The 57,671-nt window shown below is 67.3% G+C and carries 44 protein-coding genes and 2 riboswitches (1 of these 46 running past the window's edge); of the genes, 22 read left to right on the top strand and 22 right to left on the bottom strand.

The window, feature by feature from the left end:
• The 4 genes from A9974_RS26685 to gcvP form a co-directional block, all read left to right on the top strand.
• A protein-coding gene (locus A9974_RS26685) for a ZIP family metal transporter (protein ID WP_183007190.1) crosses the window boundary here: on the top strand, positions 1 to 413 show its 3' portion. It extends 481 nt beyond the left edge of the window; the window shows 413 of its 894 coding nt (coding positions 482–894); the start codon falls outside the window, past its left edge; its stop codon occupies positions 411 to 413.
• 96 nt (positions 414 to 509) lie between these two features.
• Positions 510 to 605, top strand: a riboswitch (glycine riboswitch).
• 33 nt (positions 606 to 638) lie between these two features.
• A riboswitch (glycine riboswitch) is annotated at positions 639 to 761 on the top strand.
• Between the two features lie 87 nt (positions 762 to 848).
• Positions 849 to 1,949, top strand: coding sequence for a glycine cleavage system aminomethyltransferase GcvT (gene gcvT, locus A9974_RS26680; protein ID WP_183007189.1), 1,101 nt, complete (start codon positions 849 to 851; stop codon positions 1,947 to 1,949).
• Positions 1,950 to 2,045: 96 nt separating this feature from the next.
• Positions 2,046 to 2,423 (top strand): glycine cleavage system protein GcvH, encoded by a 378-nt coding sequence (gene gcvH / locus A9974_RS26675; RefSeq protein ID WP_183007188.1) that lies wholly within the window; start codon positions 2,046 to 2,048, stop codon positions 2,421 to 2,423.
• A gap of 98 nt (positions 2,424 to 2,521) precedes the next feature.
• The gene (gene gcvP, locus A9974_RS26670; protein ID WP_183007187.1) at positions 2,522 to 5,395 is read left to right on the top strand and encodes an aminomethyl-transferring glycine dehydrogenase; all 2,874 of its coding nucleotides are present in this window, start codon (positions 2,522 to 2,524) and stop codon (positions 5,393 to 5,395) included.
• 224 nt (positions 5,396 to 5,619) lie between these two features.
• Here gcvP and A9974_RS26665 read toward each other — a convergent pair whose 3' ends face one another.
• The 10 genes from A9974_RS26665 to A9974_RS26620 form a co-directional block, all read right to left on the bottom strand.
• The gene (locus A9974_RS26665) at positions 5,620 to 7,587 is read right to left on the bottom strand and encodes a DUF945 family protein (protein ID WP_183007186.1); all 1,968 of its coding nucleotides are present in this window, start codon (positions 7,585 to 7,587) and stop codon (positions 5,620 to 5,622) included.
• A gap of 214 nt (positions 7,588 to 7,801) precedes the next feature.
• Entirely contained in the window at positions 7,802 to 9,277 is a 1,476-nt protein-coding gene (locus tag A9974_RS26660) for a M81 family metallopeptidase (RefSeq protein ID WP_183007185.1), read from the bottom strand.
• 71 nt (positions 9,278 to 9,348) lie between these two features.
• Positions 9,349 to 10,758 (bottom strand): amidase, encoded by a 1,410-nt coding sequence (locus A9974_RS26655; RefSeq protein ID WP_183007184.1) that lies wholly within the window; start codon positions 10,756 to 10,758, stop codon positions 9,349 to 9,351.
• A gap of 25 nt (positions 10,759 to 10,783) precedes the next feature.
• Positions 10,784 to 12,469: an ABC transporter ATP-binding protein gene (locus A9974_RS26650; protein ID WP_183007183.1), complete on the bottom strand. Its 1,686-nt coding sequence runs from the start codon at positions 12,467 to 12,469 to the stop codon at positions 10,784 to 10,786.
• A 5-nt stretch (positions 12,470 to 12,474) separates the two neighbouring features.
• Positions 12,475 to 13,380: an ABC transporter permease gene (locus A9974_RS26645; RefSeq protein WP_183007182.1), complete on the bottom strand. Its 906-nt coding sequence runs from the start codon at positions 13,378 to 13,380 to the stop codon at positions 12,475 to 12,477.
• Between the two features lie 9 nt (positions 13,381 to 13,389).
• A complete protein-coding gene (locus A9974_RS26640) occupies positions 13,390 to 14,331 on the bottom strand; it encodes an ABC transporter permease (RefSeq protein WP_183007181.1) in 942 nt (313 codons plus the stop codon).
• Positions 14,332 to 14,385: 54 nt separating this feature from the next.
• Entirely contained in the window at positions 14,386 to 15,951 is a 1,566-nt protein-coding gene (locus tag A9974_RS26635; RefSeq protein WP_183007180.1) for an ABC transporter substrate-binding protein, read from the bottom strand.
• A gap of 80 nt (positions 15,952 to 16,031) precedes the next feature.
• Positions 16,032 to 17,537 carry a M81 family metallopeptidase gene (locus A9974_RS26630; RefSeq protein ID WP_183007179.1) on the bottom strand — a complete coding sequence of 502 codons (1,506 nt, stop codon included), beginning with the start codon at positions 17,535 to 17,537 and terminating at the stop codon, positions 16,032 to 16,034.
• Positions 17,538 to 17,612: 75 nt separating this feature from the next.
• Complete coding sequence (locus A9974_RS26625; protein WP_183007178.1) at positions 17,613 to 19,106, bottom strand: CoA-acylating methylmalonate-semialdehyde dehydrogenase; 1,494 nt, start codon at positions 19,104 to 19,106, stop codon at positions 17,613 to 17,615.
• A 165-nt stretch (positions 19,107 to 19,271) separates the two neighbouring features.
• Positions 19,272 to 20,597: an aspartate aminotransferase family protein gene (locus A9974_RS26620; RefSeq protein WP_183007177.1), complete on the bottom strand. Its 1,326-nt coding sequence runs from the start codon at positions 20,595 to 20,597 to the stop codon at positions 19,272 to 19,274.
• A gap of 169 nt (positions 20,598 to 20,766) precedes the next feature.
• On the opposite strand from A9974_RS26620, the gene A9974_RS26615 reads away from it, so the two are divergent.
• Entirely contained in the window at positions 20,767 to 22,185 is a 1,419-nt protein-coding gene (locus tag A9974_RS26615) for a PLP-dependent aminotransferase family protein (protein WP_183007176.1), read from the top strand.
• 82 nt (positions 22,186 to 22,267) lie between these two features.
• On the opposite strand, the gene A9974_RS26610 is transcribed toward A9974_RS26615, so the two are convergent.
• From A9974_RS26610 to A9974_RS26595, 4 genes are all read right to left on the bottom strand, one after another.
• The gene (locus tag A9974_RS26610; protein WP_183007175.1) at positions 22,268 to 22,753 is read right to left on the bottom strand and encodes a dihydrofolate reductase; all 486 of its coding nucleotides are present in this window, start codon (positions 22,751 to 22,753) and stop codon (positions 22,268 to 22,270) included.
• Positions 22,754 to 22,837: 84 nt separating this feature from the next.
• Positions 22,838 to 24,901, bottom strand: a complete 2,064-nt coding sequence (locus tag A9974_RS26605) for a bifunctional diguanylate cyclase/phosphodiesterase (protein WP_183007174.1) — start codon at positions 24,899 to 24,901, stop codon at positions 22,838 to 22,840.
• A 379-nt stretch (positions 24,902 to 25,280) separates the two neighbouring features.
• A complete protein-coding gene (locus tag A9974_RS26600) occupies positions 25,281 to 26,252 on the bottom strand; it encodes a thymidylate synthase (protein WP_183007173.1) in 972 nt (323 codons plus the stop codon).
• A gap of 50 nt (positions 26,253 to 26,302) precedes the next feature.
• Positions 26,303 to 26,746: an OsmC family protein gene (locus tag A9974_RS26595; RefSeq protein ID WP_183007172.1), complete on the bottom strand. Its 444-nt coding sequence runs from the start codon at positions 26,744 to 26,746 to the stop codon at positions 26,303 to 26,305.
• A gap of 121 nt (positions 26,747 to 26,867) precedes the next feature.
• Between A9974_RS26595 and coq7 the strand changes: the two genes are divergently transcribed.
• The 10 genes from coq7 to A9974_RS26545 all read left to right on the top strand — a co-directional run bounded on the left by coq7 (position 26,868) and on the right by A9974_RS26545 (position 39,711).
• Positions 26,868 to 27,545, top strand: coding sequence for a 2-polyprenyl-3-methyl-6-methoxy-1,4-benzoquinone monooxygenase (coq7, locus tag A9974_RS26590; protein ID WP_183007171.1), 678 nt, complete (start codon positions 26,868 to 26,870; stop codon positions 27,543 to 27,545).
• 823 nt (positions 27,546 to 28,368) lie between these two features.
• The gene (locus tag A9974_RS26585; RefSeq protein WP_183007170.1) at positions 28,369 to 29,472 is read left to right on the top strand and encodes a glycosyltransferase; all 1,104 of its coding nucleotides are present in this window, start codon (positions 28,369 to 28,371) and stop codon (positions 29,470 to 29,472) included.
• Positions 29,473 to 29,571: 99 nt separating this feature from the next.
• Positions 29,572 to 30,849 (top strand): Vi polysaccharide biosynthesis UDP-N-acetylglucosamine C-6 dehydrogenase TviB, encoded by a 1,278-nt coding sequence (gene tviB / locus A9974_RS26580; protein ID WP_183007169.1) that lies wholly within the window; start codon positions 29,572 to 29,574, stop codon positions 30,847 to 30,849.
• Between the two features lie 16 nt (positions 30,850 to 30,865).
• Positions 30,866 to 31,891: an SDR family oxidoreductase gene (locus A9974_RS26575; protein ID WP_183007168.1), complete on the top strand. Its 1,026-nt coding sequence runs from the start codon at positions 30,866 to 30,868 to the stop codon at positions 31,889 to 31,891.
• A 1-nt stretch (position 31,892) separates the two neighbouring features.
• A complete protein-coding gene (murJ, locus tag A9974_RS26570) occupies positions 31,893 to 33,242 on the top strand; it encodes a murein biosynthesis integral membrane protein MurJ (RefSeq protein WP_183007167.1) in 1,350 nt (449 codons plus the stop codon).
• The gene (locus tag A9974_RS26565; protein WP_183007166.1) at positions 33,243 to 34,373 is read left to right on the top strand and encodes a glycosyltransferase family 4 protein; all 1,131 of its coding nucleotides are present in this window, start codon (positions 33,243 to 33,245) and stop codon (positions 34,371 to 34,373) included.
• 3 nt (positions 34,374 to 34,376) lie between these two features.
• On the top strand, positions 34,377 to 36,308 hold the full coding sequence (gene asnB, locus A9974_RS26560) for an asparagine synthase (glutamine-hydrolyzing) (RefSeq protein WP_183007165.1): 1,932 nt from the start codon (positions 34,377 to 34,379) through the stop codon (positions 36,306 to 36,308).
• Positions 36,309 to 36,311: 3 nt separating this feature from the next.
• Entirely contained in the window at positions 36,312 to 37,427 is a 1,116-nt protein-coding gene (locus A9974_RS26555; RefSeq protein WP_183007164.1) for a glycosyltransferase family 4 protein, read from the top strand.
• On the top strand, positions 37,424 to 38,581 hold the full coding sequence (locus tag A9974_RS26550; RefSeq protein WP_183007163.1) for a glycosyltransferase: 1,158 nt from the start codon (positions 37,424 to 37,426) through the stop codon (positions 38,579 to 38,581). Before A9974_RS26555 ends, A9974_RS26550 begins: the two co-directional genes overlap by 4 nt.
• Positions 38,578 to 39,711 (top strand): glycosyltransferase family 4 protein, encoded by a 1,134-nt coding sequence (locus A9974_RS26545; protein WP_183007162.1) that lies wholly within the window; start codon positions 38,578 to 38,580, stop codon positions 39,709 to 39,711. The genes A9974_RS26550 and A9974_RS26545 overlap by 4 nt, the downstream gene beginning before the upstream one ends.
• Positions 39,712 to 39,746: 35 nt before the next feature.
• On the opposite strand, the gene A9974_RS26540 is transcribed toward A9974_RS26545, so the two are convergent.
• From A9974_RS26540 to A9974_RS26530, 3 genes are all read right to left on the bottom strand, one after another.
• On the bottom strand, positions 39,747 to 41,423 hold the full coding sequence (locus tag A9974_RS26540; protein ID WP_255468337.1) for a gamma-glutamyltransferase family protein: 1,677 nt from the start codon (positions 41,421 to 41,423) through the stop codon (positions 39,747 to 39,749).
• A 78-nt stretch (positions 41,424 to 41,501) separates the two neighbouring features.
• Positions 41,502 to 43,067 (bottom strand): glucose-6-phosphate isomerase, encoded by a 1,566-nt coding sequence (gene pgi / locus A9974_RS26535; RefSeq protein WP_183007161.1) that lies wholly within the window; start codon positions 43,065 to 43,067, stop codon positions 41,502 to 41,504.
• 1 nt (position 43,068) lies between these two features.
• Positions 43,069 to 44,460: a phosphomannomutase/phosphoglucomutase gene (locus A9974_RS26530; RefSeq protein WP_183007160.1), complete on the bottom strand. Its 1,392-nt coding sequence runs from the start codon at positions 44,458 to 44,460 to the stop codon at positions 43,069 to 43,071.
• 208 nt (positions 44,461 to 44,668) lie between these two features.
• Between A9974_RS26530 and A9974_RS26525 the strand changes: the two genes are divergently transcribed.
• The 5 genes from A9974_RS26525 (at position 44,669) to A9974_RS26505 (ending at position 49,896) form a co-directional block, all read left to right on the top strand.
• Positions 44,669 to 45,298 carry a BPTD_3102 family carboxylase-like protein gene (locus A9974_RS26525; RefSeq protein ID WP_183007159.1) on the top strand — a complete coding sequence of 210 codons (630 nt, stop codon included), beginning with the start codon at positions 44,669 to 44,671 and terminating at the stop codon, positions 45,296 to 45,298.
• Between the two features lie 145 nt (positions 45,299 to 45,443).
• Positions 45,444 to 46,859 carry an FAD-binding oxidoreductase gene (locus A9974_RS26520; RefSeq protein ID WP_183007158.1) on the top strand — a complete coding sequence of 472 codons (1,416 nt, stop codon included), beginning with the start codon at positions 45,444 to 45,446 and terminating at the stop codon, positions 46,857 to 46,859.
• 38 nt (positions 46,860 to 46,897) lie between these two features.
• The gene (locus A9974_RS26515; protein WP_183007157.1) at positions 46,898 to 47,611 is read left to right on the top strand and encodes a response regulator transcription factor; all 714 of its coding nucleotides are present in this window, start codon (positions 46,898 to 46,900) and stop codon (positions 47,609 to 47,611) included.
• Positions 47,608 to 48,939 carry a HAMP domain-containing sensor histidine kinase gene (locus A9974_RS26510; protein ID WP_183007156.1) on the top strand — a complete coding sequence of 444 codons (1,332 nt, stop codon included), beginning with the start codon at positions 47,608 to 47,610 and terminating at the stop codon, positions 48,937 to 48,939. Before A9974_RS26515 ends, A9974_RS26510 begins: the two co-directional genes overlap by 4 nt.
• A gap of 240 nt (positions 48,940 to 49,179) precedes the next feature.
• Positions 49,180 to 49,896 (top strand): phosphatase PAP2 family protein, encoded by a 717-nt coding sequence (locus A9974_RS26505; RefSeq protein ID WP_370539687.1) that lies wholly within the window; start codon positions 49,180 to 49,182, stop codon positions 49,894 to 49,896.
• Here A9974_RS26505 and A9974_RS26500 read toward each other — a convergent pair.
• The 5 genes from A9974_RS26500 to A9974_RS26480 all read right to left on the bottom strand — a co-directional run bounded on the left by A9974_RS26500 (position 49,848) and on the right by A9974_RS26480 (position 54,528).
• Entirely contained in the window at positions 49,848 to 51,131 is a 1,284-nt protein-coding gene (locus tag A9974_RS26500) for a TRAP transporter large permease (protein ID WP_183007154.1), read from the bottom strand. The two genes, A9974_RS26505 and A9974_RS26500, sit on opposite strands and share 49 nt — an antisense overlap.
• Positions 51,122 to 51,685 (bottom strand): TRAP transporter small permease, encoded by a 564-nt coding sequence (locus A9974_RS26495; protein ID WP_183007153.1) that lies wholly within the window; start codon positions 51,683 to 51,685, stop codon positions 51,122 to 51,124. The genes A9974_RS26500 and A9974_RS26495 overlap by 10 nt, the downstream gene beginning before the upstream one ends.
• A 9-nt stretch (positions 51,686 to 51,694) precedes the next feature.
• The gene (locus A9974_RS26490) at positions 51,695 to 52,672 is read right to left on the bottom strand and encodes a TRAP transporter substrate-binding protein (RefSeq protein WP_183007152.1); all 978 of its coding nucleotides are present in this window, start codon (positions 52,670 to 52,672) and stop codon (positions 51,695 to 51,697) included.
• Between the two features lie 121 nt (positions 52,673 to 52,793).
• Positions 52,794 to 53,675: an SMP-30/gluconolactonase/LRE family protein gene (locus A9974_RS26485; protein ID WP_183007151.1), complete on the bottom strand. Its 882-nt coding sequence runs from the start codon at positions 53,673 to 53,675 to the stop codon at positions 52,794 to 52,796.
• A 13-nt stretch (positions 53,676 to 53,688) separates the two neighbouring features.
• Complete coding sequence (locus tag A9974_RS26480; protein ID WP_183007150.1) at positions 53,689 to 54,528, bottom strand: NAD(P)-dependent oxidoreductase; 840 nt, start codon at positions 54,526 to 54,528, stop codon at positions 53,689 to 53,691.
• Between the two features lie 129 nt (positions 54,529 to 54,657).
• On the opposite strand from A9974_RS26480, the gene A9974_RS26475 reads away from it, so the two are divergent.
• A complete protein-coding gene (locus tag A9974_RS26475) occupies positions 54,658 to 55,386 on the top strand; it encodes a FadR/GntR family transcriptional regulator (protein ID WP_183007149.1) in 729 nt (242 codons plus the stop codon).
• A gap of 281 nt (positions 55,387 to 55,667) precedes the next feature.
• Positions 55,668 to 57,563 carry an LTA synthase family protein gene (locus A9974_RS26470; RefSeq protein WP_183007148.1) on the top strand — a complete coding sequence of 632 codons (1,896 nt, stop codon included), beginning with the start codon at positions 55,668 to 55,670 and terminating at the stop codon, positions 57,561 to 57,563.
• Positions 57,564 to 57,671: the final 108 nt, after the last annotated feature.

The following is a 57,671-nucleotide window of genomic DNA, read 5'->3' as shown; positions in this document are numbered from 1 at the left end:
CCATCACCTTGCACAACCTGCCCGAGGGCCTGGCCATCGGCGTGGGCTACGCCGGCAATGACCCGGTGCGCGGCACGGCACTGGCCACCGGCATCGCCATCCAGGACATCCCCGAAGGGCTGGTGGTGGCGGTGGCCTTGCTCGCCGCCGGCTACAAGCGTGCGTTCGCCGTGGCGTTGGGCATGCTGTCGGGGCTGGTCGAACCGATCGGCGCGGTGCTGGGCGCGGCGGTGGTGGGCTGGTCGGCCGCGCTGTTGCCGTGGGGGCTAGGCTTTGCGGCGGGCGCCATGCTGTTCGTGATCAGCCACGAGATCATCCCGGAATCGCACCGCAAGGGGCACGAGGTCTACGCTACCTGCGGGCTGATGCTGGGCTTTGTGCTGATGATGCTGCTGGATACGGCGCTGGGGTAGCGGCCGGCGCGGCTTTGCGGTCCGGCCAGGGCCCGTACCGGGCCTCGCGCAGCGCTGGGCGGCAGCCGCGTTTCGCGGTATGCTTTCGGCGCTGTCACGCATGTTGCGGGAGAGAGCGGCTGCCTTCGGCGGCCGCCGCCGAAGGCGCAATTCGCCCGGAATCGCTCAGGTATCCCATACCGCACATGTTTGCCCTGTCCCGGTTTTTACCGCGTGGACGGGGCAAAACAGTACTCTGGAGAGACCTGGCGCCGCTGCCCAATCAGGGACATAGCGCGCAGCCCAGGCGCCGAAGGTGCAAACCCGCCATGCGGGGCAACTCTCAGGCAAAAGGACAGAGGGGCGGAAAATTCAGCCATTGCGTGGGGGCATGCCGCCCGTCCGCCAATGGCATTCCGTAACCCTGGCACCGCTGCCGCTCCGGAGTACCCGCGCATGTCCGCAACCCTCAAACGCACCCCGCTGGCCGACGAACACATTGCCTGCGGCGCCCGCATGGTCGATTTCGGCGGCTGGGACATGCCCCTGGCCTACGGCTCGCAACTGGAAGAGCACCACGCGGTGCGCCAGGACGCCGGCATGTTCGACGTCTCGCACATGCTCAACGCCGACGTCACCGGCCCGGACGCCTTTGCCTTCCTGCAGCGCCTGGTGGCCAACGACGTGGCCAAGCTGACGGTGCCGGGCAAGGCGCTCTACACCTGCATGCTGAACCCGCAAGGCGGCGTCATCGACGACCTGATCGTCTACTTCTTCGCCGTTGACGAGTGGCGCGTGGTGGTCAACGCCGGCACCGCCGACAAGGACATGGCCTGGATGCAGCGCGTCAAGCAGGCCGGCAAGTTCGACGTCGCCATCACCCCGCGCCGTGACCTGGCCATGATCGCCGTGCAGGGCCCCAACGCCCGCGCCAAGGTCTGGGCCGCGCGTCCGGCCTGGCAGGCCGCCAGCGAACCGCTGACCCCGTTCGTGGCCGCGCGCGTCGGCGACGACACCCTGGTGGCCCGCACCGGCTACACCGGCGAAGACGGTTTTGAAATCGTGCTGCCCGCCGCCGAAGCCGTGCCGCTGTGGCGCGACCTGGCCGCTCAGGGCGTGCGCCCGGCGGGCCTGGGCGCGCGCGATACGCTGCGCCTGGAAGCCGGCATGAACCTGTACGGCCAGGACATGGACGAACTGACCCAGCCGGGCGAAGCCGCCCTGACCTGGACGGTGTCCCTGAAGAACCCCGAGCGCCGCTTCATCGGCCGCGACGCGCTGGAACAATTCGCCACGCCCGCCGCCTTCGTCGGCTTGAAGCTGCAGGAACGCGGCGTCATGCGCGCCCACATGGCCGTGCGCACCAAGGACGGCGTGGGCGAGCTCACCAGCGGCACCATGTCGCCCACGCTGGGTGTGTCCATCGGCTTTGCCCGCCTGCCGCAAGGCGTCGTTGCGGGCGATACGGTCGAAGTCGACATCCGTGGCAAATGGGTGCCCGCCCTGGTCTGCAAACTGCCGTTTGTCCGTAACGGCAAAGCCGTCGAACACTCGTAAACTCGAAGCTTCGCGCTACCGGTCCCCCTGGGGGCGGGCCGCTGGCGCGAGGCGCGCAACACCATTCTCTTCTACCCGAATCCCTCAGGAGTTCCCATGAGTCTGCCCACCGATCGCAAGTACACCGAGTCCCATGAATGGGTCAAAGCCGAAGGCGACGTGTTCGTCGTCGGCATCACCGATACCGCCCAGGACCAACTGGGTGATCTGGTCTTCGTCGGCGACGTCAAGGTCGGCGCCAAGCTGAATGCGGGCGAGACCGCCGGCGTGGTCGAGTCGGTCAAGGCCGCTTCCGACATCTACGCCCCGGTCACCGGCGAGATCGTCGCGTTCAACGAAGAACTCGAAAACAACCCCAACCTGATCAACGAATCGGCCTTCACCGCCTGGATCTTCAAGATCAAGCCGGTCAATGCCGCCGATGCCGACAAGCTGCTGGACGCCGCCGGCTACGAAGCCGTCGCCAACGGCTAAGCCTGTCCGGACGGGCAGCGGCGCCTGGCGCCGCTGCCCGTCTGCAAGACGCATCACCGTCCGTCCCCCGACGACACCCGCTACCCCGAGATCCCTCCATGTCGCGCGCCCTAGACACCCACACCGACTTCATTCCCCGCCATATCGGCCCCTCCGACGCCGACCAGGCCGCCATGCTCGCCGTGATCGGCAGCGCCAGCCTGGACGCCCTGATCGAAGAAGTCGTGCCGCCCAAGATCCGCAGCCAGGCCCCGCTGGCGCTGCCGCCTTCGCGCAGCGAAGCCGACGTGCTGGCTGAACTGAAGCAGATCGCCGGCCGCAACAAGGTCTTTCGCAACTACATCGGCCAGGGATACTACGGCACGCAGACCCCCAACGTGGTCCTGCGCAACATTCTCGAGAATCCCGCCTGGTACACGGCCTATACGCCCTACCAGCCCGAGATCTCGCAGGGCCGGCTCGAGGCCCTGCTGAACTACCAGACCATGGTCGCCGACCTGACCGGCCTGGACATCTCCAACGCCTCGCTGCTGGACGAAAGCACCGCCGCCGCCGAAGCCATGACGCTGGCGCGCCGCGGCGCCAAGTCGCAAAGCCCGGTGTTCTTCATCTCGCGCCACGTGCATCCGCAGACCATTGAAGTCGTGCGCACGCGCGCCGAAGGCCTGGACATCGAAATCACCATCGGCGACGAAGCCGAGGGCCTGCCGGAATGCTTCGGCGTGCTGCTGCAGTACCCGCACAGCACCGGCTCGGTGTCCGACTACCGCAAACTGGCTGACGCCGCCCACGCCCAGGGCGCCGTGGTGGCTGTCGCCACCGACCTGCTGGCTTTGGCGCTGCTGGCCGCGCCGGGCGAGTGGGGCGCCGACATCGCCGTCGGCTCGGCCCAGCGCTTTGGCGTGCCGTTCGGTTTCGGCGGCCCGCACGCCGGTTTCATGGCCTGCAAGGACGCCTTCAAGCGCAACATGGCCGGCCGCCTGGTCGGTGTGTCCAAGGACGCCCAGGGCAACCCGGCGATGCGCCTGGCGCTGCAAACGCGCGAACAGCACATCCGCCGCGAGAAGGCCACCTCCAACATCTGCACGGCGCAAGTGCTGCTGGCCGTCATGGCCGGCATGTACGCCGTCTGGCACGGCCCGGCCGGCATCCGCCGCATCGCCCACCGCGTGCAGCGCTACACCGCGATCCTGCGCGCCGAACTCGGCAAGCTGGGCATCAAGGTCGCCAACGACACCTTCTTTGACACGTTGCTGCTGGAAACCGGCGCCGCCACCCCGGCCATCCTGACGGCCGCCGAGTGTGAGCACATCAACCTGCGCCGCGTCGACGGCGCCCGCCTGGCCGTCTCGCTGGACGAGACCGTCACCGCCGCCGACCTGCAAGCCCTGGTCAACGTGTTCGCCGCCGGCCTGGAGCGCGATGACGTCGAACTCGACGTCGACTCGCTCGACGCCGTGGCCGCCAGCGGCATTCCCGCCGCCGTGGCCCGTGAAAGCGCCATCCTGAAGCACCCCGTGTTCTCCAGCGTGCAGTCCGAAACCGACATGCTGCGCTACCTGCGCAAGCTGGCTGACAAGGACCTGGCCCTGGACCGCACCATGATCCCGCTGGGTTCGTGCACCATGAAGCTGAACGCCACGGCTGAGATGATCCCCATCACCTGGCCCGAGTTCGCGTTGGTCCACCCGTTCGCGCCCGGCTCGCAAAGCCAGGGCTACAACGAGCTGATCACCCGCCTGTCGGACGCGCTGTGCGAAATCACCGGCTACGACAACATCAGCCTGCAGCCCAACTCGGGCGCGCAAGGCGAATACGCCGGCCTGCTGGCTATCCGCGGCTACCACCAGGCCAATGGCCAGCACCAGCGCAACATCTGCCTGATCCCGTCATCGGCGCACGGCACCAATCCCGCCTCGGCCCAGCTGGCCGGTATGGATGTGGTCGTGGTGGCGTCCGACGCCAATGGCAACGTCGACCTGGCCGACCTGCGCGCCAAGATCGAACAGGTCGGCGACAAGCTGGCCGCGCTGATGATCACCTACCCGTCCACGCACGGCGTGTTCGAGGAAGCCGTTACCGAAATCTGCGACCTGGTGCACCAGGCCGGCGGCCAGGTCTACCTGGACGGCGCCAACATGAACGCCATGGTCGGCGTGGCGCAGCCGGGCAAGTTCGGCTCCGACGTGTCGCACCTGAACCTGCACAAGACCTTCTGCATCCCGCACGGCGGCGGCGGCCCGGGCGTGGGCCCCGTGGCGGTGCGCGCGCACCTGGCGCCGTACCTGCCGGGCGTGGTCAACGAGCAGGGCAAGCTGCCCGGTGAAGCGAAGGTCGGCCCGGTCTCGGCCGCGCCGTTCGGTTCGGCCGGCATCCTGCCGATCCCGTTCGTGTACATCGCGCTCATGGGCGCCGACGGCCTGCGTCGCGCCACCGAAGTGGCCATCCTGAACGCCAACTACATCGCCACCCGCCTGCGCGATCACTACCCGGTGCTGTACGCGGGCCGTAACGGCCGCGTGGCGCACGAGTGCATCCTGGATGTGCGTCCGCTCAAGGAAACCAGCGGCATCAGCGCCGAAGACATCGCCAAGCGCCTGATGGACTATGGCTTCCATGCCCCCACCATGAGCTTCCCGGTGGCCGGCACGCTGATGGTCGAGCCCACCGAATCCGAAGGCGTGGCCGAGCTGGACCGCTTCATCGACGCGATGATCTCGATCCGCGAGGAAATCGCCCAGGTCGAGCGCGGCGAACGCGATCGCGAGGACAACGTCCTGAAGAACGCGCCGCATACCGCGCAGATGCTGCTGGCCGAAGAATGGCTGCACGACTACCCGCGCCAGCAGGCCGCCTACCCGGTGGCTTCCTTGCGCGACGCCAAGTACTGGCCGCCGGTGGCCCGTGTGGACAACGCCTACGGCGATCGCAACCTGGTGTGCGCATGCCTTCCGGTGGAAGCCTACGCGTAATGTGAACAACGGGGCCGCCGTCCAGGCAGCCCCAGCAGCGTTACCTGCGAAGCCCCTGCTTGGATAAGCGGGGGTTTTTTTATTCGAGGTGATGGCCGCCAGCGCAGGATCATCCGTTCCAAGGCATCCGAGACGGACGAAAAAAAAGGGCCGCACATATCCGTGCGGCCCTTTGCGTGTTGCCTCATCCGCCAGCGCGTGAACGGGGCGGCGGGTAAAACGAGTTACTTTGCCGGCGCGGCCGTGATGGTCTTGGCGAAGTCTTCGGTGATGCTGAAGTACGTGTTGATCAGGATCTGCAGGTTGTTCTTGCCGATCCCGCCTTCCGCGTTCATGTCCATCTGCAGCACGGCCTGGTTCTTTTCGTCCAGGTAGGCGCGCGTCCAGCGGTATTCACGGTTCCAGGCGTTGATGGCTTTCAGCGTCGCCGGCTTCTTGGTGGCGTACGTGGCAGTGACGACCAGGTCGTAGCACTTTTCGGTGAAGTCGTTGCACAGGAATTCCATGCGCAGGTCGGTGGCGCCCGTGGTGCCGGCGTCCAGGATCAGCACGGGACCTTCGTCGCCGTCGGTCTTGCGCGTGGTGTAGCCCATGTCGTCGAGCATGCTGACGACCATGTCGACGTTGAATTCCTGCAGCGTTTCGCCGGCGGTGGCCGACGCGGTGTCGCCGTCCATGGGGGTGGCGCCGGCGGCGGGCTCGGACTCTTCGTCGTCGTCCGTCGCGCTCGGGTGCATGCCCATGGAGCCCAACAGGCCCGAGAACAGTTCTTCGGCGGGAATCTTCTTGCCGTTCAGGTCGCCCATGCCGTCGGCGAAATGGAACTTGCCGACGATGTTGTCGCCGTCGTTCTTGCCCACGTTGAACATCTCGGCCATGCCGGACATGCTGCGTACGTTGTCGGCGGCTTCCGCTGCGGCCTTCTCGGCGGTCAGGCCTTCTTTCTTGACGGCGTACTGCACCATCAAGTCCTGCACCATCGGCTTGGAAATGACCAGGGTAGCGTCGATCCGCTTGATGGCCTGGACCACGATTTCCTGCGGCGTCAGGTCCTTGGCGTTGGGCGGGTTGGCCAGGTCCAGCGCGAAGGTCAGCTTGCTTTCGCCCTTGGCGGTCTTCCAGCTGATCGGGTCGATGCTGAACGAGGGGTTGCCGGCCAGCAGCTTGCCGGCGTTGTCCAGCAGCACCTGGAACTGTTCGTCGTTCAGGCCTTCATCGCGCGTGTCGGCCATGTACTGGCGGATCAGCTGGTTGTAGGTGTCCGACAGTTGCTTGACCGCGGCGCCGTCCAGCTTGGCCAGCTTGATCACGGCCTGGGCATTGCCCAGCGCCACGTCGTTCACGGTGATGTCGCCGCTCTGGTAGGCGGCCTGGACGTTGATGTTCTTGTCGTCTTCGGCGACCTTGACGGTGTAGCCGAAGTTGTCGAGGCTGGCCTTGACGTCGGCGTCAGGCTTGACGACCTCGGCGCGCTTGATCTTGAAGCCCGAATCGCCGGTCTGGAGGCCGAACTTGCCCATGCGGGTGTCGACGTCGATGGCCAGGCCCGACAGCAACAGCTTGATGGGGTCGTCGCCCTTGGTGCCGTCCACAGCCAGCGTGTCGGTCTGTGCGTGGGCGGTGACGCCCTGCAGGCTGCGGTCGAAGGCGCCGGTGATGGTCATGCCGCTGAAGTCGACCGAGTTGCCTTCGTGGGTGATCTTGACCGGCGCGATCTGCGAGGTCGAGGCGGTGTTGCCGCCGAAGCTGACCATGGCGTCGGAGATCAGGGGGGCGACGTCGCGGGTCAGCTCGAACAGCGGCTTGACGTTGTCCGTCTTGGCCATTTCGGCGTGCACGAAGGCCAGCTTGGGCGCGATGGCGCCGCGCGCCAGGGCGCTCTTGGGGAAGGGGCCGTGTTCGATGCGGGCGTCGAATTCGATCATGCCGTCGGGCATTTCCTGCGGGCTCTTGTCGTTCTTGACGAACGACAGGCCGTAGCGTGCCTGGGTCGAGAACAGGCTGCGCTCGTACTTGATCTGGTCAATGCGCAGGCCGAACAAAGGCGTGATCTTGGCCAGCTTTTCGTTGGTCTCGGCCAGGTGGCGCTGGGCGCTTTCTTCGATGCGCTTGCCGGTGTACCACGTGGCACCAACCCAGCTTCCCGCTCCCACTATGACCACGGCTAAGGTGATCGCTACGCTCTTTTTCATCGTTTTGCTTTGTCGTTGATTGTCGAGTCAGATCCGGCCGCGGCTCGGCGCCGTAGAACGGGCAGGCGGCGGCATAGACGCATTCATTGGCCTGTAAGGACCCGCGGCGAGTATACCGAGGCAGATCGGGCGTTGAGGGTGCGCGCAGTTACCGAAGATTTCAAAATGAAAGCCGGCGCCCTGGGGCGCCGGCATATTGTCGACAAAACGGGGTTCAGAGCGGATCAAGCGGATAGATGGGCCGCCGCACGTGCTTGAAATCCAGTTGGCCATAATCGGACGTGGTGACGCCCACTCCGGTGCATTCGATGACCTCGGTGGCCATGTCGGAGAAGCCGGCGCGCCAGTGCACTCGGCTTTTCAGCACCACGTAGCGCTTTTGCAGCGGATCGATGCCGGCCGACAGCAGGCAGTTGATGTCGAAGGGTTCCTGGTGGCGCGACACCACCACGATTTCGACCCGGCCGGTATCGATCACCACGGTCAGGCCGGTGTCGTTGCGCACGCCGCGGTACATCGGGCCGCGGTTCAGGTAGACGCCGTCGAATACCAGCTTGACCCGGCCGGTGACGGTCAGCGGTTCGCTGGGCTGCTTGATGGCGGGCATGGCCAGTTTGCCGCCCAGCGCCAGCGTGACCGTGCTGCCCACGCCGGCCGCCGCCGCCTCGCGGGCCGCCTGCGGATCGCAGATGGCGTAGAACACGACGTTGTCCAGTTCCTGGCGCAGCACCTCGGCCAGCACCGCGGTGGTGTCCATGGTGCCGCCGGAGCCAGTGTTGTCGAAATGATCGAGCAACACGACCGGACCTTGTTCGATGGTTTTGGCGCGCGCAATGGTGGGGGCCAGCGGTTCGGGGTGGAACACCCACTTGGCGCGGTCGTTCCAGGCGCGGTCCAGCAGTTCGTCGCGATATTGCTCGGCCTGGGCCAGGTTGCCGTCTGTACAGACCACGGCGCTCAGGCCGGCTTCGCGGATGTCGGCATGCGGAAACCCGACGAACACCGAGGCCGCCAGCACACCGCCGGCTTCCAGCTGCTTGCAGCGTTCCTGCAGCGATTTGTTGGGCTCGGCATGGGTGCCCTGGCACATGACGTGCGGCAGCATGGGCTTGCTGGCCCAGGCCATGACCGGCTTGATCTCGCCTTTCAGGGTGCGCACGATCACGTTGGCGGCCCGCACGCCCGCGGCGCGGATGTCCACGTGCGGATAGGTGTGAAAGCCGCTGATGACGGTGGCGTGGTCGACGATGTCGGCGTAGATATTGGCGTGCATGTCCAGCGTCACGGCGACCGGCGTCTTGGGATCGATCTCGCGCAGCCGGCGCAGCAGGTCGCCCTCGGCGTCTTCGACGCCTTCGGCCACCATGGCGCCGTGCAGGTCCAGCAGAATGGCGTCGAAGCCGCCTTGCTTGACCTGGTCCAGCACCAGCTTGCAGAGCGCTTCGTGGATCTCGGCGCTGGCCGGCCCGCTGGGCCAGGACTCGGCGGCCACCGGCACCACGATCTCGGCGCCGGCGCGGCGGGCGACCTCGATGTAGCCGCCCAGGCCGCTGTCGGTGTTTTCGTAGGCCCGGATGGCGCGCTCGCCTTCCAGGATCTCAGGGGCGCCGCGGAAAAAGCGCGACAGCGGAGTAGGCACGGGCGAAAAGGTATTCGTCTCGTGCTTGATCATTGCCAGAAGCCAACGCATGGGGAGTCCTGTGGGTTGCCGAAGGGGAAAGACCGAAGAGGGCAGACCGGCGCAACCGCCGGTCCGGAAAATCAGGCGGCGCCGGGCGGCTGCGGCCACGGATGTTGCGCGGGGCGCATGCGCTCCCAGGCGCGGGCCACGCGCAGCACGCCCAGGTCGTCAAAGCGCGCGCCGGCGATCTGCAGGCCGATGGGCAGGCCGGCCCGGGTATAGCCGCAATTGACGGACGCGGCCGGCTGCTCGCTCATGTTGTAGGGCAGCGTGTAGCCGATATGGTGCATGGTGGTGGCCACGTCGTTGGTGGGCGCGGCCCATTCGGCGTTGTAGGCTACCACCGGCGCTACCGGCGACAGCACGTAGTCGTAGGGCGCGCAGGCCGCCACGGTCTTGGCGCGCACGTTCAGCGTTTCGTAGTAGCTGCGGAACACGGCCTCGCCGGATTGGCCGCCACCGCTTTCCGCCCAGGTCCGGATGAACGGCAGGATCCTGGCGCGGCGGGCATCGGGCAGGGCGCCCAGGTCGATGGCCGAGCGGGTGCGCCAGAAGCGGTCGACGCCGTCCAGCATGTCGGGCGTCATCCAGGGGTTCATGGGCGTGACGATGGCGCCGGCGGCTTCGAACAGGCGTGCGGCCGCCTCGACGGCCTCGCGGATTTCAGGGTCCAGCGGCAGGCCGCAGCCGGCGTCCAGCTGCAGGCCGATGCGCAGGCCGCGCACGTCCTGGGTGAGGTTGAGCCAATCGAAGTCCTGGAAGGGCAGGCTCATGTGGTCGCGCGCGTCGGGCTGCGACAGCACGCCCATCATCAGCGCGGCATCGGTGATGGTGCGGGTCATGGGGCCGGCGCAGCGGCCCATGAAAGGCGGGTCGATGGGAATGCGCCCCAGGCTGGGCTTGAGCGTGGCGATGCCGCACCAGGCGGCCGGCAGGCGCACCGAGCCGCCGATGTCGGTGCCGATGTGCAGCGGGCCGTAGCCGGCTGCCGCCGCCGCGCCCGCGCCGGCGCTGGAGCCGCCCGGGTTCTTGGTGACATCCCACGGATTGCGCGTCAGCGCATGGAAGCTGGACAGCCCCGAAGACAGCATGCCGTAGTCGGGCATGGTGGTCTTGCCCAGCACCACGGCGCCGGCCTCGCGCATGCGGGCAGCGGGCGGGGCATCGGCGAGGGCGGGCGTGAGATCCGTGGCCGCGGTGCCCAGCGGCACCGGCACGCCGCGGGTGGCGATGTTTTCCTTGATGGTGGCGGGCACGCCGTCCAGCGTATAGCCGCCGCAGACCTGCGGCGTGCCTTTCATCCAGCGCGCTTCCGAAGCGCGGGCCTGCGTCAGCGCCTGTTCCGGATCCAGCGCGTAGGTGGCGCGGATGTGAGGTTCCCAGCGTTCGATGTGCTCCAGCACGGAGCGGGTCGCCTCGACAGGCGACAGCGTCTTGTCGCGGTAGGCCGAGAGCAGTTCCTGGGCCGAAAGTTCATGCGGTTGCGGCATAGCGGGTTCCAGTGTTGAAAGCGCGTCAGGCGGCGGGGTGCGACTGGCCAGCCGCCACGGGCCGGAAATTGCGGAAGTCCCAGTCGCGCCCGGGCGCCGCGTCGATCAGGGCGCGGGTGTATTCGTGGCGAGGGTCGGTCAGCACGGTTTCGGCGGTGCCGGTCTCGACGACCTTGCCGCGCTGCATGACCATGATGGTGTCGCAGATCTGCGCGGCCACGCGCAGGTCATGGGTAATGAACAGCACGCCCACGCCGGTACGTTGGCGCACTTGTTCCAGCAGTTCCAGCACCTGGGCCTGCACCGAGACGTCAAGCGCCGACACGGCCTCGTCGGCCACCAGGATTTCAGGGTCCATGACCAGGGCGCGCGCGATGCAGATGCGCTGGCGCTGGCCGCCCGAGAACTGGTGCGGGTAGCGCCGCATGGCGTCGGGGCTCAAGCCCACCACGGTCAGGGTTTCGCCGGCGCGCTTGAGGGCCTGGTCGCGCGGCACGCCGAAATTGAGCAGGCCTTCGATGATCGATTCCCCGACGGTGCGGCGCGGGTTCAGTGACCGGTAGGGATCCTGGAACACGATCTGGATGCGGCGGCGCACCGGCCGCAGGGCAGCGCCGGACAAGGTGCTGAGGTCTTCGCCACCCATCATCATGTGGCCGGCGGTGGGCTCGATCAGGCGCACGATGCAGCGGGCCACCGTGGACTTGCCGGAGCCGGATTCGCCCACGATGCCCAGGATTTCGCCTTTGCGCAGCGTCAGGTTGACGTCGGTGGCGGCGATCACGTTCTGCGGCGCGCGCCGCGAGAGCAGCGCGCGTTTGCCGCCGTAGGTGCGGCCCAGGCCCTTGACGTGCAGCACCGGCTGGCCGACGGGCGCCTCGCGCCGCGACGGCACCAGGCTGGGCACCGACGACACCAGGCGCCGCGTGTAGGACTGCTTGGGCTCGGCCAGGATCTCGTGGCGCGTGCCGCTTTCGATCAGGTCGCCGCGGTTCATCACGACGATGCGGTCCGCGATCTCGGCCACCACGCCGAAGTCGTGCGTGATGAAGAGCACGGCGGTCTTGTGCTTGATCTGCAGTTCCTTGATCAGCAGCAGGATCTGCTTTTGCGTGGTGACATCCAGCGCCGTGGTGGGTTCGTCCGCGATCAGCAGCTTGGGTTCGAGGATCAGCGCCATCGCGATCACGATGCGCTGGCGCTGGCCGCCGGACAATTGGTGCGGATAGGCGTCGAAAATACGCTCGACGTCGGGCAGGTGCACCGACCGGAACATGTCCAGCACCTTGGCGCGGCGTTCGGCGGCTGACATCCGGCGATGCAGCCGCAGCACTTCATCGACCTGCTTGCCCACCGTATGCACGGGGTTCAGAGCGGTCATGGGTTCCTGGAACACCATCGCCATGCGGGTGGCGCGCATTTCGCGCAGGCGCCGCGGTGTGGCGGTGGCGACGTCTTCGCCCTCGACGCGCACCGAGCCCGCGCTGATGCCCAGCACGCCCGGGGGCAGCAAGCCCATGACGGCCAGCGAGGTGACTGATTTGCCTGAGCCGGATTCGCCGACCACGCAGACGGTTTCGCCGGCGTGCACGTCCAGGCTCAGATTGCGCACGACGCGGTTGCCGGCGCCGGCGACTTCCACCGACAGGTTGCGGATGGCCAGGATGGCGGACGACGTATCGCCCGCCGGGGGAGTGGGAGAGTAGGTCATCGGCATCAGATCCTGCGCACCATTTTCGGGTCCAGCGCGTCACGCAGCGCGTCGCCCAGGATGTTGACGCTGAGCACGGTCAGCGACAGGAACAAGCCCGGGAACAGGATCAGGCCGGGCAGCATGCGGAAGTACATGCGGCCTTCGGACATGATGTTGCCCCACGACGCGATCTCGGGCGGGATGCCCGCGCCCAGGAAGCTCAGGATGGCTTCGGTCAGCATGGCCGAAGCGAACACGTAGGTGCCCTGCACGGTCAGGGGCGCCACGGTGCTGGGCACCATATGGCGCCACAGCAGCAGCGGCAGCGGCGTGCCCAGCGCCAGCGCAGCCTCGACATAGGGCTCGCCGCGTACCGTCAGGATCTGGCCGCGCACCAGCCGCACCACCCGCGGGATCTCGGGGATGGTGATGGCGATCAGCACGGTCATGAGGCTGGCGCCGGTGGCCGATACCAGGGCGATCGCCAGCAGGATGCCGGGGATGGCCATGATGGCGTCCATGGTGCGCATGATGAAGCCGTCCAGCGAGCGGAACCAGCCGGCGATGACGCCGATGACCAGCCCGATGGCCACGCTGACGACGGCCGCGCCCAGGCCCGCGATGAGCGAGATGCGGGCGCCGTATGCCACCCGCGACCAGACGTCGCGGCCAAAGGCGTCGGTGCCGAAGAGGTAGTCGGTGAAGGGCTGTTTCAGGCGGGCGCCCGGGTTGATCTGCGTCGGGTCGACCGTGCCCAGCAGGGGGGCGAACAGGGCGACCGCGACAATGACGGCCAGTACCACCAGGGCCAGCATCACGGGCCAGCTCTTGAGGCCCTGGCGGATCTGGCGCCAGGCGGTGACGTGGGGATTGCCGCCTCCGGGGAGGTCGGCGGCCGCCTGCACGGCGGCGTCGGTTGGCGTTTGCATGGCGTGGCCTCAGTATCGGATACGGGGGTCGAACACCGTGTAGGCGCAATCGACAACCAGATTGATGAACACGTAGACGAACGCGAAGAACAGCGTCAGGCCCTGGATGACAGGGTAGTCACGCGCCAGCACGGCTTCGACCACCAGCCGGCCCAGGCCGGGGATGTTGAAGACCGATTCGGTCACGACCACGCCGCTGATCAGGAGCGCGATGCCCAGGCCCACTACGGTGGCGATGGGCACGGCGGCGTTGCGCAGGGCGTGGCCCAGCAGCACGCCGGTTTCGGTCAGGCCCTTGGAACGCGCGGTGCGGATGAAGTCTTCGCCCATGACTTCGATGACGCTGGTGCGGGTAATGCGCGCGATTAGCGCGATGTACACGGTGGACAGCGCCAGCGACGGCAGGATCAGCCGGTGCAGGAATGGCCAGAAGCCATTGGCCAGCGGCGCGTAGCCCTGGACGTTGAACCAGCCCAGCTTGATGGCGAAGGTCCAGATCAGCAGGTAGCCGGTGACGAACACCGGCACCGAAAAGCCCAGCACCGAAAAGCCCATGACGGCGCGGTCCAGCAACCGGCCCTGGCGCCAGGCTGCCAGCACGCCCAGCGGAATGGCGACGATCAGAGTGAAGACCAGCGTCAGCACTGCCAGGCTGAGCGAAGGCTCCAGCCGTTGGCTGATCAGACGCGTGACCGGAACGCCGGACATCAGCGAGGTGCCCAGGTCGCCCTGCAGCAGTCTGCCGCTCCAGATGAAGAATTGCTGGACCACCGGCTTGTCCAGGCCCATCGTCTGGCGTATCAGTTCGACACGTTCAGGCGTGGCGCCGTCGCCGGCCATGATGATGGCCGGATCGCCCGAGCCCGCACGCAATATCGCAAAGACCACCACCGCGACCATCACCAGAACGGGGATGGTCGCGAGGAGCCGGCGTGAAACGAATGCCAGCATGTCATTCCCCCAAAATCAGGGCCTGCCTGGCGGCAGGCCCGGGCTGCCACCCCTTCAAGGGGCTTTTTTCACATTCCAGAACGCGAACACCGGCGCATGCACCAGGCCGGACAGCTTGGCCGAGTACACGGTAGGAACGGACATCTGGCCCAGCGGCACGTACAGGCCTTCGTCGATGCCGATGCGCTGCAGTTCATCGGCGATCTTCTTTTGCTCTGCGGGGTCGGAGGTCAGCGCGAACTTGGTGCGCAGTTCCTCGACTTGGGGGAAGTCGGGCCAGCCAAACCAGGCGTTGTCGCCGTTGGCCGCGGCCGGGGCCGAGCGCACCGGATCCATGACGTCGGTGGCGTACCAGTTGGTGTTGTGGATGTTCCAGCCGCCTTCAGCCGGCGCGGCCTTCGAGGCGCGGCGGGTGGCCACGCTCTGCCAGTCCATCGCCGCCAGGTTGACATTGAAACCGGCCTTGCGCAGGGCCTGGGCCATCACCACGGGCTGGGCCGACAGCGTGCCCACGTCGGTGGCGTGCATCACCAGGATGGGGGTGTTGTCGTAGCCGGCTTCTTTCAGCAGCGCACGGGCCTTCTCGATGTTCGAGGGCACGACCACTTCCTTGCCGATATCCGATTCCAGCGGCGTGCCGCAGCCCCACAGCGAGGCGCAGGTCCGCCAGTACTTGGGATTGCCCACCAGCGCCTTCATCACATCTTCCTGGCCGATGGCGTACATGGCGGCCTGACGGATCTTCTTGTTGTTGAAGGGCGGGTACTTGAAGTTGAAGCGGTACATCGTGAAGTAGCCGACCGGGCTGAGCGATTCTTCCTTCAGGTCCTTGTTGCCTTCGATCATGGGCAGCAGGTCGTAGGGGAATTGCTCGACAAAGTCGATCTCGCCGCCCAGGAGCGCGTTGGCGGTGGTCAGGGCGTCGGGCATAACATCCCATTCGACCTTGTCCACGTTCACGACCTTGCCGCCGGCCAGCCCGCTGGCGGGCTCCTTGCGCGGCACGTAGTCGGTGTTCTTGGCGTAGACGGTCTTCACGCCGGGCTTGAATTCGATGACCTTGAACGGACCCGAACCGGTCATGTCGGTGATCGGCTGGCCGATGGCGAGGTCGGCGATGCGCTTGGGCATCATGAACGGCGCCGTGCCGGTGGGCTTGGACAGGGCGCGCAGCGCCAGGTCCGTGGGTTCCTTCATGACGATGCGAAAGCTCTTGTCGTCGATGACTTCGATCTTGTCGGTGAACTTGAGCAGCGTGCGGCCCATGCCGTCGCCGGCGGCCCAGCGCTTGATCGAGGCGACGCAGTCCTCGGCCGTCACGGGCTTGCCATCATGCCATTTCTGGCCCGGGCGCAGCGTCATGGTGTAGGTCTTGCCGTCGGCCGAGACATCCCATTTTTCCAGCATCTGAGGCTGGATCTTGTTGTCGGCGTCGGTGGCCAGCAACGTGTCGTAGATCATGTAGCCGTGCCACGTCGTGATGTACGCGGTGGTGGCGTGCGGATCGGTCAGGCGCAACGGCGAGTGCATCACCGACTTGATGACGGTCTCGGCGTAGGCGCCGTGGGCCATCAGCAGGGTGGCGCCGGCCAAGGCGGCCGCGCGGACGAATTTGAGCATGAAAATCCCCTTGATGCGTAGTGAGCGGCGCTGTGCCGCTACGTCGTTAACGCGCCGTGCCAGGGCACGGCGTGCGAGGGTCAGGCTGAAGCGGGACCGGCGAAGACCGGGCCGCAAGGCGCCATTCTGATGCCCGGACGCAACCGTGTCCATGGTTGTTTAGCCGCATCCATCAGCATCGAGCCCGGCGCGGCGCAGACCAGGATCGTGTGGGCGATGGGCGTGAAATCGGCGCGGAAATGCGCCGAGCTCTTCACGGCCAGAATGGCGGCGCGGCGCGGATCGACGCCGGCAAAGCGGAACATCTCCTGGTCGGCCATTTGCACCTTGCTGGAGGCCACTACGATGCGCACGCCGCCGATGCGCAGGCAGGCGCTGGGGCCCAGGTCCATGTGGAATCCACGGTAGAACGCGCCATGCGTATCGAAACGCCCATCCGAAGTTTTCTCTACGATGAACTCGGCGTCCAGCGGTTCGTCATCAGGAATACCCGAATGTCCACCCAATGAAATTCGGACCGTCTTACCGACACCGGCGCGATGCGCGGCCAGTGCCGCCGCCGGATCGACGATCAGGCCGATGGCGGCGTCGCGGACGTTGTGGCGGATCAGTGCGCGCAGCAGGCCGGTGGTGTCGGAGCTGCCGCCGGCGCCCGGGTTGTCTTGCGCGTCGGCGATGACGACAGGCGCGCTGGCGTCCTGCGCCAACCGCAAGGCGGTGGCAACGGCATCGTCCGGGGTGTACAGCGTGCCGCCGAAGTCGCGTTCGGCGTCCAGCACCGCGCGGGCCAGCGTATCGACGGCCGCGTCCGCCTCGGCTTGCGTCGCGCCATAGGCCCAGACCGCCGGCAGGCAGTCGGGAAAATCGGCCGCCGGAAAGCCGGTGGCGAACGACACGCTCTGCGCGCCGCGCGTTTCGATCTCGCCCACCAGCTGGTACAGGCTGCGGGACGGTTCGATGTCGGTGGACTGCCAGCACAGCGGGATCAGGTAGGGCAGCTGGCGCAGCGCGACGTGACTGCGCGGCGCACCCGCCAGGCGCCGCGCCAGCAAGGCGGCTGCGCGTTGGCCGGTTTCGGCCATGTCGATGTGCGGGTAGGTGCGATAGCAGACCAGCGCATCCGCGTGCTGCACCATGGCCCGCGTGACGTTGGCGTGCAGATCCAGGCTGGCCACGATGGGCACGTCGGGCCCGACCAGCGCGCGCACGCGCCTGAGCAGTTCGCCTTCGCCGTCGTCCAGATGCTCGGTGACCATCGCGCCGTGCAGGTCCAGGTAGACGCCGTCCAGCGGCAGGGCCAGCGACAGCCCCTGCAGGATCAGCGCGCTGATGCGCTCGAACGCATCCTCGGTGACCAGGCCGGAAGGGCTGGCCGCGGCCCAGGTGGCGGGCAGCAAGGTGTGGCCGCCCATGGCCTCGATGAAGCCGGCCACCGGAATGTTGGCGCCGGCTACCGCCTGGAACATGGCCGGGCCCGTAACCAGCTTGGGCCAGCCGCCGCCTTTGTCGGCAAAGTCTTCCCACGTCGCGCGCGACGGCGCGAACGTATTGGTTTCATGCTGAAAGCCGCCTATCCCGATGCGCATCAGGATTCCCCTTGTCATGTCTTTCGGCAAGCCCCGGCCGCCGCGGCCGGGGCGGTGTTGTCGCGCGTCGCGGAACTACTTGGCCACGGGCATGGTGAACTCCGCGCCCTTGGCGATGCTGTCCGGCCAGCGCTGCATCACGCTCTTGTAGCGCGAGTAGAAGCGGATGCCTTCTTCGCCGTAGGCGTGGTGATCGCCGAACAGCGAGCGCTTCCAGCCGCCGAACGAATGCCAGGCCATGGGCACCGGGATCGGCACGTTGATGCCGACCATGCCGACCTTGATCTGGCGGGCGAAGGCGCGCGCCACGCCGCCGTCGGACGTGAAGCAGGCCACGCCGTTGCCGAATTCGTGGGCGTTGATCAGCTCCACCGCCGAGGCGAAGTCGGGCACGCGCACGATGCACAGCACCGGTCCGAAGATTTCCTCGCGGTAGATGTTCATGGCCGGCTTGACGTTGTCGAACAGCGTGCCGCCCAGGAAGAAGCCCTTTTCGTTGCCGGGCACCTTCAGGCCGCGGCCGTCGACCAGCAGGTCGGCGCCGGCGGCGATGCCGTCCTCGATGTAGCCGATGACCTTGTTGCGGTGCTGGGCGGTGACCAGCGGGCCCATTTCGGCGTCGCCGTTCATGCCGTCCTTGACCACCAGGGCCTTGACGCGCGGGATCAGGCGCTCGACCACCTTGTCGGCTACGTCGCCCACCGCCACCGCCACCGAGATGGCCATGCAGCGTTCGCCGGCCGAGCCGTAGGCCGCGCCCATCAGCGCATCGGTGACCTGATCCAGGTCGGCGTCGGGCATGACGACCAGATGGTTCTTGGCGCCGCCCAGCGCTTGCACGCGCTTGCCGCGGCGGGTGCCTTCGGCGTAGATGTATTCGGCGATGGGGGTCGAGCCGACGAAGGACAGGGCCTCGACATCGGGGTGCGCGATCAGCGCGTCCACGGCCTGCTTGTCGCCATGCACCACGTTGAAGACGCCGGGGGGCAGGCCTGCTTCGGTCAGCAGTTCGGCCAGGCGCAGCGAGGCCGACGGATCGCGCTCGGAAGGCTTGAGCACGAAGGTATTGCCGCAGGCGATGGCAACCGGGAACATCCAGCACGGCACCATCATGGGGAAGTTGAACGGCGTGATGCCGGCCACCACGCCCAGCGCCTGGCGCATGCTCCAGTTGTCGATGCCGCCGCCGATCTGGTCGGAATACTGGCCTTTGAGCAGCTGCGGGATGCCGCAGGCGAATTCCACGATCTCGATGCCGCGCATGACTTCGCCCTTGGCATCCGAAAAGACCTTGCCGTGTTCGCGCGTGATCAGCTCGGCCAATTCGTCCTGGTGCTTGTCCAGCAGGGCCTTGAAATTGAACAGCACGCGCGAACGTTTGAGCGCCGGCGTTTCGGACCAGGCGGGGAAGGCGGCCTTGGCCGACGCCACGGCCAGCGCCACTTCGTCGGGTGACGCCAGCGGCACGGAGGTGGTGACGTCGCCGGTGGCCGGGTTGAAGCCGTCGGCGTAGCGGTTGCTGCGGCCTTCGTAGTGCTGGCCGTTGATGAAATGCGGAATCTTCTTCATGGGAAAGGCTCGGGACGGGGTCTTTGAAAATGGCGGAGGGCGGCCCAGGGCCGCCCGCTAGTTTGTTTCAAGGCGCGCGGCGCAGGACGCCGCGGCCGGGGCAAGCCCGGCCCCTTCGGAGGCGGCACGCGTGCGGCGCGTGCGCGGTGTCGGGGCCGGCGGGGATCATGCGACTTCTTTGAGCACTTTGCCGATCTGCTCGAAGATCTGGCCGATCTGGGCCTCGTCGATGATCAGCGGGGGCGAGACGGCGATGATGTCGCCGGTGTAGCGCACCATCAGGCCGCTGTCGAAGCATTTCTGGAACACTTCCGCGGCGCGCGCGCCGGGAGCGCCGGCGCGGGGTGCCAGTTCGATGCCGGACACCAGGCCCAGGTTGCGCACGTCGATGACGTGCGGCGCGCCCTTCAGGCTGTGCGCGGCCTGTTCGAACGCGCCGGACAGCTTACGGGCGCGGCTGAACAGGTCTTCGCGGCGGTAGATGTCCAGCGTGGCCAGGATGGCGGCGGCGGCCAGCGGGTGGGCCGAATAGGTGTAGCCATGGAAGAACTCGATGCCGCCGGCCGGGCCGTTGACAATGGCGTCGTGCACTTCGCGGCGCACGGCGACGGCGCCGGCGGGCACGGCGGCATTGCTGACGCCCTTGGCCATGGCGATCAGGTCGGGCGTGACGCCGAAGAATTCGGACGCGGTGGCGGCGCCCAGGCGGCCGTAGGCGGTGATGACCTCGTCAAAAATCAGCAGGATGCCGTGCTTGGAGGTAATTTCGCGCAGCTTTTCCAGGTAGCCCTTGGGCGGAATCAGCACGCCGGTGGAGCCGGCCATGGGCTCGACGATCACGGCGGCGATGGTGGACGCATCGTGCAGCGCAATGATGCGTTCCAGTTCGTCGGCCAGTTGGGCGCCCCAGGCGGGCTGGCCCTTGGAATAGGCGTTCTGCTCCAGGTTGTGCGTATGGGGCAAGTGGTCCACGGCGGGCAGCAGCGCGCCGGAGAAGGTCTTGCGGTTGGTCGAGATGCCGCCGACCGAGATGCCGCCAAAGCCCACGCCGTGATAGCCGCGCTCGCGGCCGATCAGGCGGGTGCGCTGCCCTTCGCCGCGGGCGCGGTGATAGGCCAGCGCGATCTTCAGGGACGTATCGACGGACTCGGAACCGGAGTTGGTGAAGAAAACCCGGTCCAGGCCCTGCGGCATGAAGCTGGCCACCGCGGTGGCGGCTTCGAAGGCCAGCGGATGGCCCAGCTGGAAGCCCGGGGCGTAGTCCATGATGCCGGCCTGGCGGGAAATCGCGTCGACGATTTCCTGGCGGCCGTGGCCCGCGTTCACGCACCACAGTCCGGCGGTGCCGTCCAGGATCTGGCGGCCGTCGGCCGAGGTGTAGTACATGCCTTTCGCTGCCGCCAGCATGCGGGGATGCGCCTTGAACTGTTTGTTGGCGGTAAAGGGCATCCAGAGGTGGGACAGGTCGGGCAACTCGGCGGGGGCGTTCATGGCGGCTCCAGGGGGTGACAGGCGCCGGATCTACCCAGGTTTCGGACGGGCAGCCAGCGGATGCGATTGATTCTGGTGCGTCCCGCGCGGATTGAAAATATACAATCCACGCAAACCGGGCTAACTGTATAGTTGCTGGCATGACAACTGTACAGATAACTGCTTCGCCGTGATCGACTTCCAACCCGTGCGCGCCCGTGGCCAAGCGCCAACGCTGGTGGATCAACTGGTGGCGGCCATCCTGCGCGGCATCGAGGTGCAGGTGCTACGTCCGGGTATGCCCCTACCCTCGGTGCGCGAGTTCGCGCGCCAGCACGACGTCAGCACGTTCACCGTGGCCAGCGCCTACAGCCGCCTGGTGTCGCTGGGCTGGCTGGCCGCCCGGCCCGGCGCGGGTTATCGGGTGGCCCAGCCCGACGCGCCCGCGCGCCGCGGTGAACCCCAATCCTGGGAGCCGCCCCGCTTGAACGCCGGCTGGCTGCTGTCGGACATCTTCGCGGACCATTCCATCCCCATCAAGTCGGGCTGCGGCTGGCTGCCGGGCGAATGGCTCAATGAAGAAGGGTTGCACATGGCGCTGCGCCACATGGGCCGGGTGCCGGCCATGCGCATCGCCCACTACGGCCATCCTTATGGCTATGCGCCGCTACGCGAAACCATTGCCGCCACCCTCAGCGCGCAGGGCATGGAGGTCGAGGTCTCGCAGGTGCTGCTGACGCAGGGCGTGACCCATGGGCTGGACATGGTGATCCGCACGCTGCTGCGGCCGGGCGATACCGTGCTGGTCGAGCAGCCGGCCTATGCCAATCTGCTGCAGCTGCTGCGGCTGGCGGGCCTGCGCGTAGTGCCGGTGGCGCGCACGCTGGACGGCCTGGACTGCGACGCGCTCGAGCGGGCGGCCACGCAGCACCGGCCGCGGGCGCTGTTCATCAATACCGCCTTGCAGAATCCGTCGGGCGCCAGCATCAGCATGGCCAATGCCTTCCGCATTCTGCAACTGGCCGAACGTCACGGGCTCTGGGTGGTGGAAGACGACATCTCGCGCGAGCTGGCGCCGGGGGTCACGCCGATGCTGGCCGCGCTGGATGGCGGACGGCGGGTGGTCTACCTGGGCGGCTATTCCAAGGCCATCAGTCCGTCCGTGCGGGTGGGCTATGTGGTGGCGCATCGTGACCTGACCCGCGATATCGCGCGCACCAAGATGGCGGTGGGCCTGACGTCGCCGGAAATCATGGAACGCATCGTCCACCAGGTCATCCGCGAAGGCCGTTACCGCGCCCACATCGAACGCACGCGCGAGCGCCTGACCCAGGCGCATGCCACCGTGGCCGGGCAGATGGCGCAACATGGTTTCGAGGTCTACGCGCGGCCCCAGGCCGGCCTGTTCCTGTGGGCGAAAGTCGCCGGGCAGTGGCGCGAACGCGGCGCCAACGGCCTGGCCGAACTGGCCTTGAAAGACGGCATCTGGCTGGCGCCCGGGTCGTACTTCGAGGCGGACGAAGCCGATACGCCGTGGGTGCGCTTTAACGTGGCGTATTCCGAAGCGCCCGCGCTGTGGCGCTTCATGCGCAACGCGGGCGCGGCCTAGTGCTGCGTCTGCTTTCTTGCTTCAGGGGAGGCGGTTGCGCGCCCGCGCCATAGCGGGCCTGGCGGCCGGCCCGTGTTCGCGGTCAGGCGCGTTCGTAGGTGACGAAGTCGTAGGCGTAGCCGTTTTCGGCGGCCTGCGGTTCGCGCGCGGTTTCCTTCCACTGGAAACCGGGCAGCAGCGGGAAGAAGGCGTCGCCCTCGACCTCGGCATGGACTTCGGTGGCCAGGATACGGCTGGCTAGCGGCAGCGCCTGCGCATAGATCTGCGCGCCGCCGATGACAAAGGCCTCGGCGCTGTCGCCGCAGGCGGCGATGGCCGCTTCCAGCGTGGGCACGAGCGTGGCGCCGGAGGCGTTGAAGGCCGGGTTGCGGCTGATGACGATATTGCTGCGGCCGGGCAGGGGGCGCCCCAGCGAATCCCAGGTCTTGCGGCCCATGATAATGGGATGCCCCAGCGTGCTGCGCTTGAAATGCGCCAGATCGCCGGGCAGTTTCCAGGGCAGGGCGTTGTCGCGCCCGATGGTGCGGTTGGTGGAATAGGCGACGATCAGGGTCAGGCTGGCGGACATGCGGGCAGGGGCTAGGAAAGGTCGGCCGGCGGGGCCGGCGGGAAGCCCCCAAGCGTAGCAAATTTTGGGGCAGCCCCCTAAAACTCAGCCCGCGGCGTGTTCCAGGAATTCGTTGGCCGGCATCGGCCTGCCGAGCAGGAAGCCTTGCAACGAGTCGCAGCCCAGGCCGGTCAGGAATTTCTGCTGCGCCGCCGTTTCCACGCCTTCTGCCACGATACGCAGGTTCAGTTGCTGGGCCAGCGCGACGATGGCCGAGACGATGGCGGCGTCTTCATTGTCGTTTTCCAGCTGGTTGACGAAGCCGCGGTCGATCTTCAGTTCGGTGGCGGGCAGCCGCTTCAGGTAGAGCAAGCTGGAATAGCCGGTGCCAAAATCGTCGATGGAGATGGTCACGCCCAACCCCGACAGGCGCTTGAGCACGGTCAGGCTGGCTTCGGCGTCGCGCATGGCGGTCGATTCGGTCACTTCGAGCGTCAGGCAGGCGGGCGGCACGTCGTACCGCGCCAGCGCGCTGCGCACGGTTTCGATCAGGCCGGCATGAGCGAACTGCAGCGCCGAGATATTCACGGCGATGGTCCAGTGGCCCTGGCCCGCGTTGATCCACTCGCGCATCTGGCGGCAGGCTTCGTTGATGACCCATTCGCCGATGGACAGGATCAGCCCGGTTTTTTCCGCCGTGGGGATGAACTGGTCCGGGCCCACCAGGCCGCGCGTCGGGTGGTTCCAGCGCAGCAGCGCCTCGGCGCCCATGATGGGGCCGGCCGGGGCCTCGTATTTGGGTTGGTAATGCAGCACGAACTGGTCGCGCTCCTGCGCCAGGCGCAAATCGTGCAGCAGCTCGATCTGTTCGTGGGCATCGGCGTTCATGGACGGCTCGAAGAAGCTGTAGCCCGTGCCGCCCAGGCGCTTGGCGTGGTACATCGCGGCGTCGGCGTTGGTCAGCAGCGCGTGGGTGTCTTCGCCGTCGTTGGGGTAGATGGCGATGCCCACGCTGGAGGTCACCAGCACTTCGTGGCCATACACCATCACGGGCCGCGCGATCGCCTCGATCAGGCGGTCCGCCACGTTGGCCGCGTCGGTCGGCTCCACCACTTCGCTGAGCACGATGAACTCATCGCCACCCAGGCGCGCCACGGTGTCTTGCGTGCGCAGGGTCTGGCGGATGCGCTGGGCCAGGTCGATCAGCAAGGCATCGCCGGTATGGTGGCCGTAGGCGTCGTTGACCGCCTTGAAGCCGTCCAGGTCGAAGAACAGCACCGCGAAATAGCCCTTGCGGCGGCTGGCGCTTTCAATCGCCTGCTCCAGCCGGTCTTCCAGCAGGATGCGGTTGGGCAGCTTGGTCAGCGTGTCGTGCAGCGCCAGTTGCACCAGCTCTTCATTGGCTTCGGCCAGCGACGAGGCCAGGGCCGAGGTGCGCGCTTCCAGGCGGTTGTCCAGCACGGCCACCACCAGGGCGATGGCCAGCACGCTCAAGGTCACGGCGGTCACGGCAATGGCCAGCCAGCCGGCTGAGATGCCGCCGTCGGCCGCCATGCAGATGCTGCCTGCCGGGAAACTGGCGGCTTCCATGCCGGTGTAATGCATGCCGACGATGGCGGCGCCCATGACTACGGCTGCCAAGGGCCGCGACAGCGCCACGCGCGGCCCGTCATGCCGCAGGCGGTAGGTGATCCAGAGCGCGGCGCCCGAGGCGGCCACGGCGATGAGGATGGACAGGGCGAACCAGACCGGGTCGTAGGCAATGCCCGGCGTCATCCGCATGGCGGCCATGCCGATATAGTGCATGGACGCGATACCCGCGCCCATCAGCAGGGCGCCCGCGACCAGCCGGCCCCAGGGCAATTCGTCCTTGCAGACGGTCCACAGGGCGAACGCCGAGCAGCCGATCGCGATCGCCAGCGACAGCACGGTCATCGGCAGGTCGTAGCCCATGGGGATCGGCAGGCTGAACGCCAGCATGCCGACGAAATGCATGGACCAGATGCCGATGCCCATCGCGAGCGCGCCGCCGCCCAGCCAGTAACGCGCCGCCGGCAGTCCGTTCGCAGCCCTGACGCGGTTGGCCATGCCCAGCGCCGTGTATGACGCCAGGATGGCGACCCCTAGGGATACGAGGACGAGCGAAGGGTTATATGTTCCAACGAGCATTTTTGGGGTCCTGTCCTGAGCGCATACAGCCGCCGCGCCGGCCTCAATTCAAATCAATTAGTAGTCAACAGTTGCAAGTGGGCCGCAAGGGGGTCCTGCTGTCGACGCTGGCGATTCACGTACTCTCTTGTCTGGATGGGGGGTGCGGCGCTGCGGTGCAGGCGGCCGGCAAGGCCGGGCGAGGTGCCCGGTTTCGCGGCGAGCGGCAGGCACGGCGCGGCATGGGCCGGTCGGAAGCAACGGCGCGCGCGACTTGCTGGGCGCGCGTCCGAGGCTAAGGGATGGGTTATACCGAAAACGCGCTTCCAGAAGCTCACCAATCTTCACCTGCGCGCCCCGGCATGGCGGGCGGCCGCCAACGGGCGGAACCGCCACGGTCTTAAACGGCCATCGGAGCGGTGAGAGGGGCGTGGTGGGTATAGCCGGCCAGCGAAAAATCGCCCGGCTCCACCTTTTCGAGCCACTCGGGCTCGTAGCGGCCGGTCTGGGCGAAATCGGGGATGCGGTCGGAAAGCACGAGCTGGGGCGCTTCATACGGCGTGCGCGTCAGCTGTTCGCGCAGCATCGGCAGATGGTTCTCGTAGATGTGGGCATCGCCGATGAAGTAGGTGAACCAGCGCGGCTTGTAGCCGGTCAGCCTGCCGACCAGGTGCAGCAGCGCCGCGCCTTCGGTCAGATTGAACGGCGTGCCCAGCCCGACATCGTTCGAGCGGATGTACAGGCACAGGGAGATTTCGCGCGTGGTCGCGTTCGGCAGGAACTGGTAGAGCAGATGGCAGGGCGGCAGCGCCATTTCCTCGATCTGCGCCCAGTTCCAGCCGTGGAACAGGATGCGGCGATCGCCCGGGCGTTCGTGGATGGCGTCCAGGCACTGGCGCAGCTGATCGACCGCCTTGTACAGCAGCACCTTGGGGGCGCCGTCTTCTTGCAGGTCGGCGACCTTGGTGTAGCCACGCGTCAGCGCGTCGGCGATCTGCCCCTCGCGGCGGGCATCCAGGACCTTGTAGGCCGGCCATTGGCGCCATTGCACGCCATAGACCGGGCCCAGGTCATCGGGGCCTTCGCGGTAGGGGTTGGCCAGCCACTGGCTGTTTTCGTTGGCGTTCTGGTCCCAGACCTTGCACCCCAGTTCGCGGAATTCGGCGGCGCTGCGCGAGGCGCGCAGGAAACCGACCATTTCGCCGATGGCGGACTTGAAGGCCAGCTTCTTGGTGGTGACGGCCGGAAAGCCCTGCTGCAGGTCGAAGCGCAGCGAGGCGCCCGGCATGCTCAGCGTGCGTATGCCCGTCCGGTTTTCCTGCCACGCGCCGGTGTCCAGGATGGATTGAACGAGGTCCAGGTATTGTTTCATGGGTACAGAATCAAAAAAACAGAGTGGGCGCCAAGCGGGGCCCGGTCGCGTCAGGCCGTGGCGGGGGCTTCCTGGGTGTCGACGATGTCGACCGAGAACGTCAGTTCGGCGGTCTTTTCCAGCATGGCCGAGGCCGAGCAGTATTTTTCGTGCGACAGCTGCACCGCGCGCTCGACGGCGGCGCGCGGCAGGTTGCGGCCGGTGACGGTGAAAGCGAAATGGATGCGGGTGAACACCTTGGGGTCGACGTCGGCACGGTCGGCCTGCAGCTTGACGCTGCAACCGCTCACGGCGTGGCGGCCGCGCTTGAGGATCAGCACCACATCATAGGCGGTGCAGCCGCCGGTGCCGGCCAGCAGCATTTCCATGGGGCGGGGCGCCAGGTTATGGCCGCCGCCGTCCACCGCGCCGTCCATCACCGCGACGTGGCCGCTGCCGGTGCTGGCGGTAAAGAGCATGCCGTTGGGGCCGCCCCAGTCGATCGTGCATTCCATTTGTCAGTGTCCTTGTGCTTGAGCGCAGTCAATGGCTGATGATACCCGTTGCGTACAATTCCAGGCACGAGAGCCCCGCCCCGCGTCAGGGGTGTGCGCGCCTCAATTCCAGGAGTTGTCCATGTCCACCGCCCTGTTCCAATCCGGCCCCGCTTCTTTCCTGCGTCGGGCCAGCCCGCTGGATGCCTTGCTGGCCGAAGCCGACCGCGCATTGCGGGTGCTGTCCGGCAGCGCCAGCGCCGGCCGGCCCAATCCGGCCACCGCGGACGAGGCGCCAGACACCCTGTCCGTGCAGGAGAAACGTCATGCGGCGGGGCTGATGCGGGTCAATCACGTGGGCGAGGTCTGCGCCCAGGCCCTGTACCGCGGACAGGCGGCTGCGTGCCGCGAACCCGGTCCGCGCGCGCTGCTGCTCGAGGCCGCGGGCGAAGAGGTCGACCACCTGGTGTGGTGCAACCAGCGGCTGACCGAGCTGGGCAGCCGGCCCAGCCTGCTCAATCCGGTCTGGTACGCCGGGTCGTTCGCACTGGGCGTGCTGGCCAGCTACGCGGGGGTGCCGCGCAACCTGGGCTTCATGGCCGAAACCGAAAGACAGGTCGAGGCGCACCTGGACGGGCACCTGCGCACCTTGCCGGAGCAGGACGCCCGTTCGCGCCAGATCGTGCAGAAGATGAAGGAAGACGAGGCGCAGCACCGCGCCAGCGCCGAGGCGGCCGGCGGCGTGCCGCTGCCTGGCCCGGTCAAGACCGCCATGCGGGCGATGTCCAAGGTCATGACCACCACGGCCTACTGGATCTGAGCGCGCTGCCTCGAGGCGGGGAAGGCAAATGTTGCAATGCGCAAAAATTGCCGCATATTGGTGCCGGATGCACCTTCCTGGTGCAAATCATAGGGCGGGATTACCCGGCAGCCGCTAGGGTAAGTCCGCAAGGGGTTAACCCCTTCGGCAAAAACCCGGCATTTTCCAAGGTCATTGCTGGCTGCGGCTTTCCAGGCGGTTGGTGCCCGAGTTGCGGCAAAAATGCAACGCGCGTAGACCCGCCGGGCAGCGCTTAAAAAAAATCTTGCATCGCACAAAAAAAACCGATACTATGCATCTCATCGGATGTTGAAACGCAGTCGGCGCGGTAGCAAGGCAAAACGCCAAACCCCGACAGCGCAGCGAGCAAAAGCCCACGGGCTGCTCCCAACATGCCACGGTTGTCTCCTCCACCCTCCTCCTTTGGTGGATTTAGCCCGAGATCTTACGATCTCGGGCTTTTTTTTAAGTCAAATCAATGTGTCCCTATTTGTTGGGGATATCGGGCGCTCAAGCTCGCCGCAAGCTGCTTTGTCGACCGCGTATTCGCCTGTAATCGACTTGGCGTTTTCCCTTGGATATTTCGCGTGCGCCGAGGCGGAAAGCTCTACAATTAATCCATGAAATCCGTATTTCCGCGCGTCCAACGCCGCGCCGCAATAACCGCCGCCAACCGGGGCGACAAACGCGCGCGCAGGCCTCGATGCCCGGTGTTACGTTCTGTCCCGGTGCATTGCACTTCCTTATTCCTCCCATATATGGGCGTTACACCTGCCGCTGATAATGGCGGGCCTGTCTCGATAGACCAACCGAAGGTGACCTTGTGACCTGGCTGTATATATGCGTGGTCGCGTTCATGGTGGGCGGACTCATCGTGGCGTCGGAGCGTTGGCATGGCGCCTTCACCGGCGACAGCGACCTCAATAAACCGCAAGCGAACCATTCGCGCGCCACGCCTCGCGTGGGCGGCTTGGCCGTGCTTGCCGGTACGCTCCTCGGCCTGCTGGTGCTCGGGCCCGACAACATGACCCTGACGTGGTTGTGGCCGGCCCTGTTCGTCTCGGCGCTGCCGGTGTTCGTGGCGGGCCTGCTCGAGGACATCACCAAGGATATCGGCGCGAGCAAGCGCCTGCTGGCGGCCTTCCTGTCCGCCGCGATCGCCTGGTGGCTGCTGGGCGGCGTCAGCCGCGTCGGCATGGCGCCGGTGGATTACGTGCTGTCGTATTGGCCGGTATCGCTGATCTTCACCATGTTTGCCGTGGGCGGCTGTACCCATGCCCTGAACATCGTCGACGGCATGAACGGTCTGGCCGGCATGGTCGCCACCTTGATGGCGATCTCCATCAGCCTGGTCGCGCTGCAGGTCGGCGACGTGCCCATCTTCCTGATCTCGGCGGCGCTGGCATCGGCCACACTCGGTTTCCTGGTCTGGAACTTCCCGTTCGGCCGCGTCTTCCTGGGCGACGGCGGGGCGTATTTCCTGGGCTTCATGCTGGCCGAACTGGCCGTGCTGCTGGTGGTGCGCAACCCCTCGGTGTCGCCGTTCTACGCGTTGGCCGTGCTGTTCTATCCCGTATTCGAAACCGGATTCTCCATCTGGCGCCGCCGCTTCAAGCGCGGCGTGCCGGTGGACCAGCCGGATGCCTTGCACTTGCACCAACTGGTCTTCCGCCGCCTGGTGCGCGTGACTTTCAGCCGCGGCCGCCGCCATGCGGTGCCGGCGCTGTGCAATGCGCTGGCGTCGCCCTACATGTGGGTGCTGGCCCTGATCGGCCTGGTGCCTGCCACCATCTGGTGGGATAACGCCTGGGCGTTGAGCGCCAGCCTGGTGGTGTTCGCCAGCGTCTACATCTGGCTGTACGCGCGGCTGGTGTCCTGGCGTCGTCCGGGGTGGCTGTTGCTGCCTTCCGTGTTGCGGGCCGATTAGTTTTGAGTGCCCCGGCGGCAGCCGCCGGGGGCTCGGTTATCCATCACCTAGATTTATCGTATTTACATTGCCGTTTTTTTTTATGGCTAAGGGAGAGTTATGTTGCGTATTCAGGATGTGAAGCTTGCCATCGTTGGGCTGGGTTACGTTGGCCTGCCCCTGGCGGTTGAATTCGGAAAGAAGCGGTCCGTCATTGGTTTCGACATCAATACGCGCCGCATCGATGCCCTGAAGGCCGGACATGACCACACGCTGGAAGTCAGCGACGCCGAATTGGCGGAAGCCAAGCAGTTGACCTACACCGCCGATCGCGCCGAACTGGGCCAGGCCAACGTGTTCGTCGTCACGGTGCCCACGCCCATCGACGAATACAAGCAGCCCGACCTGACCCCGCTGGTGAAGGCCAGCGAAACCATCGGCGCGGTGCTCAAGCGCGGCGACATCGTCATCTACGAATCGACCGTCTACCCCGGCGCCACCGAAGAAGACTGCGTGCCGGTGCTCGAGCGTGTGTCGGGCCTGAAGTTCAACGTCGACTTCTACGCAGGCTACAGCCCCGAGCGCATCAACCCGGGCGACAAGGCTCACCGCGTCAGCACGATCAAGAAGGTCACCTCCGGTTCCACGCCCGAAGTGGCCGAACTGGTCGACCAGCTGTACAAGCAGATCATCACCGCCGGCACGCACAAGGCGTCCAGCATCCGCGTGGCCGAAGCCGCCAAGGTGATCGAGAACACCCAGCGTGACGTCAACATCGCGCTGATCAACGAACTGGCCCTGATCTTCAACAAGATGGGCATCGACACCGAGGCCGTGCTGCAAGCGGCCGGCACCAAGTGGAACTTCCTGCCGTTCCGTCCGGGCCTGGTGGGCGGCCACTGCATCGGCGTGGATCCGTACTACCTGACCCACAAGGCGCAATCCATCGGTTACCACCCCGAGATCATCCTGGCGGGCCGCCGCCTGAACGACTCGATGGGCGGCTATGTGGTGTCGCAGCTGGTCAAGGCGATGACCAAGCGCCGCATCCACGTTCAGGGCGCGCGCGTGCTGGTCATGGGCCTGGCCTTCAAGGAAAACTGCCCCGATCTGCGCAACACGCGCATCGTGGATATCGTCAAGGAACTGGGCGACTACAACGTGGCCGTCGACGTGTACGACCCGTGGGTCGACCCCGAGGAAGCCGTGCACGAATACGGCATCACGCCGGTCGCCAAGCTCGAGGAAGGCAAGTACGACGCCGTGATCCTGGGCGTGGCGCACCACCAGTTCGCCGACATGGGCGCGGCCGGCATCCGCAAGCTGGGCAAGCCGGAACACATTCTTTATGACTTGAAGTACGTGTTGTCGCCCGCCGAATCCGATCTGCGTTTGTAAAGAAGGAGGAAGTGGCATGACGACACGCTTTGAGACCGTTACCCAGGAACTCTCCGCGGCCCCGCGCAAGTGGCTGGTGACCGGCTGCGCCGGCTTCATCGGCTCGAACTTGCTGGAAGCCTTGCTCAAGCTGAACCAGACCGTCACTGGCCTGGACAACTTCGCGACGGGCCACCAGCGGAATCTGGATGAAGTGAAGGCTTCGGTCACGCCCGAGCAATGGGCGCGCCTGACCTTCATCGAAGGCGATATCCGCGATCTGGACGCTTGCCGTCGCGCGGTTCAAGGCGTGGACTTCGTGCTGCATCAGGCTGCGCTGGGATCCGTGCCCCGCTCGCTGAAAGACCCGATCACCACCAACGAGGTGAACATCGGCGGCTTTCTGAACATGCTGGTGGCGGCACGCGATGCCCAGGTGAAGTCGTTCGTGTATGCGGCTTCGAGCTCGACCTATGGCGACCATCCGGCGCTGCCCAAGGTCGAAGAAAACATCGGCAAGCCGCTGTCGCCCTACGCGGTGACCAAGTTCGTCAACGAACTGTACGCCGACGTGTTCGCGCGGTCCTACGGTTTTGAAACCGTGGGCCTGCGTTACTTCAACGTGTTCGGCAAGCGCCAGGATCCGGACGGCGCCTACGCCGCGGTGATCCCGAAATGGACGGCCGCCATGATCAAGGGCGAAGACGTCACCATCAACGGCGACGGCGAGACCAGCCGCGATTTCTGCTTTGTGGACAACGCGGTGCAGGCCAACATCCTGGCCGCTATGGCGTCGCCCGAGGCCCGCAACCAGGTCTACAACGTGGCGGTTAGCGGCCGCAGCACCCTGAACGACCTGTTCGGTTTCCTGGTGCAGGCCCTGGGCAAGCAAAACGTCGCCTACGACAAGAAGCCGGTCTACGCCGACTTCCGCGCGGGCGACGTGCGTCATTCACAGGCGGACGTCAGCAAGGGCGGCCGGTTGCTGGGTTATCAGCCCACGCACACCGTGCTGCAGGGCCTGGAAGTGGCGATGCCCTGGTACACGCAATTCCTGCGTTGATTTGAAAGCACTCATCCGAAAACTCGGCACCATCCACCCGGATCATCAGCGCATTTTCAAAGGCGCGTTCCGGGTGGCGGTGTTTCTGCTGTTGGGCAAGGCCGCCGGCGCCGTCAAGGAAATGGCGGTGGCCTACCGCTACGGCGTCAGCGATGCGGTGGACGCCTACCAGTTCACGATGACCATGGCCACCTGGCTGCCGGTCACGATCGTGGGCGTGTTGTCGGTGGTGCTGATTCCGGTGCTGGTGCGCCTGCGCCGCGCCGAAGATACCGAAAGAGAACAATTCATCCGCGAGCTGCAAGGCTGGGTCGCCGCGGCCGGCATTGCGCTGGCGCTGCTGACGTGGTTCGCCTGGCCGCATGTGCTGAGCGGGCTGGGGCAGGGCTTGCCGGCCCGCGTCGGCGGCATGACCGGCGACCTGCTGGTTGCCTTTGCGCCGGTGTCGGCCCTGCTGCTGGTGGCCGGCATCAGCGCCGCGCGGCTGCGCTCGCACGAACGCCACGTCAATACGCTGCTCGATAGCGTCCCGGCGGTGGCGACGCTGGCCTGGGTCATGCTGGCGGCCAGCGCCGACGGCGTCGGCCCGCTGCTGTGGGGCACCCTGGTGGGCTATGCGGTCCAGACGGTGTGGCTGGCCTGGCTGGCCGCGCGCGCCGATGGCGGCTTCTGGGGCGCGCCGCGGCTGACGTTCCGCTCACCGCACTGGCCCGAGCTGATGAGCGCGGCGGGCGTGATGCTGATCGGCCAGGTGGCCATGAGCTTTGTCGGTCCGCTGGACCAATACGCGGCTGCCAACCTGGGTGCCAATGCCAACGCCACGCTGGGCTACGCCAGCCGGCTGCTATCGCTGGTGCTGGGCATCGGCGCGGTGTCGGTGGGGCGTGCCGCCCTGCCGGTGCTGGCCGATGTGCAGGCGCGCGGCGATACGGCGCGCGCCCGCGCCATGGCCTTGAAGTGGTCGATGCTGATGGTGGTTGCCGGCGCGGCGGCCGTGGCGGTGGGATGGCTGCTGGCGCCGTGGGGCGTTTCGGTGCTGTTCCAGCGTGGCGCGTTCACCGCCGAAAATACCGAGGCCGTCGCGCACGTGTTGCGCTGGGGGCTGTTGCAGTTGCCGTTCTATTTCGGGGTGCTGATCCTGGTGCAGTTGCTGGCCAGCCAGAACCGCTATCGCATCATGTCCGCCATCGCGGTGGGCAATTTCGCGCTGAAAGCCGGACTCAATATGGTGCTGGCCCCCAAGATGGGCGCGGCCGGCATCATGCTGGCGACCAGCCTGATGTACCTGCTGTCCTATGCCTGCTATCTGGTGGTGGCCCTGCGCCGCGCTGAACCTCCCAAGGCCGATTGAATGCCTGCTGCTGCCGACTCCGTCCGCCCGCTACGCGTGCTGCTGTTCATCCATTCGCTGCATGGCGGGGGCGCCGAACGGGTTGCCGCCGACCTGAGCGCGCATTGGGCTGGCATGGGCCGCGAAGTGATGGTTGTGACGCAGGCCAGCGCCGATGGCGACGTCTACACCCTGCATCCCGCCGTGCGCCGCGAAGTGCTGCACACGGCCGGCGAGGGCGGCGGCCTGCGCGGTATCTGGAGCAATGTGCAGCGCGTGCGCGCGCTGCGCCGCGTGATCAAGGCGTTCCGGCCGGATATCGTGCTGGGCATGATGACCACTGCTTCGGTGCTGTCGGTGCTGGCTTCGACCGGGCTGTCGTGCCGGGTCATCGCCACCGAACACACGCATCCGCCGTCGCAGACCCTGTCCGGCTTGTGGCAGCGCCTGCGCCGCCTGACCTATCCGCGCGCGGCGCGGGTGGTGGCCCTGACCCGCGGTACCGCGGACTGGCTGGCGCAGCATGTGCCGGGGTCGCGGCTGGCGGTGATCCCCAATCCGGTGCATTGGCCCCTGCCCAAAGGCGAACCGGTGCTGGCGCCGCGTTCGGGCGACGGGCGCAAGCGCCTGCTGGCCGTGGGCCGGTTGCACGCCGACAAGGGATTTGACCTGCTGGTGCAGGCCTACGCGCGTCTGGCGCCGTCGCATCCGGACTGGGATCTGGTTATTCTGGGCGAAGGCGATGAACGCCGCGCACTCGAGGCGCAAGTGCGCGACGCGGATTTGCAGTCGCGCGTCAGCCTGCCCGGGCGGGCAGGCAATGTAGGCGACTGGTATCAAAGCGCCGACCTCTACGTGCTGACCTCGCGTTTCGAGGGCTTGTCCAATACTTTGCTGGAATCCATGGCCAGCGGCCTGGCCGCGGTGGCGTTCGATTGCGATACCGGGCCGCGCGAGATCGTGCGTGAAGGCGTCGATGGCGTGCTGGTGCGGCCCAACGGCGATGTCGATGCGTTGTGCCTGGCACTGGACGCCGTGATGGGCGACGAGGCCGGCCGTGCGCGCATGGGCGAGGCCGCCACGGCCGTGCGCGACCGTTTTTCCGCCGAGCGCGTGCTGGGCCAATGGGAAGAACTTTTCACGAGAACCTAGAACATGTGTGGAATTGTCGGAATTTGGGGCCCCCTGGGCGATAAGGCGCAAGTACTGGCCGAAAGCTGCCGCCGCATCCGCCACCGCGGGCCGGACAGCAACGGCTTCTGGGAAGACACCGGCGCCGAGCTGGCGCTGGCGCACGTGCGTCTGGCCATCCAGGACCTGACCGAGGCCGGCCATCAGCCCATGGTGTCCGCATGCGGCCGCTATGTCATGGTGTTCAACGGCGAGATCTACAACCACATGGACATGCGTCAGCAACTGGAGCAATCCGGCCTGGCGCCGTCCTGGCGCGGCCATTCGGACACCGAAACGCTGCTGGCCGGTTTCACCTCGCTGGGCATCGAAGCCACGTTGCAGGCTTCCGTCGGCATGTTCGCCATCGCGCTGTGGGACCGGGCATCGCGCAAGCTGGTGCTGGCCCGCGACCGCATGGGCGAAAAGCCGCTGTACTACGGCTATTCGGGCGCCGAGCTGGTGTTTGCCTCGGAGCTCAAGGGCTTGATGCCGATTCCGGGGTTCGGCCGCAACCTGAACCGCAACGCGCTGGCGTCGTTCATGCGGCACAACTACATCCCCGCGCCGCAATCCATCTACGAAGGCATCGCCAAGCTGCCGCCGGGGACCTGGATCGAGTTCACGGCCGACGATACCCGCAGCCGCCGCATGCCGGAGCCGCGCGTGTACTGGTCGGCGCGCGAGGCCGCCGACACCGCCGCGCAATCGCGGCTGTCGTTCGAGTCCGATGCGCAGGCCACCGATGCGCTGGAAGGCGTGCTGTCCAAGGCCGTCGGCGGCCAGATGCTGTCCGACGTGAGCCTGGGCGCCTTCCTGTCGGGCGGCATCGATTCGTCCACCATCGTGTCGTTGATGCAGGCCCAGAGCTCGCAGCCGGTACGCACGTTCGCCATCGGTTTCCATGAAAAGGGCTACGACGAGGCGCAGCACGCCAAGGCGGTGGCCATGCACCTGGGCACCGACCATACCGAACTGTATGTCACGGCCGACGACGCGCTGGCCGTGGTGCCGGGGCTGGCCGACATGTACGACGAACCCTTCGCCGATTCGTCGCAGATCCCGACTTCGCTGGTGACGCGCATGGCGCGCCAGCACGTCACCGTAGCCTTGTCCGGCGACGGTGGCGACGAACTGTTCGGCGGCTATTCGCGTTATTTCCGCGTCAATAACTGGTGGCAGAAGTTCGAGCGGATTCCGTCGCTGCTGCGCACGCCCGCCGGCGCAATGCTCAGCGCGTCGACCCACCTGCCGGGCCGTGGCGCCTGGCGCGGCAAGGTCGGCAAGCTGGGCGAGCTGCTGCGCGCCGACAACCGCGGCGATTTCTATCGGCTGTTCGTTTCGTACTGGTCGGATCCGGCGCGCGTGGTCAAGGGCGGGGTGGAGCCGGTTTCCGAGTTCGCCCAGGCGATGCGCGGCTCGACCTTCGAGTCCATGATGAAGCTCGATACCGTGACCTACCTGCCGGACGATATCCTGGTCAAGGTGGACCGCGCGGCCATGGCGGTCAGCCTGGAAACCCGCGTGCCGCTGATCGATCACCGCGTGTACGAATTCGCCTGGAGCCTGCCGCACCAGTACAAGGTGCGCGGCGCCACCGGCAAGTGGCTGCTGCGCCAGGTCCTGTACCGCCATGTGCCCCAGGCGCTGGTGGACCGTCCCAAGCGCGGCTTTGCCGTGCCGCTGGCCGCGTGGCTGCGCGGGCCGTTGCGCGACTGGGCCGAGTCGCTGCTGGATCCGGCGCGCTTGCGCCAGGAAGGCTGGTTCGAACCCGAACCGATCCTGCGCAAGTGGCGCGAGCATCTGTCCGGGCATCGCAATTGGGATAGTCATCTTTGGGGCGTGCTGATGATGCAGGCCTGGCTGGACCGCTACCACGCAGGTGGCGAGCAAGGAGGAACGGTTGGGAGTCGCTGACGAATGAAGATATTGATGCTGGTCAGTTCCATGCACGCCGGGGGCGCCGAACGCGTGGCCGCCACGCTGGTCAACGCATGGGCCGAACGCGGAGACGACGTCACCCTGACGCCGACTTATTCGTCCAAGGGGTCCTGCTTTTATCCGCTATCGGACAAGGTCAAACTGGACTGGCTGGCAGACCTGGCGGGCACGCGCGTGTCCGGCCCGCTGGCCGCGTTGCGGCGCCTGTTGGCGCTGCGCCGGCATATCCGCGAGACCGCCCCGGACGTGGTGGTGTCGTTCCTGACCAACGTCAATGTCGCCGCCATCCTGGCCACGCGCGGACTGCGCGTGCCGCTGATCGTCTGCGAACGCACCAACCCGGTGGCGGAAACCACCACGGGCACGGTATGGCGCAAGCTGCGCCGGCTGCTGTATCCGCGCGCCGACATGGTGACGGTGCAGGCGGCCGATACCGCCGGCCCGTTTTCGCGGCAAGTGCCGGGCATCAAGCGCCTGGCCGTGATTCCCAACCCCTTGCCCGCGCCGTTGCTGGACGCGCAGCTGGTGGATCAACCCGATGACGGCTCGCCGCGCACGCTGCTGGCGATGGGCCGCCTGGTCACCGACAAGCAGTTCGATCTGCTGATCGACGTGTTCGCGCAATTGGCGCCCGATTTTCCCGACTGGAACCTGCGCATCTGGGGTGAAGGCCCCGAGCGCGGCGCGCTGGAGCAGCAGGTCGCCCGCCTGGGCCTGCAATCGCGCGTCAGCCTGCCTGGCCGCACCGAGGCGCCGTGGGATGAGCTGGCGCGCGGGCAGGCCTTCGTGCTCAGCTCGCTGGTGGAAGGCTTTCCCAATGTGCTGCTGGAAGCGATGGCGCTGGGGCTGCCCTGCGCCGCGTTCGATTGTCCCAGCGGCCCGCGCGAAATGACGCGCGACGGCCAGGATGCGCTGCTGGTGCCCGCGGGCAACCGCGATGCGCTGCGCGAGGCCCTGCGGCGCCTGTTGGCCGACGCGGGACTGCGCCGGCAGATGGGCGCGCGCGCCGCGGGCGCGGTGCGCCAGCGCTACGCGCTGGCCAGCGTGCTGTCGGAATGGGATGAGCTGTTCGAAGCGGTAAGGGAAGGGCGATGAGCGATGCCACGTTGCGCGTCGTGCACGTGATCGCCGGCCTGGGGCAGGGCGGCGCGGAATCCGTGCTGTGGCGCCTGGCCACCTATCCGGGGCAGGTCGTCGAGCATGTCGTGGTGTCGTTGACCGACGAGGGCGTCTACGGCGAACGGCTGCGCGCCGCCGGCGTGACCGTGCATGCGCTGGGCATGCCTCGCGGCCGGATCAGCCTGGGCGGTTTCATGGCGCTGCGCCGCCTGATCGCACAGGCGAAACCGCATGCCGTGCAGACCTGGATGTATCACGCCGACCTGATCGGCGGCGTCGCGGCCCGCTTGGCGGGCGTGCGCGCCATCGCCTGGGGCATCCGCAATTCCGGCGCGCATCTCGAGCGCAGCAGCCGTTCGGCACGGCTGGTGCTGCGGGCCTGCGCGCTGCTGTCGGGCGTGTTGCCCAAGGCCATCGTCTGCGCCGCGCAGGACGCCGCGGAACGCCATGCGGCCAAGGGCTACCGCCGCGACCGCATGGTCGTGATCTCCAACGGCTACGACCTGTCGCGCTATGCGCCCGATGCCGCCGCGCGCGAGCGTGTGCGCGCGCAATGGGGGCTGGCGGGTGACGTACCGGTGATCGGCTGCGTGGCGCGCTGGGACCCGCTCAAGGACCATGCCAATCTGCTGCGCGCGGTAGCGGCGCTGGTGCGCGACGGCCGCGACGCCGGCCTGCGCTGCGTGCTGGTGGGGCGTGGCATGACGGCCGACAATCCCGAACTGATGACGTTGGTCGACAAGCTCAATCTGCGCGACCGCCTGGTGCTGGCCGGCCCCAGCGACGACGTGCCCGCCGTGATGAACGGGTTGGACCTGCATGTGCTGTCCAGCTGTGCCGAAGGCTTCCCCAATGTGGTGGCCGAGGCCATGGCCTGCGGCGTGTATTGCGTGGCGACGGATGTGGGCGATGCGGCCTACATCATCGGCGACACCGGCGTGGTGGTGCCGCCCGAACAACCCGAGGCACTGGCCCGCGGCATCGAAGCCGGCTTGCGCGAAGTGGCGTCGCGCGGCCAAGGCCGCGCCGGCGAAGCCGGGCGCGCCCGGGTACTGGAAAATTTCGACCTGGCACGCATGGTGCAAGGCTATGTCGCGGTGTGGCGCCGCATTTCCGGAGAACCGGCATGAGCGCCGCGCGCCGTTTGCTGTTTGTCGTCAACAACCCGGCATTTTTCATGTCGCACCGCTTGCCCTTGGCGCAGGCCGCGCAGCGCGCTGGCTATGACGTGCACGTGGCCACGATGGACGGCCCCGCGGTGGCGGATATCGAGGCGCTGGGCATGACGCACCACGCCATTCCCATGACGCGCAGCGGCAAGCATCCGCTGCAGGAACTGGGCACCTTGCTGGCCCTGCTGCGGCTGTTCCGCCGCTTGCGGCCGCAGGTGGTGCATCTGGTGACGATCAAGCCGGTGCTCTATGGCGGCATCGCCGCGCGCCTGGCCCGGGTGCCGGGCATGGTGGCGGCGATATCCGGGCTGGGGTTCGTCTTCCTGTCCCATTCGCTGAAGATGCGCCTGGTGCGCGCGGTGGTGGCGCGCCTGTACCGCATCGCCCTGGGGCATCCCAATAGCCGGGTGATTTTCCAGAACGCCAGCGACCGCGACATGCTCAAGTCCCTGGGAGCGGTGCGCGACGAGCAAGTGGTGCTGATCCGCGGCGCGGGCGTGGACCTGAACGATTACCGCGCGTCGCCGGAGCCTGCCGCGCCGCCCGTGGTGGCGACGATGGTGGCGCGATTGCTGCGCGACAAGGGCGTGCAGGAATTCGTCCAGGCGGCGCGTCTGCTGCGCGAACGCGGCGTGCCCGTGACGATGCAATTGGTGGGGGGCGTGGACGCCGGCAATCCAGCCTCGGCGACCCCGGCTGAAGTACAGGCCTGGCAACGCGAAGGCTGCGTGCAGGCGCTGGGCGAGCGCTCGGACGTGCCGCAGCTGTATGCAGCCTCGCATATTGCCGTGCTGCCGTCGTATCGCGAAGGGTTGCCCAAGTCGCTGATCGAGGCGGCCGCTTGCGGGCGCGCCGTGGTGACGACCGATGTGCCGGGCTGCCGGGACGCCATCGATCCGGGCAAGACCGGCCTGCTGGTGCCGGTGCGCGACCCGCAGGCCCTGGCCGACGCCATCGCCCGCCTGGCCGGCGATCCGGCCCTGCGGCAAGCGATGGGCGCCGCCGGCAGGGCCTTGGCCGAGCGCGAGTTCAACATCGAACGCGTCGCCCGCATCCACGTGGACCTTTACGACACGCTGAGCGCCTAGGGCCTGTGCGAGGCCCCTTCTAGTGTGAACAGGCCCTAGCCGCCCAGCGCGGCGCCGTCGCGGCGGGGGTCGGCCGCGCCATCCAGCCCTTGCGGCGTCACGCGGATCGCGGCGGCGCCGCTCTTCATTTCCACCTGTTCGACCTTGTGGCCCTGGGCCGCCAATTGCGCGGCCGCCTCCAGCGGCACGCGGTCTTTCTCGACCTGGCTGCGGCCCGTGTTGCCGGCCACGTGCGGCAACGCCAGCGCATCGGCCGGACGCAGGCCCCAGGCCAGCGTGCCCACCACGGCCTGCGCGATGTAATCGACGATGTAGCCGCCGCCGGCCGAGCCGGTCACCAGCACCAGCTTGCCGTCGTGGTCGAACACCATGGTGGGGGCCATGGACGTGACCGGCCGCTTGTTGGGCGCCATGGCGTTGGGGGCGTCCTTGCCGTGCGTCGACGAGAAGTTGGTCAGGGCGTTGTTCAGGAAAAAGCCATGCGGCATCAGCCACGAACCGAAATTCAGGTTGATGGTGGTGGTCATCGACAGGGCGTTGCCTTGCGCGTCCACGATGGCGACCTGGCTGGTCTCGGTGGTGCCGGGGGCCTCGGCGCCGGCGGGGGGCGGCACGCCAGCGAACACGCCGGGCCGCGGGTGCGTTACCGCCTTGGCGGACAGCAGGGCGGCGCGCTGGTTCACGTAGTCGGGCGCGATCAGCTGGCGCACCGGGGCTTTGACCTGGTCGGGGTCGCCGATATAGGCCAGCCGGTCGGCGCGCGCAATGCGGGCGGTGTCGATCAGCAGGTGGTCGGCCGCGGTCGAGCCGGGGGCCAATTTGTCGATGCGGCGCTGCGCCAGCATGCCCAGTTGTTGCAGCACGGAAACGCCGCCGAAGCTGGGCGGCGGGAAGGTACAGACCTTCCAGGACAGGAACGGGCCGCAGATCGGCGTGCGTTCCGCCGGGCGGTAGGCGGCCAGGTCCTGCGCCTGGATCAGGCTGGGGTATTTGCCGGCGCTGGTAACGGCCAGGATGTCGGCGGTGAGCGCGCCTTGGTTGATCGCGTCGGGGTCGGCGGCGACTTTGCGCAGCGCATCGGCCAGCAGCGGGTTGCGCACGGTGGCGCCCACGGGCAGCACCTGGCCCTGCGCGTCGTAGAAGACGCCGCGGATGGCCGGGTCGTCCGCCAGCTTCGGCAGGCGTTGCAGGCTGTCGTGCAGGTAGGGCGACATGGGGAAGCCGTCTTCGGCGGTGCGGATGCCGGCCTGGAACAGGCTGGCCCACGGCAGGCGGCCGTAGCGCTGGTGCGCCAGCGCCATGACGCGCACGGTGCCGGGCACGCCCACCGGTCGGCCATAGCGCGCCACGTCCTTCAGGGGCAGGGTGTCGCCGTTGGTGTCGGTGCGCAGGCTGGCGGTGGCGCGGGCCGGCGCGGCGGCCAGGCCGTCCAGCGCGGTCAGCGTGTTGCCGGCCTGGTCCCAGACCAGCATCAGCGAACCGCCGCCCAGGCCGGACGATTGCGGTTCGACCACGGTCAGCACCATCTGCACCGCGATGGCCGCGTCCACGACGCTGCCGCCTCGCTTGAGGGCGTCCAGGCCGGCGGCGGCGGCCAGCGGATTGGCGGCGGCGACCATGCCGGATGTGGTCTGCGCCTGGACGCCCACAGCGGCGGCGGATAGCGCCAGGACGGCTAGAAACCGGGAGGTGCTGCGGACAGGCGAGTGCATGGGACGCTCCGGAAAGGACGACGGGCCATTATTGGCCCGCCGTCATGCCCTGTCCAGAGGGGGGAGCTGGGCGTCGCGTCAGTGGCGGCGCGCGATCGCGTCGATCCAGAAGCGGGTGGAGGGGTCTTGCGGCGCGGCCTGGGTGGCGGGCGCGTCGAGCTCGCGGATGATGTTCTTGGCCAGGGCCTTGCCGAATTCCACGCCCCATTGGTCGAACGGGTTGATACCCCAGATCACGCCCTGGGCGAACACCTTGTGTTCGTACAGCGCCAGCAAGGCGCCCAGCGTGTAGGCCTCCAGGCGCGGCAGCACGATCAGCGAGGACGGCCGTCCGCCCGGGTGTACCTTGTGTTGCGCCAGCAGACGGGCTCGGTCTGGGTCTTTCTCGGTAAGCGAGGTTTCGGCCAGGGCTTCGTCGAACGATTTGCCGCGCAGCAGGGCGGCGCGCTGGGCCAGGCAATTGGCGATCAGCAGTTCGTGGTGGCGCGCATAGGCGTGGTCCGGCTGTTCGCACAGGATGAAATCGACCGGCGCGCCCGCGGTGTCCTGGTGCAGCCACTGGAAGAAGGTGTGCTGGCAATCGGTGCCCGACATGCCCCAGACGGCCGGGCCGGTCGGCACGCCCGCCGGGCTGCCATCGGGCGTGGCCACCTTGCCCAGCGATTCCATTTCCAGCTGCTGCGCCCACGGCACGATGTGGTACAGCCGCGAATCGTAGGGCGAGATGACCAGCGAGTCGTAACCCAGCACGCTGCGGTTGACCACGCCGGCCAGCGCCAGTTGTAGCGGCGCGTTTTCGGCCATGGGGGCATGGCGGAAATGCTCGTCCATGGCGGCCGCGCCGGCCAGCAGCTGGTCAAAGGCGTCGTTGCCCAGCGCCAGCGCCACCGGCAGGCCGATGGCGGACCAGAGCGAATAGCGGCCGCCCACCCAGTCCCAGATCTGGAAGATGTGGTCTGGCGAAATGCCCAGGTTGAGCGCGGCCTCGACATTGGCGGTAATGGCGACGACCTGCTTGATCGGGTCGGCCACGCCGGCTTCGCGCAGCCAGTTCATGGCGACTTCGGCGTTGGCCAGCGGCTCGGTGGTGGTGAAGGATTTGGAGGCGACGATGACCAGCGTGTTGTGCGGGTCCAGCCGGCTCATGGCGTCGGCGACGGAATGCGAATCGACGTTCGAGGCGAAGCGCACTTCGCGCCGCGCAGCGCCGTAGCGCAGGGCGCGCGTGACCAGCCGGGGGCCCCAGTCGCTGCCGCCGATGCCCAAGTGCAGCACGCAGCTGTAGCGGTTGGCGGCATCGGCGTCGCGCACGAATTGGCGCACGCGTTCGCGTTCGGCCAAGACGGCGTTGGCCACCATGGCCGGCGGCTGGGCGGCGCGCAGCGCGGTATGCCAGGCGGGGCGCTGTTCTGTCCAATTGGCGTTGCCGCCGTCGAACAGCTGGGCGCGGGCCGCCTCGAAGCCTTGTTGCGTCAGCAGGGCCGCCGCGGCGGCCTGCAGGGCGGGCGAATGCGCTTGCGCGCTCAGGTCCAGGCGCAGCCCCGGGGCATTGATCAGGCGCAGTTGCTCGCCGCGCAGCGGAGCATGTTGCGCGGCGGCGGCGAATTGCCGCCAGGCGGGGCTGTTGGGCAAGGACATGGGCAATCTAGAAAGGCAAAGTGGCGTCGGGAGCGAGTTTAGCCAGTTCCCGGCGGAAATCGCCCTGGATGCGGGCCAGCGCCTCGGCGGTTTGGGCCTCGAAGCGCAGGACGACGACAGGGGTGGTGTTGGAGGGGCGGGCCAGGCCGAAGCCGTCGGGGTATTCGGCCCGCACGCCGTCGATGGTGATCACGCGGGTGGCGCCGGGGAATTGCCCCTGCGCCTGCAGCGCCTCGACCAGCGCAAAGGGCTGGCCTTCTTCCATTTCGAGTTTCAGTTCCGGCGTGGAGACGTCTTGCGGCAGGGCTTCCAGCGGCGCGCCGGCGTCGGCGAAGCGCGACACGATCTCGAGCAGGCGGGCGCCGGTATAGAGCCCGTCGTCAAAGCCGTACCAGCGTTCCTTGAAGAAAATGTGGCCGCTCATTTCGCCTGCCAGCGGCGCCCCGGTTTCGGCCAGCTTGGCCTTGACCAGCGAGTGGCCGGTCTTCCACATCAGGGGCTCGCCGCCCGCGGCTTGCACCGACAGGCCCACATGGCGGCTGCACTTGACGTCATAGATGATGGTGGCGCCGGGGTTGCGTTCGAGCACATCGCGGGCGAACAGTACCAGCTGGCGGTCGGGCCAGATGATCTGGCCCGATTTGGTCACCACGCCGAGGCGGTCGCCGTCGCCGTCGAAGGCCAGGCCCAGTTCGCAGTCGGTGGTGGCCAGGCAATGGATCAGGTCCTGCAGGTTCTTGGGCTCGGCCGGATCGGGGTGGTGATTGGGGAAGGTGCCGTCAACCTCGCAGAACAGTTCGGTGACCTCGCAGCCCAGGGCGCGGAACAGCTGCGGCGCGATGGCGCCGGCCACGCCGTTGCCGCAGTCGATCGCGATCTTCATGGGGCGGGCCAGCTTGACGCCGGAGGCCACCCGCGCGATGTAGGCGGCCACCAGGTCGAGCTCGCGGCGCACGCCGGAGCGCGCGGCCGGGGCCGCCGGGGCGCCGTTCATGGCGCGGGCCAGGGCCTGGACGTCTTCGCCGTACAGCGCGCGGCCGCCCATCATCATCTTGAAGCCGTTGTACTTGGGCGGATTGTGGCTGCCGGTAATGGCGACGCCCGAACCCGTCTGCATGGTGTGCGCGGCGAAATACACCAGCGGCGTGGGCACCTGGCCGATATCCAGGGTGTCGACGCCGCCTTCGAGCATGCCTTCCTGCAGGGCCTGCGCCAGCATTTCGCTGCTCAGGCGGCCGTCGCGGCCGACCACCAGCGTCTGGATGCCCTGGTCGCGCGCGGTGGCCGCCAACGCCACGCCCAGGGAACGGGCGAAACGGGCGTCGATCAGGTCCGGGACCGTGCCCCGGATGTCATAGGCCTTGAAGACGGCGGCGGGAAATTGCGTGTTGTCGGCCACGACGGTTCCTTGTGTAGCAGTTGCGCTGGTAAACCCCTACGCCGGACGGACCCGGCCAACGGGGCGCAAAGGGGAATTATCCCCCATTGGCGCAGACGCATCATCCGGCGGGCGGCGTAGGGCGTCATGGGGCTTGCGCCGCCCGGAATCCGCTGGCGTCATCCGAAGGTGATACGCTTGCCATGCAAGCAGAAAGACCGGAGGGGCCATGGGAGCCAAAGTATCCAAAGTCATGTCATCGGGCGGCGCCAGGCGCAGGCGGGGGCCGCCCACGGACTTCGCCGGCCCGGCAGCCGGGCGCGAACGCCGGCTCGACATCCACGTATTCGTATCGCCGGGCGGCGAACTGGCGACCGGCCGGGCCTGGGAGCGCTGCGTCTGGCGCGACGCCCGGGTGCTGATCGCCGAATGCCCGGCGCCGCATCTGCCGGGCTCGGTTGAAAACGCCTTGCGCGCCATCGCGGCCAGCGTCGCGCGCGACCTTGCCTGGCAGGGCATGGGCACCGTGGCGTTTTCGCTGGACGACCGCAGCGGCGTCTTTCGCGTGATCTGCGCCGAATCACAACCCCGCTCAGGCGCGGCCGTGGCCGACTTCGAACCCGTCGCCGCGCACGCGCTGGAAGTGCGCATCGACGGCTGCGCCGACCGCCAGAAGCCGTGCACCCATTTACTGGTTTGCGGCGCCACCCGCGGCGAAGCGCTGCGGCGGGCCTACCGCGCCCTGTCTGAAATGCCGGGGCCGGCCGGCGTGGACCGCGCGTTTCTGATGAACCGCATCGCCTCGCGCGCCTATTGCACGGGCCTGACGGGCACCCGCCTGGATCAGGCCGTCGGCTGACCGGCGCCGCGGGCCCATTCGGGGCTGCGGCGTCTTCTCGGACCCGCTCGCCGTCCCTGGCGCCGCCGCTGCCTCTACAATAGCCCGTACTCCCTTTCGAACTGCGCTCGGGCGCGGCCCGGTGCGACCTTCCTGTGCGGCGCCTATGAATTTGCTGAGCGATTTGCAGTCCCTTCTGGGCGAGTCCCATGTGCTGACCGGCGCCGACGCCGATTCCTACGTGCTGGACTGGCGCCGCCGCTACCGCGGCGCCGCGCTGGCGGTGATCCGCCCCGGCTCCACCCAGGAAGTGGCCGACGCCATCAAGCTGTGCGCCCGGCATGGCGTGCCGGTGGTGCCGCAGGGCGGCAATACCGGCCTGTGCGGCGGCGCCACACCCGACGACACCGGCAACGCCGTGGTGCTGTCCACCGCCCGCCTGACCCGCGTGCGCGCCCTGGACACCGACAACGACACCATCACCGTGGAAGCCGGCTGCATCCTGCAAGCCGTGCAAGAGGCCGCCGCCAATGCAGGCCGCCTGTTTCCGCTCAGCCTGGCCGCCGAGGGCAGCTGCACCATCGGCGGCAACCTGGCAACCAACGCCGGCGGCACCCAGGTGCTGCGCTACGGCAACACGCGCGACCTGACTCTGGGACTGGAAGTCGTCACCGCCGAGGGCGACATCTGGGATGGTCTGCGCGGTCTGCGCAAGGACAACACCGGCTACGACCTGCGCGACCTGTATATCGGCAGCGAGGGCACGCTGGGCATCATCACGGCCGCCACGCTCAAACTGTTCCCGCGGCCGGTGGCCTCATGCACCGCGCTGCTCACGCTGGACAGCATCGACAACGCCGTGGAACTGCTGTCGCGCGCCCGCGCCGGTTTCGGCGCCGCGCTGACCGGCTTCGAACTGATGAGCGGCCATTGCCTGCAAGCGGTAGTGCGCCTGTTTCCGCAGCAACGCCTGCCCTTTGACGGCGAGTCCGCCGCTTCGCCCTGGTTCGCGCTGCTGGAACTGTCCGACAGCGAAAGCGAAACCCATGCGCGCGAGCGTTTCGAAACCGTGCTGGGCGAGGCCATCGAAGCCGGCCTGGTGAACGACGCCGCCATTGCCGCCAACGTCGCGCAGAGCAAGGCCATCTGGCATCTGCGCGAAAGCATTCCGCTGGCCGAGGCCGAGCTGGGCAAGTCCGTCAAGCACGACGTGTCGATCCCCATCTCCGGCATCGCCGGTTTCGTGCACAAGACCAATGCGCTGCTGCAGGCGCGCTTTCCCGGCGTGCGCCACGTGATCTTCGGCCATCTGGGCGATGGCAACCTGCACTACAACGTGGCCAACGCGCCGGGTCAGACCGAAGCGGAACTGCTGGCGCTGCAAGGCGACATCTATGGCGTGGTGCACGACAGCGTGCACGCCCACGCCGGCTCCATCAGCGCCGAGCATGGCGTCGGCCAGCTAAAACGCGACGAACTGCCGCGCTATAAGAGCCCGGTCGAACTGGCGCTGATGCGCCGCATCAAGCGTGCGCTGGACCCGCAAGGCCTGATGAACCCCGGCAAGGTGCTGCAGGCCTGACGCAAGGCGCTCAACCCTTTCCCATAAGGAACATACATATGGTGTCCAGTCCTGCTGCGGGTGCGAATCAACGGATCCTGATCGTCGAAGACGATCACATCATCGCGGGCAACCTGTACACCTTCCTGGAAGCGCGCAAGTTCCTGCCGGACGTGGCCTACAGCGGCCCGGCGGCTCTCAAGCGCCTGGAAGAGCAGCGTTTCGACGCGATGATCCTGGACATCGGCCTGCCGGGCATGGACGGCAACGCGGTGCTGCACGCCCTGCGCAACGACAAGCGCCTGCCGTTGCCGGTGCTGGTGCTGACCGCGCGCGACAGCCTCGAAGACAAGCTGGCCGGCTTTTCGCACGGCGCGGACGATTACCTGACCAAGCCGTTCGCGCTGCTTGAAGTCGAGGCCCGCCTGCTGGCGCTGATCCAGCGCGCCAAGGGGTCCACCGTCGACACCGTGAGGGTGTTCGGCGACCTGCAATACGACACGCGCAGCCGCATGGTGTCCATCGGCGGCAAGCCGGTGCACCTGACGCGCAAGGCCACCATCATTCTCGAGGCGCTGCTGCGCGATCCGGGCCGGGTGGTGTCGCGCGAAGAACTCGAATCCCAGCTGTGGGGCAGCGAGCCGCCGTCCTCCGACGCCTTGCGCAGCCAGGTGCATCTGCTGCGCCGCGCGCTGGCCGATGCGGGCTTTGACGGCATCGAAACCTTGCACGGCACCGGCTGGCGGCTGGTGCCCGGCGGAGGCCCCGCATGAGCCGCGCTTCCACAGGCAGCGGCACCCTCACCCAACGGGTGGTGTGGGCGCTGACGGGCACCGTGGCGCTGTTCGTCACGGCGCTGGCGCTGCTGGCCTACCTGACGTTCGACCAGATGGAAGACGATCTGGTCAACGACATCCTTAACACCGAAATGGACCGCCTGGTGCAGCATGCGCGCACCAGCGACCAGTTCTTGCCGCGGCGGGGCGCCCGCGAGCTGGGCGGCTCCATGCGCGCCTGGCTCAGCGTCGACGGCCAGCCGCCCATCGGCATGCCCGAGGAAATTCGCGGGCTGGACAACGGCCTGCACCTGATCGAGCCCGGCGCCTACACCTGGCACGTGATGGTGGCCGAAACCGGCACTGGCAAGGTGTATCTGCTGTACGACGCCACCGACAACGAAGAGCGGGTGCACGACTTCGGCCTGATCGTGCTGGGGGTGGGCGCGATCTGCGTGGTGGGTGCCTATGCCCTGTCGCGGCGGGTGGCGGCGGTGGCTGTCGGGCCACTGCTCGACCTGACCGACCGGCTGTCCACCTGGGCGCCGGGGGCACCCGACCTGGCCGTCACGCGCGACGACGAGGCCGGCAGGCTGATCGAGGCTTTCAACCGGGTGCAGAACCAGGTCGACCGGTCGATTGCGCGTGAACGCGAATTCGCCGGCAACCTGAGCCATGAGGTCCGCACGCCACTGGCGGCCATCCGTTCCGACAGCGAGCTGATGCTGCTGACCCAGGAGCTGACTCCCGACCAGCGCCAACGGCTGACGCGGGTGGTGGACAACGTCGACGACGTCATCGTCTGCCTGGAAAGCGCCCGCGCCATGGCCCGCGACCAAATGCGCCCGCCCGAGCCGGTGGACCTGGCCGACTGCATGCTGGACGCCTGGCGCGGCTATGAAACCCAGGCCGGCATGGCCGACCTGCGTTTCGACAACCGCATCGCGCCCGACCACATCCGCATCCTGGACCGCTACGCGCTGCTGACGGTGCTGCGCAACCTGATCCGTAACGCCGTCGAACACGCGGCCCCGGCCACGCTCACGGCCAGCCTGGGCGCTGATGGCGCATTGTTGCTCAGCGACGATGGCAAGGGCATCGCCACCGACGACCTGCCGTTCCTGTTCCGCCGCTACTACAGCGGCCGGATGCGGGATTCGGGGGCGGCCGGCCGGGACGAAACCGCGCGCGGCCTGGGCTTGGCGATCGCCAAGCGGGTCTGCGACATGCAAGGCTGGACGCTGACCGTGGAATCGTCGCGCGAAGGCGAACAGCGCGGCACGCGCTTCACGTTGCGGCTGGAGGCCGTGGGCCTGACGGCCTGAGCCAAGGGGCCTGGCCGCAACCGATCCGGAATCGGGGCCAGGTCTGCGCCGGAATTGCCTGTCAGGCGTGGCCGAGGCCTTGGGTGATATGAACGAATTTGACGAATTTTCGACTATCTCCCGCCTAAGCTGTCCGCTCCAGCAGATCGCCGCCGCCCCTCGCCCTACATGCCACCCTTATCCTCGCCTGCTTATGCCAGGCCGAACGCTGTTTCCTATTTCTTCACGCACGTCGTTGGGGTGACGCTGATCCTGGCCTGCCTGGCTTGGTGGGCGAACGTGTCCGGGCTGGACATGGCCATCGGCCGGGCGCTGTTCAGCCCGGCGCTGGACGATTTTCCGTTGCACACCAACCGTTGGCTGGAGCTGGTGGGCCATCGCATGGTGCTGGCGTTGCCCATCGGCATCGCCTTGGGCGCGGTCGCGGTCGCCGCGGCCAGCTACCGCATTCCCGCCTGGCGTCCCTTGCGTGGCGCGGCGCTGGCGGTGGCGCTGACTTGCGTGGCAGGGCAATTGCTGGTCAATCAGCTCAAGCACTTCACCACGCTGCCGCGTCCCTACGACCTGGAGACGCTGGGCGGTTACACCCCGTACCCCCTGTCTTGGTGGACCTGGGACCGTGGCAAGGCGGGCGGTGCGCTGCCCAGCGGCCACGCCGGCGCCGGCTATTCCCTGCTGACCCTGTATTTCGCCGGCTGGGCCGCGGGGCGGCCGAGCTGGCGCTGGGGCGGCTTGGCGGCAGGCGTGATGGCAGGCGTGGGGTTTTCGATCGTGCGGATCCTGCAAGGCGCGCACTTCCTGAGCCAGACCCTGTGGTCCGCCGCGCTGATGTGGCTGCTGGCCGCGCTGTTTTTCTGGCCGGTGCTGCGGGGGTGGACCGTGGGCGGCCCGTCCCCCGCGTCCAACGCTCAGTTGAGCAGCAGACCGGGCAACCAGAGCGAGAACGCCGGCACGTAGGTCACCAGGGCCAGGGCGGCCAAGAGCGCGCCATAGAACGGCCAGATCGTCCGCATCACCGTCCCCACCGAGACGCCACCGATGGCGCACCCCACGAACTGGGTGGTGCCCACGGGCGGCGTGTTCAGCCCCAGCGCACAGTTCAGCAGCATCACGATGCCGAATTGCACCGGCCCCATGCCGTACTGCACGCAGATCGGCAGGAAGATCGGGGTGCAGATCAGGATGGTCGCCGCCATGTCCAGAAAAGTGCCCAGCACGAACAGGATGACGTTGACCATCAGGAAGATGGCCCACGGGCTGGTGGATACCGACGCCATCAGTTCGCCGGTCTTTTCGGCCACGCCATAAAAGCTGATCAGGTAGCCGAACGTGGCGGAGATGCCGATCAACAGGAGCACCACGCCCGTCGTCTTGACGGCCTTGCTGGCGGCCCGCACGAACTGGTCCCAGGTCAGCGAGCGGTAGACGAAGAGGGTCAGCGCCAGCGCATACAGCACCGCCACCGCGGCCGATTCCGTCGCCGTGAAGACGCCGCTCAGGATGCCGGCGATGATCAGCACCACCACGAACAGGCCCGGCGTGGCGGCCACCAGCGACCGCCACACGATGGCCCAGCCGGGAAAGGTGCCCGCCGGGTAGCCGCGGCTGCGCGCCACGAAATAGGCGGCCGCCAGGTTGCACAGCGTCAGGATCAGCGCGGGCACCACGCCCGCGGCGATCAGCGCCGCGATGGACACCTTGCCGCCCGCGGCCAGCGTGTAGATGATGATGTTGTGGCTGGTGGGCATCAGCGCACCGACCAGCGCCGCGTGCGTCGTGACGTTGACGGCGTAGTCGGCGTGGTAGCCCTCGCGTTTCATCATGGGGATCATCACCGATCCCATCGCCGACACGTCCGCCACCGGCGATCCCGAGACGCCGCCGAACAGCGTGCAGGCCACCACGTTGGACATGCCCAGGCCGCCGCGCACGTGCCCCACCAGCGATTTGGCGAACGCCACGATGCGGTCGGCGATGCCGCCGTACAGCATCAGCTCGCCGGTGAAGATGAAAAAGGGAATGGCCAGGAACGAGAACGCGTTCATCCCCGAGGTCATCTGCTGAAAGGCGACCGCCAGCGGCAGGTCTTCATACATGATCGCCGTGATGGACGACAGGCCGATGGCGAAGGCCACCGGCACGCCGATCACCAGGAACCCCATGAACGTGAACGAGAGTAGGGTCAGCGCCATGCCGGTACCACCTTTTGGTTGCGCAGGAGGGCGATGATGTGCTCGATGGAAAAGAGCGCGATCAGCGTGCCGGACAGTGCCGCGGGAACGTATTTCCAGCCGTTGGAGACGCCCAGGTTGGGGATCTTGTAGGGCCAGACGGACTCGGCGAGCAGGCCGCAGTTCCAGGCCATCAGCACGCCGAACAGCAGCACCAGCAGGTGGATGAATATCTTCAGGCGCCGCTGGCCTGCCGCCGGCAGGGCGTCCACCAGCGACTCGAAGCCGATGTGGCCGGCGTCGCGCACGCCGACCGCGGCGCCCAGCATGGTGACGTACAGCACCAGCAACAGCGCCAGGCTCTCGGCCCAGGTGGGGGTGCTGTTGAGTACGTGGCGGCCGAAGATCTGCAGCGTCACGGCGATGATCAGGCAGACCAGCCCGAACACGCTGGTCCACATGCACAGGCGCGCCAGGCGGGCGCAGGCTCGGGCGTAGGCGTCCAGCGGGGCGGCCAGGGCTCGCGCCCGGCCCCCCGCCGTGACATCCGTTTCATTGGTTGAGGTAGCCAGCATGATGTTTCCTTACTGGACGGCCTGGATCTTGGCGACCAGGTCTTTCATGTCGGGCGTGGTGACGTAGCGGTCATACACGGGCTTCATCGCCGCCTGGAACGAGGCCTTGTCCACCTCGACGATCTGCGAGCCGGCTTTCTCGACCACCGCGCGCGACTTCTGTTCGCGCTCATCCCACAGCTTGCGCATATAAGGCACCGATTCGCGCGCCGCCTCGCGCAGCGTCTTCTGGTCCTCGGCCGACAGCTTGTCCCATTGCCGCTTGGAGAAGATCAGCATCTCCGGCGTCATGGTGTGGTCGGTCACCGCGTAGTACTTGGCCACCTCGTAGTGGTGCGCGCTTTCGTAGCTGGGGTAGTTGTTCTCGGCCGCATCCACCAGCCCCGTCTTGAGCGAGGTGTAGACCTCGCCCATCGGCATCGGCGTCGCGTTGCCGCCCATGGCCTCCACCATGGCGACAGACAGGTCCGACTGCTGCACCCGGATCTTCAGCCCTTTGGCGTCGGCCAGCGTCTTGATGGGCTTGTTGCGCGTGTACATCGACCGCGAGCCGCTGTCGTACCAGGCCAGGCCGACGAAACCGGCCGATTCGCACGAGCGCAGGATCTGCTCGCCGATCTCGCCGTCCAGCACCTTGTGCAGGTGCTCTTTGGAACGGAACAGGAAGGGCAGCGACGGCACGCGCGTGGTCTGGCAGATGTTGTGCATGGCCGCGCTGGACACGCGCGCCATGGCCAGCGCGCCCATCTTCACTTGTTCGATCGAGTCGTCTTCATTGCCCAGCGCGCCGCCGGCATACACCTTGACCGTGATGCGGCCGTTGGTGCGTTGCTTGACCAGCTCGCCGAACTGGCGCACGGCTTGCACGGTGGGGTAGTCGTCGGGATGGATGTCCGCGGAGCGCAGCTCGGCGGCATGGGTCGCGGGAATCAGCGTCAGCAAGGCAGCCGCCGCCAGGAAGGCGCGGGTCAGGGTCGGGCGCAGCATGTCTACCTCCGGTAGGGAGTACGGCGTTTCGTTGAGGGCCGGTGAGGCCCCGAAGCTCTTTGATATCTACGGACCTGCTTACTACACATGCGTGGGCGCTTGGTCGCGCCGCGGTCGGGTGCTAGCCGGCGCTTGCGGTTTCCTCCAGGCCCTGCGCGCCGGGGCGCAGGGCAAAGACGGCGCCGGCGGCGGAGCCGGGGGCGGCGTCCGCGGGACGGATGGATGTGACGAACAGGACGTCCAGGTCAGGGCCGCCGAAGGCGCACATCGCGACCCGCGGGGCGGGCACCTCGACGCTGTGGTCCAGGCGGCCGTCCGGGGTGTAGCGGTAGATCCGCCCAGCTTCGTTGCCACAGATCCAGTAGCCGCCGTCGGCGTCCACTGCGGCGCCGTCGGGCCGCCCAGCGGGCAGCTTCGGAATGAAGACGCGGCGGTTGCTCGGCACGCCAGCGTCGATGTCGTAGTCGTAGGCCCACACGACCTGCCGCGCGGGGTGCGAGTCCGACAGGTACAGGGTGCGGCCGTCGGGGCTGAAAGCCAGGCCATTGGGCACGATCAGGTCGTCGACGATGGCGTGCAACGCGTCGCCGCCGTCATGGCGGTACAGGCGGCCGGCGTGGCTGGCCAGGCTCATGTCCATGACCATGGTGCCGGCCCAGAAGCGGCCTTGCCGGTCGCAGCGGCCGTCGTTGAAGCGCATGCCGGGCGCGCCGTGGCGTACGGCCGCTAGCGGCCGGGGCTGGCAGGGCTCGCCGGCTATCAGCGGCCCGCAGGCATACAGGCCGGTTTCCATGGCCAGCAGCCAGCCGGCGCCGCGTGGCGCGATGCAGCCGGCCATCTGCGGCAGCGCCCAGTGGTCGATGGCGCCGCTGGCCGGTGTCCAGCGCCAGAGCGCGCGGCCGGGGATGTCGGTCCAGTAGAAGGACTGGTCGGCGGCGCGCCAGACCGGGCTCTCGCCCACGCCGCAGAGCTGGGTGCCGATGCGTTCAGCGGAAGTCGCCATGGCGGGCAGGGGATCAGCGGGGCGGAAAGGGGAAGGGGCCGGCCTTGACGAACGCGCCGCCCTGGTAGCGGGCGGCGGGGTCGTCGGCGGGCAAGGGCGGCTGCGCCTCGACCTGGGGGCGGAATGGCTCGGAGGAATCCTTGGGGGCGAACCCCAGTGCGGCGGCGCGGTCGTTATCCCACCAGCTGTCGCGGTTGGCCGACGCGCCGTAGGCGATCAGGTGGCCGACGCCGGGCGTGAATAGGGACCGCACCACCAGGTCCGTCAGATCGTCGTAGCTGAGCCAGGTGACCATCATGCGGCGGTCCTTGGGTTCGGGGAACGACGACCCGATGCGCAGGCAGACGGTTTCGATGCCGTAGCGGTCGTAGTAGAAGCGCGACAGGTTCTCGCCGTAGGCCTTGCTCAGGCCGTAATAGCCGTCGGGCCGCAGCGGCACGTCCGCGTCCAGCTGCGCGCCTTGCTCGTAGAAGCCGATGACGTGGTTGGAACTGGCAAACACCACGCGGCGCACGCCATGCACGCGGGCGGCCTCGTAGACGTGGTACACGCCCTGGATGTTGGCCGGCAGGATTTCTTCGAAAGAACGTTCCACGGAAACGCCGCCCAGGTGCACAATGGCGTCGGCGCCGCGTACCAGTTCGGACACCGCCGCGGCGTCGGCCAGGTTGCAGGGCACGACTTCCTCGCCGGGGCCGGCGGGCGCCATCGCCGCCACGTCGGACACCCGTAGCACGTCGGCGTAGGCCTTCAGGCGTGGACGCAGCACCTGGCCCAGGTTGCCGGCCGCGCCGGTCAATAACAGGCGCTGGCAACGGGGGGCAGCAGGCATGCGGTCGACAACTAGGCTCATGGCGCAACGCTCGGTGGATGGCGCGGTGGAATGGACTTGTCTGGTACGTTATCGTACAACCTGTCCAAAGTATAATAAGCACGAAATTTTGCAGTCAAGCTCCGCGCAACCGCTTTCGGATAATCCCTGATGAACGCTCCTGTCGATACCCCCGTTTTGCCGCAGCGTCGTCCCCGGAACCTGGCCCAGGGCCTGGTCGAGAGCATTTCCGAACGCATTCGCGGCGGCGCTATCCGCCCCGGCGACAAACTGCCTACCGAATCCGAGATCATGCGGCAGTTCGGTGTCAGCCGCACTGTCGTGCGCGAAGCCCTGTCGCGGCTGCAGGCCTCGGGCCTCGTCGAAACCCATCATGGCGTGGGCACCTACGCCCTGGAGCCGAGCGGCAGCGGTGATTTCCGCGTCGATCCGGCCGACATCGCCACCGTGCGCGACGTGCTGGTGCTGCTGGAACTGCGCATCTGCCTGGAAAGCGAGGCCGCCGGTCTGGCCGCCGTGCGCCGCAGCGAGGCCCAACTGACCGACATGCGCCGCGCGCTGGACGCCTTCAAGAGCGCGCTGGACACGGGCGGCGACACCATCACCCCCGACTTCCAGTTCCATCTGCTGATCTCCCAGGCCACCGACAACCGCTATTTCGCCGACCTGATGTCGCACCTGGGCTCGGCGATCATTCCCCGCACCCGTATCAACTCCGCCAAGTTCGCCCACGAAGACCGCCCCGCCTACCTGGCGCGCGTCAATCTGGAACACGAAGATATCTACAACGCCATCGTGCGGCAGGACGCCGAAGCGGCCCGCGCCGCCATGCGCACCCACCTGAGCAACAGCCGCGAGCGCCTGCGCCGGGTGCAATAGGGCGGCGCCGGCAAGGGCGTACCGCTGCGCAATAGCCGCCGCGCGCGTGCCCGGCGGCCTTTCCTTGCGATTCACGATGCAGCGGGCGTAGAAATACGACGTCATACAACGTTTGCGCATTGCTCGTCGCATGCCTTGCCGCGCTTGAGGCCGCTGCGCCGCATCAAACCGCGTTAACCTTGGCCGTTTTCATTCACCGGACGGCAAGGCATGGATTGGCTCGGTCATCGTAGCGACGCATCAACACAAGGGCTTTCCAGCCATGAGGGGAGGGCTGCGACATGCGCCGCCTGACACTCCGATTCATCGTGTCGGTGCTGGTCCTGCTGACGCTCAGCCGGCTAGGCCTGGCCTTGTGGATGTGGGACCGCGTCGAGGCCGCAGGGGGGCTGTGGCCCGTGCTGTTCGGCGGCTTGCGTATCGACGTCTGCCTCTTGTCCATGGTGATCGCGCTGCCGGCGGTGTTCTCGCCCTGGCTGGGCCATCGCGCCTGGGCTGCCCGTGTCACTGCCTGGTGGTTCCGCATCTGGTGGATGCTGTATGCGCTGCTGGAAGTCTCCACGCCGCAATTCATCGCGGAATACGATACCCGCCCGAACCGCCTGTACTTCATCTACCTGCTCAACCCCAAAGAAGTCGGGTCGATGCTGTGGCAGGGCTACAAGGGCGTGCTGCTGGCCGCCGCGATCGTACTGGTGCTGGCAGCCTGGCTCGCCGTCAAGCTGTTCCCGGTCCGCACCCGCGACCCCTTCATGGCTTGGTGGAAGCGGCCCATCGCGTCCGTGGCGATCCTGGCGCTGGTGGTATTGGGCGCGCGCGGCACGCTGGAACATCGCCCCATCAACCCGGCCAAGGTCGCTTTCAGTTCGGACGCCATGGTCAATTCGCTGGCGCTGAATTCGCTCTACAGCGTGTTCGACGCCGCCTACCGCATGCGGGACGAACGCTCGTCGGCCGCGATGTACCCCAAGATGCCGGTCGACGAAATGAACGCCATCGTGCGCGAAAAAGCCGGCCTGTCCGGCCCGCCGCTCGATCCGCGCTACCCCAGCCTGCACGAACAGAAAGCCACCGTGCGCCGCGACAAGCCACTGAACGTGGTGATCATCCTGCAGGAAAGCCTGGGCGCGCAGTATGTAGGCAGCCTGGGCGGCAAGGACCTCACGCCCAATATCGACCGCCTGTCCAAGGACGGCTGGATGTTCCACCGCGCCTACGCTACCGGCACCCGCTCGGTGCGCGGCATTGAAGCGGTGACGGCGGGCTTTCTGCCCAGCGTCGCCGACGCCGTGGTCAAGCTGCCGCGCTCGCAAACCGGCTTCTTTACGTTGGCACAGGTGCTGGGCAAGCACGGCTACCATTCGCGCTTCGTGTACGGCGGCGAATCCCATTTCGACAATATGCGAGCCTTCTTCCTGGGCAACGGCTTCAATGAAGTCATCGACCGCCCGAAGTTCGTAAACCCGGTATTCGAAGGCTCGTGGGGCGCTTCCGACGAAGACATGTTCAACCAGGTCGACCGCCTGCTGCGCGCTGACGGCGACAAGCCGGTCTTCACCCTGGCGTTCTCGGTCAGCAACCATTCACCCTGGGAGTACCCGGAAGGCCGCATCCAGCCGGTGGGCGACCCCGCCAGCGTGGACAACACGGTGCGCTACGCCGACTGGGCGCTGGGCCAGTTCTTCGACAAGGCCCGCCAGGCGCCCTACTGGAACAACACGGTATTCCTGGTCATTGCCGACCACGATTCGAGAGTCTACGGCTCGATCCCGGTGCCGGTGCGCCACTTCCAGATCCCGGCGCTGATCCTGGGCGCAGGCATCGCGCCGCGCCAGGACGAGCGCATCGTGAGCCAGATCGACATGGCGCCGACGCTGCTGTCGTTGATCGGCCTGGATAACGTGAATCCGATGCTGGGGGCCGATTTGACGCAGCGCGATCCGAATCGGGCGCTGATGCAGTACGCGGATAACTTTGGATATTTGCGTGGCGACAAGCTGTTGGTTCTGGAGCCTGCGAAGCCGCCGCGTGAATTTCGATATGAGGCAGCGCCTGTTGGACGTGATGAGACTTACGAGCCTGTGGAGCCGGCGGATGACGGCTTAGTCAAAGAGGCTTTGGCGCATGGGCTATGGGGGAGTTGGGTTTACCGGGAAGAGAAATATCGGTTGCCTTGAGTTGAGTTCTTGAGCCGCGCGTGGCGGTGTCGGGGTGGGGGGGGCGGGGCTACGATTGCGGTCCGGAGCCTTCGCTCCGGACTGCCCCGTGCTCATCCTCGTCACCGC

The sequence above is a fragment of the Achromobacter sp. UMC71 genome, assembly GCF_014170305.1.
GTDB lineage: Bacteria > Pseudomonadota > Gammaproteobacteria > Burkholderiales > Burkholderiaceae_B > Achromobacter.
This window is presented reverse-complemented; position numbering and strand designations above follow the sequence as displayed.

Coding starts and splice junctions, on each gene's coding strand:
- gcvT (WP_183007189.1), top strand. CDS start 849: ATGTCCGCAACCCTCAAACGCACCCCGCTGGCCGACGAACACATTGCC.
- gcvH (WP_183007188.1), top strand. CDS start 2,046: ATGAGTCTGCCCACCGATCGCAAGTACACCGAGTCCCATGAATGGGTC.
- gcvP (WP_183007187.1), top strand. CDS start 2,522: ATGTCGCGCGCCCTAGACACCCACACCGACTTCATTCCCCGCCATATC.
- A9974_RS26665 (WP_183007186.1), bottom strand. CDS start 7,587: ATGAAAAAGAGCGTAGCGATCACCTTAGCCGTGGTCATAGTGGGAGCG.
- A9974_RS26660 (WP_183007185.1), bottom strand. CDS start 9,277: ATGCGTTGGCTTCTGGCAATGATCAAGCACGAGACGAATACCTTTTCG.
- A9974_RS26655 (WP_183007184.1), bottom strand. CDS start 10,758: ATGCCGCAACCGCATGAACTTTCGGCCCAGGAACTGCTCTCGGCCTAC.
- A9974_RS26650 (WP_183007183.1), bottom strand. CDS start 12,469: ATGACCTACTCTCCCACTCCCCCGGCGGGCGATACGTCGTCCGCCATC.
- A9974_RS26645 (WP_183007182.1), bottom strand. CDS start 13,380: ATGCAAACGCCAACCGACGCCGCCGTGCAGGCGGCCGCCGACCTCCCC.
- A9974_RS26640 (WP_183007181.1), bottom strand. CDS start 14,331: ATGCTGGCATTCGTTTCACGCCGGCTCCTCGCGACCATCCCCGTTCTG.
- A9974_RS26635 (WP_183007180.1), bottom strand. CDS start 15,951: ATGCTCAAATTCGTCCGCGCGGCCGCCTTGGCCGGCGCCACCCTGCTG.
- A9974_RS26630 (WP_183007179.1), bottom strand. CDS start 17,537: ATGCGCATCGGGATAGGCGGCTTTCAGCATGAAACCAATACGTTCGCG.
- A9974_RS26625 (WP_183007178.1), bottom strand. CDS start 19,106: ATGAAGAAGATTCCGCATTTCATCAACGGCCAGCACTACGAAGGCCGC.
- A9974_RS26620 (WP_183007177.1), bottom strand. CDS start 20,597: ATGAACGCCCCCGCCGAGTTGCCCGACCTGTCCCACCTCTGGATGCCC.
- A9974_RS26610 (WP_183007175.1), bottom strand. CDS start 22,753: ATGTCCGCCAGCCTGACCCTGATCGTCGCCTATTCCACCAACCGCACC.
- A9974_RS26605 (WP_183007174.1), bottom strand. CDS start 24,901: ATGCTCGTTGGAACATATAACCCTTCGCTCGTCCTCGTATCCCTAGGG.
- A9974_RS26600 (WP_183007173.1), bottom strand. CDS start 26,252: ATGAAACAATACCTGGACCTCGTTCAATCCATCCTGGACACCGGCGCG.
- A9974_RS26595 (WP_183007172.1), bottom strand. CDS start 26,746: ATGGAATGCACGATCGACTGGGGCGGCCCCAACGGCATGCTCTTTACC.
- coq7 (WP_183007171.1), top strand. CDS start 26,868: ATGTCCACCGCCCTGTTCCAATCCGGCCCCGCTTCTTTCCTGCGTCGG.
- tviB (WP_183007169.1), top strand. CDS start 29,572: ATGTTGCGTATTCAGGATGTGAAGCTTGCCATCGTTGGGCTGGGTTAC.
- A9974_RS26575 (WP_183007168.1), top strand. CDS start 30,866: ATGACGACACGCTTTGAGACCGTTACCCAGGAACTCTCCGCGGCCCCG.
- A9974_RS26565 (WP_183007166.1), top strand. CDS start 33,243: ATGCCTGCTGCTGCCGACTCCGTCCGCCCGCTACGCGTGCTGCTGTTC.
- asnB (WP_183007165.1), top strand. CDS start 34,377: ATGTGTGGAATTGTCGGAATTTGGGGCCCCCTGGGCGATAAGGCGCAA.
- A9974_RS26555 (WP_183007164.1), top strand. CDS start 36,312: ATGAAGATATTGATGCTGGTCAGTTCCATGCACGCCGGGGGCGCCGAA.
- A9974_RS26550 (WP_183007163.1), top strand. CDS start 37,424: ATGAGCGATGCCACGTTGCGCGTCGTGCACGTGATCGCCGGCCTGGGG.
- A9974_RS26545 (WP_183007162.1), top strand. CDS start 38,578: ATGAGCGCCGCGCGCCGTTTGCTGTTTGTCGTCAACAACCCGGCATTT.
- A9974_RS26540 (WP_255468337.1), bottom strand. CDS start 41,423: ATGCACTCGCCTGTCCGCAGCACCTCCCGGTTTCTAGCCGTCCTGGCG.
- A9974_RS26525 (WP_183007159.1), top strand. CDS start 44,669: ATGGGAGCCAAAGTATCCAAAGTCATGTCATCGGGCGGCGCCAGGCGC.
- A9974_RS26520 (WP_183007158.1), top strand. CDS start 45,444: ATGAATTTGCTGAGCGATTTGCAGTCCCTTCTGGGCGAGTCCCATGTG.
- A9974_RS26515 (WP_183007157.1), top strand. CDS start 46,898: ATGGTGTCCAGTCCTGCTGCGGGTGCGAATCAACGGATCCTGATCGTC.
- A9974_RS26510 (WP_183007156.1), top strand. CDS start 47,608: ATGAGCCGCGCTTCCACAGGCAGCGGCACCCTCACCCAACGGGTGGTG.
- A9974_RS26500 (WP_183007154.1), bottom strand. CDS start 51,131: ATGGCGCTGACCCTACTCTCGTTCACGTTCATGGGGTTCCTGGTGATC.
- A9974_RS26495 (WP_183007153.1), bottom strand. CDS start 51,685: ATGCTGGCTACCTCAACCAATGAAACGGATGTCACGGCGGGGGGCCGG.
- A9974_RS26490 (WP_183007152.1), bottom strand. CDS start 52,672: ATGCTGCGCCCGACCCTGACCCGCGCCTTCCTGGCGGCGGCTGCCTTG.
- A9974_RS26485 (WP_183007151.1), bottom strand. CDS start 53,675: ATGGCGACTTCCGCTGAACGCATCGGCACCCAGCTCTGCGGCGTGGGC.
- A9974_RS26480 (WP_183007150.1), bottom strand. CDS start 54,528: ATGAGCCTAGTTGTCGACCGCATGCCTGCTGCCCCCCGTTGCCAGCGC.
- A9974_RS26475 (WP_183007149.1), top strand. CDS start 54,658: ATGAACGCTCCTGTCGATACCCCCGTTTTGCCGCAGCGTCGTCCCCGG.
- A9974_RS26470 (WP_183007148.1), top strand. CDS start 55,668: ATGCGCCGCCTGACACTCCGATTCATCGTGTCGGTGCTGGTCCTGCTG.